The following is a 48,595-nucleotide window of genomic DNA, read 5'->3' as shown; positions in this document are numbered from 1 at the left end:
TGCAGTTCTGTCCCGGTGTGACCACTTTTTTCTGCTGGCCTTTTACCGTCCAGTCAGCCCCAATTTTGGGGTTAAGGTCGATATCAACTTCGTCTTCATAAAACACCGGATGGTCAACACTGCATTTGTCCAGCGCCTCACTTATCTGAGCGAGCTTTTCTTCCTTGTCAGGGTCTCGAATATTGAGGGTAGGTGCCGCCCTACGCCAGACGATCCCGATTTTCGGTAACCAACGCCTGACCGTAGAAGCCGCCACTGTACTTTGGAATACATCATTGAGCTGCATCGTTAAAAGCTCTGTACTCCAGCGGCTTCGCTGATAACCGAAATCCTGCGGGGAAAACTGAACCAGAATAGTCAGCATCGCACACATTTCGCTAACGGGAAGCGTTGGCGGTCTGCCAACAGGCAAAGCGTGCAGGGCATCCATACCACCTTGAGTAAACCAGTCAATCCACCTACCCACTGAGGAGCGGGCTGCACTGATAATACGGCAGACATCGACAATCGTTTTGCCTTCGTGGAGTTGCATGAGAGCAATAAGTCTGCGGGCATAATCCTTGTCCTTGGTAGTCTGTATCGCTTTTTTCATCCTACGACGTTCGCCACGAGGTATCGGTGCTATGATGGCCATCACTCAGTCCTTTTGTCGGTATGTTTCGGTTTGGCGATTGATCAGATCGCACAAAGCGGACTGAGTTTCTCTTATCTTTGAGATCTACTATTAGGAACAGCTATTTAGGCCGGAGTTATCTCCGGCTTTTTACATTTAAATATTAGCAGCGAATTTTTAGTCACCACTTATATCAAAACAACTTAAATGGGCTTTGGCATAACATCTTGAAAACCGCAAATATCAGCCGTTTTTTTAACGACATAATTTTTATACATCAACAGTTGGAAATGTAAGATATTCTTTCCTGCCCTATCGTTAGGTGAATATTCATTAAACAAACAGCAACACGATCTATATCCTATATTTTTCAATGCATTAAGATGACACACAAACCAAACAGTCGCAGTCACACAGTCCCACAAAACAATACGCGCAACAATTTCGTTACACAACAGATGAGAAGAACACCGACCAACAATCAAACCCACTTCTTTTTACGAGTTACATCTCATTAATTTCGTAACAAGCTAACGAGTAAGCATTTAAATATCAACTTGTTCATCATTTTACCTTCACTATTAAATTTAAATAAAAATTCGCAAGCCGAATAGTTGCCAATTTTCCATCAAACACTCATTGATAAAAGTCAGCTGTTTTAACCTAGCTGAAAACACGTAGGTATTTATCGCTGTTACCTCTAACCCATAAATACACATTGGTGAACAAATAAATGAAACCGAAATTTCATATGCTATCTCTTGGTGTCGCGCTCGCAGTAACTTCGCTACCCTCTGTTGCTGCACAACGGATTAATCTCGAACTTTCAAGCTTTGCCAAAGCCGACAATCAGATTGAAGCATTGCTGGAAGGTCAGTCCTACATAGAGGGCTTTTCAGGAAGAGACCTTAGTGGTAACGAGGTGGTAAGAATCAGTCAAACCTATCAAGGCCTTCCCATTTATGGAGAGAGCTTTGTAGCAAACAAGGGTCAACTGGGACGCGTTAGTGGCTTTGTTGGGACCGCTATCACTGGTATCGAACAAGACCTGCCGACAACAACACCTTCAATTAGCGATAATGAAGCACTGTCAACTTTACTTGCACTGAAAGGACACGAGCTATACCAGATACAACATCCCGAAAAGCAGCTCATGGTTTGGTTGGACGAAAATGATACCGCCCACCTGGCATGGAAGGTCTCCTATGTTGTTTACAGCGATAAGCCAACACGCCCCATTGGCTTTATTGACGCACTGTCCGGTAAAGTTTTAGACAGCTGGGAAGGTCTAAACCATGCGCAAGGCACAGGGCAGGGAGGAAATCAAAAAACCGGCCGCTATCACTTTGGTACCGACTATCCTGCGTTTGACGTTAAACAGTCCGGAAGCACATGTTATCTGGACAGCCAAAACGTCGAAACCCTGGATATGAGACATCAAAAAAGTGGAGGCACTGTCCATAGTTTTAACTGCTTCGAAAACAGTGAACGAGAGGTCAACGGCGCCTACTCCCCGCTAAATGACGCTCATGCCTTCGGACAAATTGTTTTTAACATGTATAAGGAGTGGTACGGCATCGCTCCCTTACGCCAGAAACTGCGTATGCGCGTTCACTACGACCGCAATTACGAAAATGCCTTCTGGGACGGCCAACAAATGACATTCGGAGACGGTCAATCCTATTTTTATCCTCTCGTTTCTTTGGATGTTGTTTCTCATGAAGTCAGTCATGGTGTCACTCAGCAGAACTCCGATTTGGAATACAAAAATCAGTCCGGTGGCATCAACGAGGCGTTTTCCGATATTGCCGGTGCTGCAGCAATTTATTACCTCGAAGGAAGCTACAACTGGAAAATTGGCGATCGCATCAAAAAAGGCAGTGGTGCCATGCGCCATATGGACAATCCCCCACTGGATGGAAAGTCCATTGGCCATGCTAAAGACTACTATTCAGGGATAGATGTACACCACAGCTCTGGAGTATTTAACAAAGCCTTCTATCTCTTGGCTACAAAGTCGAACTGGGATATCCGCAAGGGTTTTGATATCTTCCTTCGCGCCAACCAACTTTACTGGCAAGCAAGATCAACGTTTGACCATGCTGCGTCAGGCGTTTTCAATGCCGCCAGCGACTTGGGGTACTGTGTCGATGATGTCGTTGACGCCTTCCAACAAGTGGGGGTCGCTGCTGGCAGTAAAACGGGTGAGCACTGCAAAGACGTTTCTCCTGTTGTTGATGCTTCTTTCTCACATAAAACCAATGCACTAACCGCAGTATTCAGCAACCTGTCGACAGGCCCAATTGCTTCATATCAATGGGATTTCGGTGATGGCCGCTCTTCTTCTCAGCAGAGTCCGTCACACACTTATGCGACAAGTGGGACGTATTCCGTATCGTTGACAGTCGCTGATAGCAAGGGGAACAGTGACGTTGCAGTTAATACGGTAACAGTGTCTGATTCAGACAGTTCATGTTCAGTTGCTACCTGGGATCCCAACAAAAGCTATTCTTCTGGTGATAATGTGAGTTTTCAGGGCAAAACATACAAGGCGATTTGGTGGTCAACTGGCGCACAACCCGACCTCTACCCCCAAGTCTGGTCTGTAAACGGAGACTGCCATACATCACCGGAAGATAACCTTCCTCCTGTTGCGGATTTCAACTTCTCCGCTTCAGGGCTCACCGTTAGCTTCCAGAGTACATCAACCGATGATAGAGGCATTGTTAGCCACACATGGCAGTTTGGGGACGGCACCGAGTCATCAGAAAAAAGCCCGACGCATACTTACCAACAGCAAGGTAGCTATGAAGTGAAGCTTATTGTGGCTGACACCAAGGGAGTAACAGACGAGAAAGTCACCACGATCGTGGTTTCCAATGATAATCCGACACCAGAGTGCTATCCCGTCTGGCAGTCAGGTACGGTTTACAGCAGTGGAGATCGCGTTTCCCATAAAGGCAGTGCGTATGAAGCAAAATGGTGGACCCAAAATGAAGAACCTGGTAACACAGGCAACTGGGGGGTTTGGAAGGATTTAGGGCCCTGTTCTTAACTCTGTAAATAAAAAAAGAGCAGCTTGGCTGCTCTTATTTACTGGCTGTTCGAGGGCTTAACCTATCACTGAGCCTTGATAAGAACGGAAGTATCCATTCTTCCAAGCCCTTGCGCTTGAAGGCTGGCGTATTTTTCATCCACCTCTTTGGTGAGTGGTAATTCAATACCCTTGCCAGTGGCCTCATCCAAGCATATCCCCAAGTCTTTGCGCATCCAGTCGATAGCAAATCCAAAATCGAATTTGTCCTGCGCCATGGTGACAGCGCGGTTTTCCATCTGCCACGAACCCGCCGCGCCATGCTTAAGCACATTGACCATTTGTTCAATATCCAGACCTGAGGCTTGCGCCAGAATTAACGCTTCACTTAAGCCCTGCAAGATACCTGTGATACAGATTTGGTTCGCCATTTTACAGCGCTGACCCTGACCATTTTTACCCATCAAAACGGCTTGCTTGGCGTAAGCATCAATCACAGGCTTCACCTCGTCAAAGACTGTCTGATCGCCGCCACACATCACGGTTAATACCCCGTTTTCCGCGCCTGCCTGACCGCCTGATACTGGCGCATCAATAAAGTGAACACTTTTCTCCTTGCATGCTTCGGCGAGCTCTTCGGCCAATGTTGCAGATGTAGTGGTGTGATCCACCAGCACACTCCCTGCTTTCATACTGGCCAGTACGCCATCATCGCCATAAATCACGCTGCGGACATCATCATCATTGCCAACACACACAAATACCACATCACAGTCTTGTGACGCCTCACGTGGCGTAACGGCAAAGTCACCTTTGTATTCATCTGCCCAGGCTTGAGCTTTTGCAGTGGTACGGTTGTATACGGTGGTGTTAAACCCCGCGTTTTTGAGGTGACCAGCCATTGGATAGCCCATAACGCCGAGACCGATAAATGCGACTTTTTCCTGAGCCATGATGACTTCTCCTTTTGGTATTCGTTGATGTCCGTAATGGAGGTTGTTTAACCATTTCTTGAGCGACTATAATTGCATCAATTGACATATGTCAATTTTAAATGATGACATAATTAAGTTATTTCAATTATTCGCACCTTTGGTCATAATCTAGTTCATGCCGCGAGCAGACACAGGGAAGACCTTTTTGAGTGAAACCAAATTCAAAGACATTGCCAATCAGATAACCTCTCGAATCGAGCAAGGTATTTACACTGCGGGGGCCAAACTACCGCCTCACAGGGAATTGGCCCATGAACTTTGCACCACGCCAGCCACCGTTTCAAAAGCCTATAAGCTACTGGCGGAGTTAGGACGCGTTGAGTCATTTGTTGGGCGTGGCACCTTCGTTCGGGATAAGTCTGCTCTTAGTCAGGTTATCCAACCTCAACATCAGGAATTAGATTTTAACTTTTCTATTCTCCAGCCCTGTTTAGGTTTAAACCTCAATGCTCTTACCCAGGCATATTCTCGGGCAGCTGAAACCCTTTCACCAACGTTACTCGCGTATGCCGATGACTCAGGCCATTCTGCCCACCGGGCGGCCGGAGCAATCTGGTTACAGAAACATGGCCTTCAATCTGCAAGCTCCGAGAATGTAATGCTGACAAACGGTGCGCAGCACGCATTGTCGCTCTTAGTTGAAACCCTCACAGAGCCTGGGGACACCATCGCGGTCGAAGCGCTGACATATCCTGGCATTCTAGCGATTGCCAACCTCGCTGGCCGAGAGGTTGTCGGGGTTAATCTTGATGATGATGGCCTCTGTCCCAAACATTTAAAGAAGGTGATCAAGCAGCACTCTCCGAAGCTGGTTATCTGCATCCCTTCGCACCAAAACCCGACTGGCATCACTATGTCTGTTTCAAGACGTCAGGCAATCGCCGACGTCATCAAAGCCTCTTCAGCCTATCTGGTCGAAGATGACATCTATGCCTTCTTGAACAATGCTCCTATCCCAGCTATTTCTGACCTGCTGCCGCAGCAAAGCATCTATATCACCAGTTTGTCGAAAGCTGTCAGTCCGGCGATGCGCTGCGGCTATGTCAAAGCACCGGATGCCTTGCTGCCTGTTCTGGCAGCTCATATCCGCGCGAACATCTGGCTGGCTTCTCCCATTAATTTCGCCGCTGCGACAGACCTGATTGAACAAGGCACCGCCTTTGAACTGGCCAATGCACAACTTCGTGAGGCAGAGCATCGCCAAACCCTGGCATCAGATATCCTCAAAGACTTCTACGAAACAGCGTCGGGTTTTCATATCTGGTTGAAGTTGCCGGAACACTGGCGAGTAGACAGATTGGTAGAAGAAGCGAAAAAGCGCGCGATTCTTGTTAGTCACGGCGGGTATTTTTCAGTCGGTGACACACCAAATTGTGTCCGACTGTCGCTGATGTCTATCAGCTCAAGAGATCGGTTTGAAGAAGGGCTGGGCCAATTCGCAGAATTATTGGCCAGCAAACCTATGCCCTTCAGTGATTTCCTGAATTAACGACACAGGAATAAAGCACCTTTGTAATGAAAGTGTTACTCTAACGGCGAAATTTCCCATGAGAATTGAAAAATGAGCAAACTAACTGCAGACGTTCAGGCAAATCTGATGTTGTTCGTTGAAGAAACCAAGCGCACCAACGTGGTTTGGGGCCTGAAAAACGAAGAGGAAGGCTGGCTGGCTTGTGACTCGAGCGAATTCGAAGAAAGCGAAGTGATGCCATTCTGGTCTTCAAAAGAAGACGCTGCGCAACACAACGTCGATGAGTGGGCTGATTTCGAAATCACTGAAATCCCACTGGATGTGTTCGTTGAAGACTGGCTTATCACGCTGGATGAAGACGGTGTGCTAGTTGGTACCAACTGGAATGCAGAGCTGGAAGGCAAAGAAGTCGAGCCTTCCGAGCTGGCGAAGATGTACCTGTAGGAGGTAAATCCTCCCCAAAAAGCCGCGAGATTGCTCGCGGCTTTTTGTTCAGGCGAAGATCCCTTTCAGCCTTGGCGTCCAGTTTTCTACCTGCTGCGTTTCGATACGCTTGTTGACGGTACGAGTCCAACTTGCTGATAGCCCTTCCTGCGCTGCAATTAATCTAAGCCCTTCAGGGTTCAATGGATCACCAAAGTAATAATCGCAGGTTTGTTTGATGGTCAAAGCGTTTTCAGTGCGCTCAATCAAAATCAGTGGCTCCGCAGCACTGACAAACCCCGGCGTGATCACACGATACAACCAGCCACATTTGGCCGTTTCCTGCATCACCTCTGAAAACGTCTCTACACCCCAACGCTTGTTGAGCTTGTAACATGGCGAACGGGGCTGACTCACCTGAATCACCGCGTTACCCCACTGGTATTTATCGCCAACGCAGACATCGTTTTCTGTCATACCTTCGGTGCTGATGTTTTCACCCATTCCTGCTGGCTGCCAGTCAGCCGTGTTGCCGAACTTCACGTGCCAAAAGTCATAGTGCTCAGAGGGATACTGATGCAGCGCCCTTTCAACACCTCCATGGTGTTTATCAGACTCGCACTCATCTCCTTGAAGCCCCAGTGCGGATAGGAATATCTCCCCTTCGACCGGCTGCTTTCCCATGGCGGTCATCATGCCAAACTGACTTTTCACTTTTCCGGTAAAGACCTTGTTAATGGGATACATTTTTTGCATCGTCCTTCCCTGTCATTCGTGGTTCGAGAATTCGATTTTCTTTTTATTGTCGAGCGATTGCAGAAATGCCGTCATGTCTTCAACATCCTGCTCATTGAGTTTGACACCCAGTTGATGCCACGCCGTATCGCGCACAGCCTGTTCCAACGAAAATACTGCGCCATCATGGAAGTAAGGTGAAGTCTTGCCGACATTTCGCATGGTGGGAACTTTGAAGATGAAATTATCTGCGCTGTTTCCCGTAACCGATGCTCTGCCCTTATCGACTTTATTGGGATAAGGGTTCACCAAGCCCATTTTCATGAAGAGTTGGCCTCCCATCAAAGGGCCATTGTGACAAGCATGACACCCAGCTGTAACAAACCGCTTCATCCCCCTTACCTCCTGCTCTGAGAGTGCGTTATCGTCACCCATCAGCCAATCATCAAATCTGTCTTGTGTTACCAGTGTTCGTTGGAACGCCGCCAAGGCTTGAGTGATATTGTTGAACGACAGAGTATTCTCATCATGGGGGAAAGCTTTATCAAACTGGGGTTTGTAGCCTTTCTCTTTCAGCCGAACCACTGCCTCTTCCTCAGAAGACATCGCCATTTCAAGTGGATTGAGGATGGGGCTTTTCGCTTGCTCACTCAGTGTTTTCGCTCTGCCATCCCAAAATTGTACAAATTGGAAGCCTGCATTCCACGTAGTAAGGCTATTTCGGGTACCCAGTTTTCCCAATGCCCCCACGGAGATCGATAACGGCTCTGTGCCAGAACCCGATTTGTCTAAATCATGGCAACTATTACACGACTGACTTCCATTGCCAGAGAGCGCGGTTTCAAAGTAAAGGTTTTTACCCAGTTCAATCTGCTCTGGCGAGTCTTTCTCACTGCCAGGCATTGAATGCGGCATAACACCAAATACACTTAAACCTAATTGCCGGAGATCATCCGATGCCATGACATTCAACGAAAGCAACCACAAAAATGCTAGTGCTGCTTTGCTCAACCTTGCCAAACTGATTCTTTTCATCTGTATTTTCCTTTCGCTGAGGATAGGAAATACTTAACATATGGTTTTGACTCGATACAGACTATTTAACCGATGGTGTGTCACGAAATTATCAATCGCTACAACTCAAACCGACTTGATACTGAATTAGTTGATTGATACGCAAGGAGATCTTTACAGAGACTTCTGAATGGGTGGGGAAAGGTGAAAAATAAGGGGCGATATTTCGCCCTTTATTCTCAATTCTGCTATCTAAGCTGTTACAACAGGACTCCCGATCGCCACCCTGTCAAAAAGCGCAACCCCAGTTAGGTTAGAAACTTCGTCAAGGTACTGGCGGACATTCCCTGGATAGCGCAGACCTTTCGTTAGCGTGTAGTTACGCAGGAATGGGAAGATATTAATGTCGTCATAGGTCAGCATATTGTTACGCTGTGAAGGCGGTACTAACCAATCCAGTTTCAACAGTTCAACATTCAGCTTGGCGATGTACTCTTCACTGCTAGCAAACGCTTCATCGAAAGACATCTTGATCATGGCTGATTTGTTTTTCGTGAACCAAGATTTGGCCTCTTCACTCTGGAATTCAGGCAATTCGATCATCATCCAACGCGGATAAATTAGACGGGAGCCAAACTGTCCTGCAATGTTCATCCAAGCCGTGATGCGTTCATCCAAGGTACCTTCCGCAAACGCAGGTGTACCATCAAGATTGTCAAGGTAAGCGGCGATATCTAAACTCTCCGCCATGTAGCTGCCATCATCTTTTTGAAGGATCGGAACCAGATTCACTCCGACTTTTTCAATACGTGCATCCACGTCGTGGTTTTGTAGGTAGACAAGCTCCAGATCCATCTTCTTTAAGCCTGCAACCATCATCGCTTTTACGCAAAACGGGCAGTGGTCAAACACAAACAGTTTCATGAGACATCCTTTTTGAACACTTTTGTGGCACATATACGACGCGCAGATTGTAATGCGTTTTCCCCCAAAGGAAAACGAAGATGTTTCATGCAGGATCACACCGCGATTAATTCGCAGTCGAAATTCCAAGCAATAAAAAAGCCCTTGAAGGGCTTTTCAACGTCTTTCAGGCTATTCGAGTGGATCGGTTGGAATCCAGCAATCGTCAGCTTCATCACTGGCATCTGATAACACCACCAGAAGCCCCATATCAACCATTTCTTTAAGCGTTAGGTCGTCGGCAAGATGCATGGTTTCACCACGCTCATTTTCCAGTTCCATATCACTCACTCCTCAACGGTGATTTACTAAAGATAGCAGTCGAAAGGAGCTTAAAGAGGGTTTTCTGAACCCGAAAAACTGAGTAAAAGGCAGTGTCTAAGCCTCCACTTTTTTGGGTGTTCGTGTAAACAACAGATAAATAAACGGAACCGCACAAACAAATGGTAGCATCACTAAATTCAAGGTCTGCCAACCCAAAGTCACTTCAAGGTTACCCGCCATCAGCGCTGTCAGGGTAACGCTGCCAAACACGGCAAATTCGTTGATTGCTTGGGAACGCGGCTTATCCTGTGGTAGGTAGGTCTGGGTGAGCTGACTGGTTGCACCGATGAACATAAAGTTCCAGCCTACACCCAGCAGCACCAGCGCAATACGGAAGTGCCATTCAGAAACACCGTTGAGATTCACGAGAATACAGCCGACAAAAAACAGGCTCCCCAGGAGAATCGTCATGCGCGCGCCAATCTTTCCAATGATGTTGCCAGTAAAAAACGAAGGCACAAACATGCCCAGTACATGCCACTCAATCACCAATGCGGCCTGTTCGAAGTGGAAGCCGTGTTTGTGCATGGCAATCGGTGTGACTGTCATCAGAAGGTTCATTACCGCATATGCGACAACGGCGGCAAAAACGGCCACAAGATAACCCGGAGCCTTCAGAATTTGCCCTACCGGACTTTGTGCGGCTTGGTCCTGCGGAGGTATAGCTGCAGGTAAGGCGATGAAATTCAGAACCAGAAGCGAGAGGATATAAAGGACGGTAATACCGATAAAGGCGCCACTGAAGTGGGTGCCAAGCAGCCAATGTTGGCTGGCAATAGCAAGGTTAGGCCCCAGAACAGCAGCCAATACGCCACCGGCCATGGAAAGCGAAATTGCCTTGTCACGGCATTCCGGTTCACTGACTTCTATCGCCGCAAAACGGTATAGCGTGCCAAACCCTATGCCGATACCCAACAACAAGGTGCTAAAGCAAAATAGCCAAAAGGCCCCTTGCTGCAAAGCATACACACAGAGTAGTGCCCCAAAAATGCCTATAATATTACCGAGCCGGAAACCGTTCTTTCGCCCGATTTTCGCCATGATGAGAGACGCAGGAATCGTCGCCATCATCAATCCAACAAATTGAGTAGAAACAGGCAGCGTCACCCAAGTATCGCTGGGTGAGAGTTGCTGGCCTATCAACCCATTCACAGAAATCAGCACAATATTGCCGCTCATTAGTAGGGCCTGACAAAGTGCTAACAACCAGACGTTTCTATTCATTTCATGAAATTCCTGAAAGACAGACGAAGTTTCGAGTATCCCGCAGCATGTGAATGACAGCAACCTTTTGCCCCAACTTTATCGACAATCAAAGTGAAGACTCCCAGCGATACTGTCATTCGGAAAGTCAGTTCTTCCGTCAAAACTGCACCACAGATGGTGGCGTAGGTGACGACATTTTTCCTAGAGCAATTGATATACCCAAACAGCGCGAAGAGGCAGGATTCAGCGAGATTGACTGGCATTGTGATCGCGACGTTCCGCTGAAGGTGTAGCCATCTCCTTCAAAAAGGAACAACAATGAGCACGACGTTAGTCAACTCGCCCTAGGGGCTGTTGATCTTTAGTGCTCATTTTTTAATCAGCAATACATTGGTAACCACATAAGCATGAATGCCAGCGATACCATGTTGGCATAATTCCTTTCCAATTTTTCATATCTACTTGAAATGGCAAGATAATGCTTAATCCTGGCAAAGGCATTCTCGATTAAATGCCGATACTTATATAGGCACCAATCCATCGTATCTTTGCTGATGTCTTGCCCGCAATTACGCTTAGCGATGACAGTTTTCCCTCCTTTGCGTCGTACAAAGTCTCGAAAAGCTTTACTGTCATAACCTTTATCGCAGATGACAGTGTTTATTTCTTCCAGCTGTTCGACAAGGCTTTCCACATGAACAATGTCATTTCGCTGTCCTTCGGATAAGTCAAAGCAGATAGGTAAACCGCCGCTGTCTACAGCCAGATGAATTTTGGTTGTATTACCGCCTCGACTTTTGCCTATTTGCTCGGTCACGCTGCTCGCCGCTACCGTACTGTGTTGATGTGCTCTGACTATTGAGCCATCAAGGAAGACCCATTCAAAGTCAGCCATCTGCGATAACTGATTGAAAAGATGATTTAAAATCCCTTTCTTTGACCAAAGATTAAAGCGCCTGTAGACGGTGCTCCATTCCCTAAACTAGGACGGTAAGTCTCGCCAAGGAATACCCGTCCTCATTCGATAAAGTATTCCTTCAAAGGTCATTCTGTGTTCAGACTTATCATAGATACGCCCTGTACTTTTCATTGCTTTTAGTAGCAGTTCCCATCTTGAGTCAGTTAAGATTGTTCTCGGCATGATTTGGGGTTGTTGTTTGTTTTTGCCGAAAGAGATTATAACCCCTTAGCGTGTCGTTCGAAGGGTTCTGCTCTAAGCGTTTTATGCTTTGTTGAGGTGTATTTGCTTAGAATGTGTTCGGGTATCAATTCAGGTCACTATTTGATGATACTCCGGCTCAATCGGTTGCCGCCTTCACCATTAACATCTGGTTTCATTCCGAGACATCACCACTCGAATCTATTTGATATTCAGCTCGCTTATTTCAAAATCAATTCGACCCACTTCAATCTATTGAATTTAATTGGTGAAACGCGCCATGAATTCTGGGCAATTCGTTGTTTTTTAAATCATCGCTAATAACATATTCCTGAGTTAAGTTGTTTTTGGAAACTAAAGCCTTGTCAATCAAATTAAGCCGTACGACAAATACGGCTGGCATTATCAACTCCCTTTGGCAAACCCCCAGCGTCTCTCGTATTGATGTCGCAGCAAAGCTTGGATTGGATAAATCTACCGTGACCAAAACCGTCAACCACCTGCTGGATATCGGGATGATCCTCGAGCAACCGCAGATGATCACAGGCAAAGGTGGCCGTCCCAAGGTTTCCCTCGTCTTCAACCCCGAATTTGGCGTACTTATCGGGGTAGACGTCAACTCTGACACATTGAAAGTTTCCGTCGTCAACTTGCTTGGCCAAGTGGTTTACCACGATATGCTTCCTATCGATACTCAGGCACCCATAGACAAAGCTATGTTGGATGCCCTTGTCCCCTGCGTCGATGCCATTCAGAAGCTCTTCCCGAGGGTGCTTGCAATTGGCATTGGTATGCCTGGTATTATTGACCCCGATACAAGTCAGTTGCATGTCTCCCATGCCCTTTCAGTTCGCTCGCCAATTATCTTTGCGCCGCAGTTTAAACGTCTATTCCCCTTCCCTGTTTTTCTGGATAACGATGCCAATTGCGGTGCATGGGGTGAGTTAATGCAGCAACGAAGCCTGCCGTATGATCACTTCCTCTATGTATTGCTCTCTACACACCATGCCCGTGAGCTGTATCACCGTCTTGGCATCGGTGTCGGCGTTGTCCTCAACCGTCAGCTTTTCTATGGAGAAAACTACATGGCGGGCCAGTTTAACAGTCAGGAGTTTATGAGGGGCGCCGAACCGACGCCTAGTGTCATCATCGAAGAATTCTCGGCTCTTGCCGTGAACATATGCAGCCTGATGAGCGTTCGTCGCATTGTCATCGGAGGTAACGGTCTATCATTTGGTTCAGAACTTGCCGCCTCACTCCGCAAACATAGCGACTCCCTGTCTGGTTCCTTGATTATCAAACCAAATATTGAATTCTCATTGTTGGGGCCTCAAGCCGCGGCAATGGGTGCAGCATCAATGGCATGGCAGAAATTGCTCACGCCGGAACTGAAACTGGCTGAGAGCCTGAGCCTGCCCCAGAACGGTAATCTTTCGATTTAGGGTGAATGACAAGGAAGTCTGATGGTAACCATTTTTCCCGCACCAAAACGCTACTTTCCCGGATACGCCAGAAAACACGTCAGCGTTTCAAGCATCATAACGACATGTCCGGTCAATTTTGGCGCAAGACTGCATCATACCGCACTCACTTACCGGCACGATCCTGCCTTGCCGGAACAAGGCTTTCGGATAAGCTTCCCAGATGATGGCGTCGTGATTGAATACAGCAATCTTCCTGATATTCGTTATGCACACCTTGTTTTGAACCAGCTCATTGATACTAATGCAGCGGTCAAGGAAGACGCTGTCATAGAAGATTGGCCAGACTTTCCCACTCGCTCCGTGTTGCTCGATATCAGTAGGGACCGAGTACCAACCATGAGCACACTTAAAAGACTGATTGATTACTTTAGCGCATTGCGTTTCAACCAGTTCCAGCTTTATACCGAGCACACATTTGCCTATCAGAAGCATGCAACGGTATGGCAAGCTTACTCGCCAATGACAGCGGAAGAAATTCGTGAAGTTGATGCTTACTGCCAGCAAGTCGGCATTGAACTTGTCGCTAATCAAGCGGCATTCGGGCACATGGAAAAATGGCTCTGTCACCCTGAATATCAGCATCTGGCCGAACAAACCACAGGCTTTCAGGATCAGCGTGGTGATTTCAGACCCGGCGCATTTGGCCTGAACCCCATCAGCGAGCAAACCGCTATTTTTATAAATGAATTACTTTCGGAAGTCACCCCTAATTTTTCCAGCGATATTATCAATCTTAACTTCGATGAAACCATGGATTTGGGTGTGGGTGCCAGCAAGTCTGCCTGCGAAATTTTCGGTAAAGGCAAGGTCTTTCTTAACTACCTCAACAAAGTGTTGGAAATCGCTGAGTCCAAGGGAAAGCAATGCCAGATTTTCAGTGATATGCTTTTCCGCTACCCGAACCTTATCGACCAACTCCCCGACAACCTCACCTTGTTGAACTGGGGCTATGAAGCAGACCACCCTTTTGACGCTGAACACAAGCAGCTAGCCCTTTTTGGCTACCCATTTCATGTGGTCGTTTCCACTGATTGCTTTGCATCAGTTGCCGGAAGATGGAGTACTGCAACAACACATATGCGTCGCGCAGCCAAATCCGCGAAACGATATAGGGCTGACGGATATATGGTGACCGAGTGGGGCGATATGGGTCACGGTCAACAACATGCCATGCCAATTCCAGGTTATGCCTTCGCCGCTGCCATGGCTTGGGGGGAAGAGCAGCAAACTGACGATGATATGACCATTCCTGTTAGTTGGTATTACCCTGATATCTCTGATGTTGAATTGAGCACATTGATCGCTCTACAGGATATTTACCGCTCGACGGGTATTGAAACACCCAACTGTGCTTTTTTTGGTCCGATCTTGTTTGATCAACAATCAGGCCGTCATATTAAGCGCATGAAGGGACTAGCGATCAATAACCTCGACCATACACTGGCCGAGCTGAAAAGCTGGAAAGAGAAACTTGCTCCGCTACCTGATAATGAACTCAGAAATGACCTTCTCTGGACTGTAGATGCACTAGAAATCGGCTGTTTCATCGCGCAAGGCTATGGCGAGGAAGAACATCGTGACGTTCAGAAATTTGGCGTCGAAAGGAAACAAATGCTGCAAGCAAGGTTGCGCCCGTTGATTCAAGGTTATCGTGAGCTTTGGCTAGAGCATTGCCGTCCAGGAGGCATGGCGCAAAGTAGCAGTCGTCTTGAGTACTTGTCTTCGCTGTTGAGCCTCCACGAAACAAATGAAATTAACTAGGAGGAGTTCTGTGAACACCGCAGACAACGACATCAAGAGTGCGATTGAAACACTGAAGCTCACTGACAAGGTAATCTTTGCCCACTGTGCAATGCGCTCTTTTGGCAGATTGGAAGGGGGCGCAAACAGGCTGCTCGAGTTATTTCTTTCTGCAGGATGCACAGTGGTCGTACCAACATTTACCTATTTTCCTATGTGCCACTCGCCTGAAGGTATCGAATACGCCCAAAATGGTTATCGTGGTGAGCTTGAAATTGACCCGTCGCCGTATGATGCGGACGCCAATGACATTGAGCCCTCAATGGGTGCTTTCGCCAAAGCAGTGCTAAACCATCCCAATCGCATTAGAACGGAGCACCCTATGAATAGCTACTCAGCAGTAGGCCCGCTCGCTGAAGCGGTACTCGCAACACAAGATGACTTTAACGTCTATGGTGTTTATCAGTCCACTGAGGCCCAAAACGCCGTCGTGCTTTCAATGGGTGTCACGCCAAACAGCATCACACCAATCCATTATGCCGAGCAACTGGCAGGAAAAAGCCTGTTCCGTCGCTGGGCGCTAACAGCCCATCGGGGCGTCGTTGAGACATGCGTAGGGTCATGTTCTGAAGGGTTTATCCATCTTCAGCCTTACCTATCAACAATCCAGTCTGAAAAGCGGGTTGGGGAAAGCATTTGGACAGCATATCCACTCGAAGCGTTGCTCGAAGTATGTGCTCAGGCATTTCGCACTAACCCCTCTATCACACGTTGTTCTGATTATTGTCCGAGATGTGAAGATATGGCACTTGGTGGAGTTAGAATCTAAAACTACCCCCAGGAATCAGAACCTGAACCTCCTTATTTCTGCCCTTAGCTCGAAGAGTGTGACACTGTCACCTTTTGGGCTTTTTTTATGCAGTTCTCTCAAGTGAATGCATATACCAGCACTTATACTGAAAGAACTTTGACGACCTCAACTTTTATGTCTACTTTATTAAACATATGTAACAATAAAGGAGCAAAGAACATGAAAGGAACGTACAATAATATCAGTTACATAGTGAAGGTTAACGAAAGGGAAGATCTGGGAGGGTTTGCTGCCTCATTTTCTTTTACCTCCTCTACAAATCAGGGCGCAGAAGAGTCTAAAGCCTATGAGCTAATGAACTCAGACAAATCGCTGTCGATTTTCAAAAGTCAGGAAGATGCTACTCATGCCGCTGAACGATGTGCAATGGTATGCATTGATGATGGATTTATCGGATAAGCCAGATATATCAATAATATAAAAAGGCATCTCTATGAGATGCCTTTCTTACATTTCTATCAGTTTATGCCGCTTCCGCGGTTTCAAGCTTCTGCGATTTATCAAACATCAGCTTGTAACTCATGATGCCGATTACCAGTGCTTTGATAATCATCATCTGAGGATTGCCATAGTATGCGGCCATTCCGATGAAACCTGACAGCAACATCAACTTGCGGTAGTTGGTTAGCGTAGTCATGTAGAGCGCCAAAAGGATGATACCTAAGTCAGCAAACTGCAGCGCTACTGGTAATGTTGGATCGGCAATGAAAGCTGTTACCGCCACATAGGCGATATAGATAATGCCCGCTGCCATCACGCCACCCAACGCAAGAATCACTGATTTTGACGCGTTGGTGAAGTCTTTCACATAACGGTATGTATTCAAAGACGCTACCGACAGGTTCAGGATAACTTTCGGCCACCAGCCCATAAGGAATGCCCACAGCGTGTCATTTGCTGCGGAGCCAAATGCAGCAAAACGGGTGAATTTCATGCTGTTGAAAATCGTGATACCAATATAAAAAGCAACAGAGGTCCATCCTAGGATTTCTGTGATGAGATCTAACGTCATTCAGGGTACTTCTCTTACAGGTGAGCGTGATTCACTCAAAGGTGTGTTTTCCATAACCGACAGCCATACACTGCCGAATCTTTAACCACCTAATAACGTGGTTGCAGACGGTTATCAGGGCAGATCCTGATAATAAAGTGATATTGATGTACTAATCAATGAGTATTTTGGGTATTTATGAGGCGAAAATTTACAGGCTTGATGCTTTTGCGCATCAAGGCTAAGGGGTCTTCTGGGTAAGATACTGAATCCACGACTGACTTTGATCCGACGGTTTCAGCTCATTAGCCCTTTTAGCATGGAGAAGCGCTTTATCGAACTCGTTAAGTTTGTCATAAGCTAACGCACGGGCAAGTTCAACGTCAGGCACTTTTTCCGGATTGTTAACCCTCTCAAGTAGCGATAGCGCTTTTTGGTATTGACCATGTTGAAGTGAAAGTTGTGCAGCAACCCAATAGTATTTAGGCGCGTCAGAAGCAGCGCGTTCCCAAGCAACAATGGCCTTGTCCCATTCTTTGGCATGCTGCCAATAGGACGCCTCCATCACCAAGCCTGTCGTGTCTGCCTCACCTTGATTCACTTCCGCCATTACCGCTGCAGCTTTTTCCGGTACGCCCTGTTGTTGGTATAACTGAGCCATCATCACCTTCTCAGAATCAGACAGCGTTATACCTTTGCGTTTAGCCAGCACCAGAGTATTGAGCATCTGCTTTTTGTCGTTCAAGCGTTGGTAGCTGCCCACCAGCTGTATCCACCAGGTTTTCTTACGCGGTTCAATCGCGATCAATCGCTTCAGCGTACGGGTCGACCCTTTCCAGTGTTTAAGCTTCAGTTGCGAACCCAATTTCAACGACAAAGAAGAGGGCTTAGCAGATGCTAGCTTCAAGTGGGCATTGATACCTTTAAGCGCTTTACTGTACTGTTCATCCTGATAATGGGCCTGAGCAATTCGCAGCCAAATTTCACCGCGATCTTTCTGGCGCAGTTCTTTCGATGTTGAAAGCGGATAATAAAGCCGTAACGCATCCTGATAACGCGATTGGGTCATTAGCAAATCTGCAAGCATTCGCTCTGAAGCACGCTGTGCCTCTTCGTCCAATACTTTGCTGTTTACCGATGCATACAAAGCGTTGATAGCTTTAAGCGGTTGCTCTTTTTGCCAGTAAACCACGCCTAGCATACGGTTCACGAAAGCTTTGTCGTACTCCGTAGGTGTGCCAACACTTTCCAGCACTACCGCAGCTTCTTTCCACTGCTCTTCAGCTTGGAATTCAAGTGATTTTTGCACTTGTCTTGCGGTCATGGCAGATAGCTGAGCTGCTTGCACATAAGGCAAAGACAAAACACTCATTAGCAAAACAAGCACCGAACAACGGTTGATTATCTGTTGGATGAGACGCTTCATTTTGTCAGAACAAACTCCAGCTTTTGTGATTGGCCTGGCTGCGATACCGCTTTACCATCGATAAGCAATGGAGTGTATTTCCATTTTTTAATAGCTGTTATCGCCTCTCTGTCAAAGATCCGCTTTGGCGAAGCTTCTATGATCTTTATGCCTGAAGGTCGGCCCTCTTCATTAATTGTAAAGCTCACTACCACATACCCTTCGATACCGCGCCGCAGGGCTTTAGCCGGGTAACTGGGCTGAATACGCACCAGAGGGATAGCAGCCTGATTACCCTGTCCAAATGAAGGGGTCAGATCTCCCGCTGCGGGAGCGGGTGCAGCTTTAATGGCCGGCATATTGATGCTCATACCATCCACCTGCATATCCATAGTAATATCCGGCATCACAGGCTGTATAGACGGTGTGGTTGCTGCTGCAGTCGGCGCGCTCATTTGCATGCTTGGCGGCGGAGGTGGAACGTCAGGCTTCGGCGGTGCAACGCGGTCACGGCGTTCTATCTCGCTTTCAGGCTCACTCATGAATACATCAAAGGCAAATGGCAGGCCTTCGTCTTTTAGTGAGCCGGCAGGAGCCGCAACCATGGTAGCCATTAGAGCAAAAAGACCAAAAGCACTCAGCAGCCCCATCGGCAGTGCCAATAGCATTCGCAGCATTAGGGTTTCTCCGCTGCCAACGCAATCTTGACGATGCCAGCGCCCTTCGCTGCATCGATCACTTTCACGACCGTTCCACTGTAGGCATGCTCATCGGCCTGTATGACCAGCGATGCTTCGGGCTGTTCGCTGACTAAACGGGTCAGCGTGGCTTCGATACGCTCTTCATCAACCCTTGTTTTGTCGATGTAGATGTCATTGTTTGCCGTTACTGCCACATAGATACCAACGCTCTTTTGTGCGGTGGCATTGCTTGCAGTAGGACGGTTCACATCCACCCCTGATTCACGGACAAAGGTGCTGGTAACGATAAAAAAGATCAGCATGATGAAGACGATATCGAGCATCGAAGTCAGATCGATTTGAGCATCTTCACGCTGTTTTTGGTGACGTTGAAATCTCATGCCTGACTCCTTAGTGCCTGAGCCAATGATGCCTCACGGCGCTCACAGGTTTTCTGGAGTCTGGCATGGGCAAACAGCCCTGCCAACGCAATCACCATACCTGCCATGGTTGGCAGAGTCGCCAGTGAAATACCCGCCGCCATTGAGCGGGGCTCACCCGCCCCTTTCAGCGCCATCAAGTCAAACACCGAAATCATCCCTGTCACTGTTCCAAGCAGACCGAGCATTGGGCAAATCGCTACCAAAGCTTTCAGGAAATTGAGATTACGATAGAGCTGGGTACGCGCTTCAAACAACCAACTTTCACGCATAGACCGCGACACCCATGAGGTTTTGTCTTCCCTTGATTGCCATTTCGCAATAGTTTGCTTTTTCAGGCCCGGAAAGGCGGTAATGAGAAACAGTAAACGTTCAAACACCAACAACCAGCTCAGGGCAGCGACTATGGCTAACCCCCAAAGTACAGGGCCGCCTTGCGTCAAAAAATCGCTAAGAGAGAGCCACCAATCATTCATACCGGGCAACTCCAGAACAGTCACTTCTGTCATGCCAGCTTCACTATTGGTTGAACGGTATTTGAGGCTTCAGACTGCTCTGCCACTAAGCTGACTCCGACTTTCTCAAGCGTGCCGCGCAGTGTATCTGCCTGCGTGCTGAGAATATTGTGAGCAAGCAGCAGCGGGATAGCCGCCACCAGACCCAGTACTGTGGTCACCAAAGCCATGGAGATACCCCCAGCCATGATAGTAGGATCGCCATTACCGTATTGGGTAATCACCTGGAAGGTTTCGATCATGCCTGTCACTGTGCCAAGAAGTCCAAGCATCGGCGCCAGAGCGGCCAGCAGTTTGAGCATCGATAAGCCTTTCTCAAAATGCTGTTGCTCATCCATGATGGCTTCCATCAGACGAAGCTCCAGCGTGTCGAGTGAGCGATCTGGCTCGTTTCGGTACACATTAAGAATACGGCCTAGCGGGTTGTTCCCTGGCTGCATTGGCGTTTTGATTTGTTTGGCGATGGCAAGACGCGCACGGAACATGCTGAAGCCACGCACCAGAGCGATGATAAGCCCGACCGCCAACAGTGCTGCAATTATTTTCCCTACGACACCACCTTGCTCAAATCTGTCTACCAATGACGGTGTATTTGCCAGTTGTTTGACTATAGTGCCACGGGTTGGATCCATCAGCGCAAGGTCTCCAGTTGGTAGTGAAGAAATCGACGCGCTGTTCAGTCCTCCATCGACAACTGGAAGCTCATTAGCTTGCTGGCGGGTACTGTCCCATTCCAGGTAACCGTCATTGTTAACTAGGCCAATGTTGCCGAGACGCAGCACTTCCTGAGGTGTCACCACGCCGCTACTGTCACGCACATTCACAGTTTCAGACCCAATTTCACCACTGTTTTTAAGCTCTTGCAGCATGCCTTTCCAGAATGCCGTTAACGTTGGCAAAGAAGGTAAGGATTTCGCATCGGAGATAGCATGCAGAGCATTATCCATACCATTTTGGTTGATGGTTGCGGGTGCGTTATAACGTTCGGCATTCACTTCCCGACCCGTCTGACGTACCACACCAAACACTTCACCTAGACTACCGGTTTCCAATCTCAGTGTTTCTTCCAGCGCAGCCAACGTTTCTTCATTGGAACTGAATGCTGCACTTAGCTGCTCCGTTTCTGTTTCCAATGCCACTTGTTGAGCCTTAAGCTCAGCAAGTTTGGCTTTAAACGTTCGCTCAGTCGCACTGAATCCAGATTCGCGGACGACATTATGCTGTTGTGATTCTGCTTGAGCCGTTTTGGTTTCACTCACCAAATCCGCAGTGACGGGCGCACTAAGCAGCATGGCGCTAAGGGCAAATACAGAGAATCTTTTCATTGCGCCGCTCCTTTCGCCACAGAAATAGAAAGCGGTAACGCCATCAGTGTTGGCGGTTGCTTCTTATTGGCAACATCGAAAGCTTGCTGAATAGCTTCATAGGCACGTTTATCGACCGGCAGCCATTTCGCTGTCGACTGGTCATAAAACCAGAACGCGTCACCATTTAGGCTTCTCGCCACCAAAGACAGACGACCAAGGTGGAGAACGTCGACTTCTCTGTCGACACCATCCAGAGACAGAGTATCCTGATAAGTGCCGAGCTTAGCGCCGTAATCAAGCTCGATTTGGTAAGCTTCAAGGATGCGGCGGAATTTTTCCGCATCTGCCACATCAGCGCGTGTCATCAAAGTCTTCAGGCCATCGACACGGCTTTGACGCTGCTCAGGCTTAATAGGCAAGTCCTGACTAACCCAGACCTCAAGATCATCAATCATGCGGTACATCAGCGGTACAATGCCCTGACGTGTTTGGGCAATATCCGTCAATTGCTGGCTCAGACTCGCCTGTTCCTGCTCCTGATTCTCTACCAATGATTTGAGATGATTACGATAAAGCGTGAGGTTTTCGATTTCGCGTTGCAGCTTTTCGATTTCCGCTTTGGTGAATTGGGCTTGTTCGTCGCTAACATCGATACGTTGTTGCGATACCGCTGCAGCTTCTACCGTTTGGGTTTCAATAGCAGCCGCTTTATCAAGTTCGGTCGCTTGCGCGAATAAAGGCAGGCTTAACAGGGTTGCAGCGCCGAAGCGCTTTACAGCATTCATGAAGTTGTGTCTCTCTGGGTGTAAAGCATAGTGTAAAACAGCACACACTTTTCAAGATTAGCACGGCGGACTTTGATTTTAATCCACCCAACGCGCAGTGTCAGAACTATGTATGTCGAACCAAACCTTATCTGGCGTCAATACGCTGAGGCATTGCATTGTCATAGGTGGTTTTGGCGATTTCCCACAATTTGTTGCGAGGCATTGAAGCACTCACTAACCCATTAACACCCACATAGTGCAGATAATGTGATTCATCTTCAGAGCTGGCCTGCGGGAGCATAACAACTACAGGTAAAGTCGTTGACTGGCGCAGCCTTTTAACATCGGTCACACAAGGCAACGCGCCTTCTCCTGCCAGCAGGACCATATCAAACCTACTTTGGCTTAAAGCACGCTCCGCCTGTTTAACGTGTAGCACCCTAGTGACCTTGCAACCATGCTCAGAGAGCACACTTTTTATCCAGCCACAAGGCGACAATACATTCTCGATAAGCAGTAGTTCACGCATCGCATTCAAAACCACTAATGATATTAATTCTCATTACTATCTCACATCCCTACCGCTAAATACAACTCACTTTCCGTAGGGGAATCCCCCCAATTATTTCGTAATAGAAATAACTTACAGTTTTTAGATCGCGATCTCATATTTCTCTTATTTATAAATTTGAAACTATTGCACATTCGATGCCCAGAAGCGTAGACTCCCCAATTAAAAATAAAGTACTCAAATTCACTTCAGTTGGTATAAATCGCGCTATGTCTAACAACAAACCCTTGTTTATTGCCACCGCCGTCTTGTTGATTGCAATGATTGGCCTGACACTTTTCTCTATCACTTATTCCAGCAAAATCTATGCAATCCAAATCCAAAAACAGCACGAGAAACTGCTAAAAGATCCTGAAGATGCGAAGATAACCGATCTGATCGGTCTCGCTGATATCTGTGAAGATGTTCGTTTCAGTAGTACCCTTTCCCTGTACATGAATGACGAAAACACCTTCAGTATTCAACGTGCATGTGAGGATATAAAAACCCGTCTTCGCATGAACCAACTCAGCGACCAAAGCCTTTCAATGCGTCGCTAATTTCGCCCCGCTCAAACATGAAAATTTAGACAGGAGTTTTTGAACTCCTGTTTTTCATTGAATAGCCCCATTCATTGTGGCACATTCCCCGCAGACATCCCCTAATCAAGCAATATTATGAACCATCAACCTAACAATCCACTTCATGGCGTTAAACTAGAACAAATCATCAATAAGCTAGTGGAGCATTATGGTTGGCAGGCTCTTGGCAACGAAATCGCCATCAACTGCTTCCGAAGCGATCCTTCGGTTAAATCCAGCCTGAAGTTCCTACGCAAAACACCATGGGCGCGTGAAAAAGTCGAGCAGCTATATGTCGACACTTTCTTCGGTGAGAACCAAGCTGATAAAGCCGATCCTTGGGCCTCTGCGCTCAAGAAAATCGATAAAGAGTCATAGCCCCTCAACTCTCCAGAAACACCTTGGTCATTTTGTCACCTACATTCAGCTGATGTATGGTTGGAGTAACTGGCCAGACCATTGGTTCGGCTTAAATACCCAAACAACCTGAATATGCAGGATTCAAGTGTCTACAGGTTGTTTAGAGATATCTCATCCACTGGTTAAGGAAATGACATGGATATTGGCTGGGAGTCGCTTACACTGCTGTTCTTTTCCCCCATTTTTCTGCTCTGTATGATTGTTGAATTCAGGATCCTGAAACGGCAAGGGGACAAGGACTATTCACTTAAAGAGCTGATTTGTAACTTTAGCCTTGCAGGTCTTCATCAAGGCGCAGATGTTATCGCTACGCTGCTGTTAATGCCTTTCTTCCTATGGCTATTCCAGTTCCGCCTATTCGATATTGGCCTGACTCCTCTCACCCTGTTTACCGTTGTCATCTTGCAAGATTTCTTTTACTACTGGTTTCATCGTGCATCCCATCATATTCACTGGCTTTGGGTATCACATATCGCACACCACAGTTCTGAACGCATGAACTTTACCACCGCTTTCCGTCAAAGCCTGACATACCCGATTTCCGGCATGTGGCTGTTCTGGACGCCTTTGATCTTGATCGGTTTCCCACCTAATTTAGTCATTTTGGTCGTTGCGTTAAATCTTGGTTTTCAATTTTTCGTCCACACCCGGGTGGTCAGCAAGCTCGGGTGGATTGAGAAAGTGTTCAACACGCCATCCCACCATCGCGTGCATCATGCGAGAAATCCGGAATACATCGACCGTAACTTTGCAGGCGTTTTGATCATCTGGGACAAAATTTTCGGCACTTTTGTGGAAGAAAGAAAAGACATCGACATTGATTACGGGATCCCAAAGCCCATCAACAGCTGGAATCCCTTTGTCGCGACTTTCCACCAGTGGAAGACCATGCTCAGTCTCGCATTGTCACGGAGTAACATTTCTTTTAAGACACGAATAAGCTATCTATTCGGTGCACCGGAAATAGCAGATAACGCCGAAATCAAAAAAACACCACCAAGTACCAACTATCAATAGACCCTAAAGTACCGATGATGACTTTTGGATTAACGATCACAGCTCTTTACAAAGGAAATTTGCTGTGGTCAGTGACAGATAGAAACCTTGGTATTTTGGATCACCACCCGGGGCGATAGCACACAATGGATGATAGGAGAATAAGGAATGGGTCACTCAGCAGAACAGCCTATTGATAACTTTCAGGCGTCACTCCAAGATAGCTTTCCAATAGGAACCAAGGGTATCTGGGCTGAACATAAAGACAACGGACGTTACAGCCTGATTGAGGAAGAAATTAGCTTACCCACGGCGGTGATTTTGCAAAGCGCCGTAGACCATAATATCCATTGGATGCAAGCGTTCGCTGACAAACATCAGGTTAAACTTTGCCCTCACGGCAAAACATCCATGACACCTTACCTTTTCAAAAAACAGCTTGAGCAAGGCGCATGGGGTATGACTATCGCCACTCCCGCTCAGGCAGAAATTGCAGCTTTAACAGGCGCCAAGCGCATCATCATGGCAAACCAGTTGGTGGGGAAGGCGAATATGGCAGAAGTCATCAGACTGCAATCGAGTTTTGACGTGAAGTTTTATTGCAGTGTTGATTCTGCTTTGAATGTGCAGCAGCTATCCGCTTTCTTTGCCGAACGAGGTCAACAGGTGAACGTCTTTATCGAGCTAGGTGTAGATGGCGGAAGATGTGGTGTTCGGGGCATTGAAGCCGCGACTGATCTCGCACGTCTGATCCATCAATTGCCAGGCACAGCACTCGCGGGCGTGGAAGTTTATGAAGGCGTAATTTCTGGTGATGACACAGAGACACGTGTCCGTCAATTTATTGCAGAAACTGTTGAATTTGCTAGGTCCCTGAAGGATCAGGGACTCATTGATACCAAGGAGGCCATCGTCACAGGAGCTGGCTCGGCTTGGTATGATGTGGTCGCAGAAACCTTCTCGCAGTATACCGATTTACTCCCTGTCATCCGCCCGGGCTGTTACCTCACCCACGATACCGGTATTTACGAAGTGGCACAGAAAAAAGTCATGGCTCGCGCCAAGAAAAATCATGGTATCGCTTGCCATCTCGATGGTGATTTAAAGAATGCTCTGGAGGTTTGGGCATGTGTGGTTTCTACACCAGAACCAGGTAAAGCCTTGATTGGTATGGGTAAACGCGATGCCTCTTATGATGCAGGGCTTCCCATCGCGGAGCGTGGCTTCAGAAATGGGATACCAATCGACGTGACTGGACTCAGCGCTACCGCCGTGATGGATCAGCACACCTTTGTTGATGTTCCAGCAGACTGCGATTTACTGGTAGGTGATGTCATCGCCTTTTCCACGTCTCACCCTTGCCTGACTTTCGACAAGTGGCGCTATATCGCGTTAGCTGATGACAATTACATCGTCGAGCACTGGTTGCCCACCCAGTTCTAATCTTTTGAAGTGCTCACTCTGGTGAGCTTTTTTGTCTTTCTGCCGCATCCAACTGCTTTATTTCACCGTCCCTTTTTATTCACACCTCCCTGTTTTATCGGTTCCGAGAGATCCATCTCTAATGGTCCCGACTATTCTTTTTGAAGCACATGTATGACGGATTTGTAGATGTGTAACTAGGATGTTGGCTAAAAGAAGGAACGCAATATGAGTGAAGAAGACAAAAAAGCTCCAAAAGGTATCTACGAGTACTACGAACAAAACCCCAAAACTGCAGATGAAAAAGTGTTTGGAAGGGTTAGCTACCCCGACAGACGGGGCTTTTTGAAAGGTGCAGGTTTAGCCACCATGGCGGCAGTTCTGGGTGGGGCTATTCCCTTTCATCGTAATATGCCTGCAGGCATGATACCGGCTGCTTTTGCAGAAGGCCTTGAAGATGTTCTGATCGAAGGAAAAGATGGGCTGACGGTTTTAAATGACAGACCAATGAATGCGGAAACGCCACCTCATCTTTTGAATGATGATATCACCCCCACCACCCGTCACTTTATCCGTAATAACGGTATTCCTCCGACAGGCGTCGATACCGATAGCTGGACGTTGACTATTGATGGTCTGGTAGACAAGCCAATGACCCTGACCATCGAGGATTTGAAGAACAACTTCGATGTGGTTGAACAGCAACTCGTGGTGGAATGTGGCGGCAATGGCCGCGCTTTCTTTGAGCCTAAAGCTAAAGGCAATCAGTGGACTTATGGCGCCGTTGCGTGCTCAAGTTGGACAGGTGTGAGGCTGGCGGATGTATTGAGAGCCGCAGCTGTTCAGGATGGTGCTGTCTATACCGCTCACTATAGTGCTGACAAACATCTCTCTGGCAAAGAAGGCAAACTTCCTATCTCCCGGGGCTTACCCATTGCAAAAGCCATGGGCGGCGAAAACCTGATCGCCTTTGAGCAAAATGGCGAGCCACTTCACCCAATGAATGGTGCACCACTGCGTCTTGTCGTGCCCGGCTGGCCCGGTTCGTGTTCACAAAAGTGGCTGACACGCATTCAGGTGCGGGATCAGGTTCATGACGGCCCGAAAATGACGGGTAAAGCGTACCGCGTACCCAATCGCCCTGTTGCGCCGGGAGAGAAAGTCGCGAAAGAAGATTTTGTCATTATCGAGCGTATGCCTGTGAAATCCCTCATCACTTCTCCACAAACCAACACCGAAGTCAGTGGTAACGAATTAATAGTGAAAGGTCACGCCTGGTCAGGAGACCGCAAAGTTGACAGCGTACAACTCTCCACAGACTTCGGAGCGACATGGATGGATGCGGATTTATCAGATCCAGCAAATGAAGGCGCATGGCAAACTTTCAATGCTAAGGTACAATTCCCCCAACCCGGCTATTACGAGGTGTGGGCGAAAGCCACTGACGACCAAGGCGTCAGCCAGCCCTTCGCCATCGCATGGAACCCCAAAGGCTATCTGAACAATAGCTTTCACCGTGTTGCGGTTGTCGTGAAGGGGTAAGTGGATGCATGAATTTAACTTCATTGAGCGGTTTACTCCGCTCTCTTTATCTTTGCTTTTATTCTTCAGTACTGCACTTTCCGCCAATGAAGAACTGATAGCGTCAGGAGAACAGCAAGCTCTGGTTTGCAAAGCCTGTCATCAGGTAGAGCCTGATGGTATTGCGGTTGTTGGCCCGCCCCTATGGGGGCTGGCGGACCGTAACATCGCCTCCTTTGGAGGGTTTAACTACAGCAAAAGCCTCAAACAACATCAAGGACGATGGGACGCAGAAAAGCTTGATGCCTTTTTGAAGTCTCCAGCAACATTCGCTCCGGACACTAATATGGTGTTTCCAGGTGTTGAAGACCCCGGTGCAAGGGCTGCCATCATTGCCTGGCTTGCCAGCAAAAATCCAGTCCGCCCAATCTGGACAACGTCCTCTGCAGGCGCTCCTATTAAGTCTGTTGGGGACGGGATTCTGGAACCGGGGGAAAACATGGAATTGGTTGCTGCAGTGTGTTCAGCCTGTCATTCACTGCATCTCGTCGTCCAGCAAGGTTTAAGCAAAGATAGCTGGGAAGAAACACTGGAATGGATGGTGGATGAACAAGGTATGGACGAGTTAGATCCTGATGAACACGAAGCGGTACTGGTCTACCTTTCCACCCACTATGGCCTTTAAAATCAAAAAGGCAAATGCGCTCAAGCTATCGAGAGGAACTTGAGCGTAACTCTCCGACACTTTGATGGTTTTCTCCAACTTCGATAAGCTCACTTTATCTGTCCGAGAAAGTGAACGACTTAAATGGACTTCAAACCAGAGATCCAGATCCCCTACTATCCACGTTGATAGCTGCAGGCAGCACCAGAAAGCTCGATTTCAAGGGTAGACCAGCCGAAAAACCTGATCTGGGAAGATGATGACGGCAAGGTCTGGCTTGGTTATAAGAACCCCCCGCCTATGCGGTCAAACGCCACAGGCTGGATAAATGTGATTTGGCGGTGAGGAAAGTAGAGAAAGCGTTGGTGACTTAAGTAAAATTGGCCACGCAGCCCACACTTCAGCAATATACCCATTGTCAGAAAAACAAAAACCCCGCAGCAAGCTGCGGGGTTTTCTTTTAGAAAGTCGTTAAGAATTACTTCTTAGCGTTACGCTCTTTAACTTCAGCGATAACTTTCTCAGCAACGTTTGCTGGACATGGTGCGTAGTGTGCGAACTCCATAGAGAACTGACCACGACCTGAAGTCATAGTACGCAGGGTACCGATGTAACCGAACATTTCTGACAGTGGTACATCACCCTTGATGCGAACGCCAGTTGCGCCAGCTTGTTGGTCTTTGATCATACCACGACGACGGTTCAGGTCACCGATTACGTCACCAACGTGATCTTCTGGAGTGAATACGTCAACTTTCATGATTGGCTCAAGAAGCTGTGGACCAGCTTTTGGCATAGATTGACGGAATGCACCTTTCGCTGCGATTTCGAACGCGATTGCTGATGAGTCAACTGCGTGGAAGCCACCGTCGAACAGCTCAACTTCAACGTCCAGCGTTGGGAAGCCAGCCAGAACACCCGTTTCCATCATGCCCGCGAAGCCTTTCTCGATTGCTGGCCAGAATTCCTTAGGAACGTTACCACCAACAACAGTAGAAGTGAAAGTGAAGCCTGAGTTTGGCTCACCTGGCTTGATACGGTAGTCGATCTTACCGAACTGACCAGAACCACCAGACTGCTTCTTGTGAGTGAAGCTGTCTTCAACTGGCTGAGTGATAGTTTCACGGTAAGCAACCTGTGGTTGACCAACGATCAGGTCTACACCGTAAGTACGCTTCAGGATGTCAACTTTGATATCCAGGTGAAGTTCACCCATACCTTTCAGGATGGTTTCGCCAGAATCTTCGTCAGTCTCAACTTGGAATGATGGATCTTCTGCAACCATCTTACCGATCGCGATACCCATTTTCTCAGAACCGCCTTTGTCCTTAGGAGACACAGCGATAGAGATTACTGGAGTTGGGAAGATCATTGGTTCCAGAGTACATTCGTGCTTAACATCACACAGAGTGTGACCAGTTTGAACGTTCTTCATACCAACAACAGCGATGATGTCACCCGCTTGCGCAGAGGTCAGCTCGTTACGCTCGTCTGCTTGCATCTCAACCATACGGCCGATACGCTCAGTTTTACCCGTCGCTGCGTTCAGGATGGTGTCACCCTTCTTCATAACGCCTGAGTAAATACGGATAAAGGTCAGGGCACCGAAACGGTCGTCCATGATTTTGAACGCCAGTGCGCGCAGTGGCTCGTCAGCAGAAACAGTTGCAACTTCACCAGTTGGCTCACCAGTTTCTTTGTCAGTCAGCGGCTGTGGGTCAACTTCTGTTGGAGACGGCAGGTAATCTACAACTGCGTCCAGTACCAACTGCATACCTTTGTTCTTGAATGCAGAACCACAGAAAGTTGGGAAGAATGAACAGTCGCGAGTACCTTTACGCAGGCAGCGCTTGATGTCTTCGATAGAAGGCTCTTCGCCGTCCATGTAAGCCATCATCAGATCATCGTCTTGCTCAACAGCAGTTTCGATCATCATCTCACGGTATTCTTCCATTTGCTCCAGCATATCTTCTGGAACTTCTTTGATTTCGTAGTTTTCTGGCAGACCAGTGTCATCCCAAACGTATGCTTGACGGTTCAGAATGTCTACAACACCTACGAACTCATCTTCACGACCGATTGGCAGAGTCATCACTACTGGGTTTGCACCCAGAACGTTTTTAACTTGCTCAACAACGTTGAAGAAGTCTGCACCCATACGGTCCAGCTTGTTTACAAAGATGATACGTGCAACTTCTGATTCGTTAGCGTAACGCCAGTTGGTTTCTGACTGAGGCTCAACACCGCCAGAACCACAGAAAACACCGATACCGCCATCAAGTACTTTCAGAGAACGGTAAACTTCAACGGTGAAGTCAACGTGTCCCGGAGTATCGATAACGTTGAAGCGGTGGTCTTTCCAGAAACAGCTTACAGCTGCAGACTGGATAGTAATACCACGCTCAGCTTCCTGTTCCATGAAGTCAGTAGTCGATTCACCATCATGAACCTCACCAGTCTTGTGGATTTGACCGGTTAGCTTCAGGATACGCTCGGTAGTAGTGGTTTTACCCGCATCAACGTGCGCGAAAATACCAATGTTTCTGTATTTACTTAGATCTGTCATTGTTCGTCTCTATAAACAATTACTGGCTTATATCAGGGCCGGGAGTATAGCAGGCGTCGTCGCGTAAAGAAACATGTAGAACACAGTGATATCAGATAAGTTATCATTCACTGCTAAACCGACACATTTATGCGCATCTTGGTGCCACTTTCCTCGCTTCTACTGCCCACCTTCAACGTTTCGGCATGCTCAAAACATTCAAACACCCTTCATGAGAAATCGCTTCCCACAGAAATAGGGTCATTCGACTATACAGGTTAGACCCGATTGCTTGATTAGGTTTGGCTTTTCTATGTGGCGATTTACTGATGCTTTTTCAACCAACCATTACAATTTGCAACGCTTTTAATTTCCGCCTTCGCATATTCGAGATTTGCGCCTAAGACTGAGGACAAAAATTACATATAGTTCGCGTTCACTCAGCTTTTCTACTTGTTTGTGCACACAGTGCAATTTGAGGAGACCACATGTCCAACGCCCGTATCCCTTCATTAGAGATGGGTCGTTTATTGGCAATTCTTGCCGTTGTCATTATCCACGCAGGTCCTTTTCGCGGCGAGGCATATAGTGAGGGGGTCAACACGCTTTCAGATGTGATTAACCAAATCTGCCGCTTTGCCGTACCTTTCTTTTTCGTTTTGACGGGCTATTTCGTCCAACCCAAACTAGTTGAGAGCCCAACAAAGACCTTCATGCATTACGCCAAGCCTTTGATGTTGATCTGGCTGGCATGGAGCATTATTTATCTCGTGATGCCTTTCAGACTAGATATCGCGATGACTGAAGGGTACTTGGTAGAACGTGCTGGGTATTGGAACTATTTACTTAAAGCGCCATTCAACACTTTATTTGAGGGTGGCTTGGTGCACCTTTGGTATATCCCTGGGCTACTTTCTGCGCTTGGTATACTTGCTTTGCTGATTAATAAGAACCAGCAAGGTCTTATCATGCCTCTGGCACTGGGTCTGTATGTTTGGGGACTGGGGGCGGGAAGTTACCAACCTGTTATGGAAGGAGAAGCGCCGATCTTCACCCGCAACGGCCCATTCTTCAGTTTATTGATGGTCACTACGGGATTTGAGATGCGACGCCGCAACATAAGCTTCTCAAACAAAGCGGCTTACTCAATGCTGATCGGAGGCTTGGCGCTTTGTTTGGCAGAAGGCTTTAATCTGACCCGTTACGATGTGTGGATGGCGAACCATGACTTTCTGGTTGGCACGCCTCTCGTGGCATTGGGGCTGTTTGCCCTGCTTTTGAACCATCCGAACCTTGGCAATAACCCGGCAACATTTGCATTGAGTAAACGGGTTTTGGGTATCTATGTTGCGCATTTCGTTCCGCTGATCCTGGTATTCAATCTTTTGGGTATGTACAACATCGAAGGACCTTTAAAAGACGCACTTGTAACACCTTTAACTATTGCACAGTCGCTGGGTCTGGTGTGGTTGTTAGAAAAAATGCCAATTACCCGCTTTATGGTGCAGATGACAGGCGACACTACAAAGAGACTGACTTCAGCCGAAACAGCAAAATAAAACAAAGCCCGGTTTTCCGGGCTTTTTAGTGATGATCGTCGACAACCTTATCGGTGACCAAGGCATCCACCTTTTTCAGGAAGCTGTCTCTGAGATGGGCTTGGTCGTATTTCAGATCGTAAGTGTTGTGAAAGCCGATGTGCAACTCGACACCATTTCCTCTCAGGTAAACGTTGTAACCATCGTAATCGGTTGACGCTTCGACACCCTCGTAAATTTTACCGAACTCGGTGTCTTCACCTTTCTCCATGACTACTTCAAAAGCAGCCAACAATTTTGCAGGGTTAAGTTCATTTTTCATCGCCACTCCCTCGCTACTGCCTTGTCCTGACAATAAGAGCAGAGAGGTCTCTCTGCATTAAAAGTATGATTTTTAATACAGAATCATGTCAATTGTGGATCACCAAAGGTTGTTCCATAACGAAATGACATGCGGCAATTGCAAGGTTCTGAGGACTAAGGTGCGTGCAACATAAAGCGCCGTTCCATTTTCGCTTCCTGTCCTTCCATCAGTTTTTTCGCCACTTCCATATGCTCATGCATAATGGCACGGGCATCTTCCGATCGGCCGTCGCGCAAGGCGACAATCAAATCTTTCTGGTGCTTTAACCCCTGCTCCCAAAGTTCATGATTGGGCGGCTCATACAAGCTGCGGTAAACGGTAAGGTCAGTCAGCATTCGCACCATAAAACGGATAATGAACCCCAGCAATTCATTTCCGGCCAGCTCTGCCAAAATGATGTGAAATTGCAGGGAATCGATGTGTTGCTGGCGTTCATCTTCCTTATCCAGAGACGGTTGGGCATATTTTTTAATATTGTCTTCAAGCCTTGCCAGATCGTCTTCAGTCATATTGCCAGCCAACGTGGCTACCAACTCCGGCTCCAACAAACAGCGGAGCTGATGGATGTCTTTGACAGAGAGTTCGTTAAAGAAGAAGTAGTTACTCAGCAAGCTGCTTGCCATCGCTTCAGACACCGCATTGATAAACGCCCCACCCTTTGGACCTGTGCGCGTCACAATGAGACCCTGTGCTTCAAGCACCCGCATGGTTTCGCGGATCGTGCCTTTAGACATGCCAAACAGCTCCATGAGTTTTTGCTCATGGGGCAGTTTATCTCCTGGCTTTAGTCCCTGTTCGACAATCCAGGTTTTAATGGCGTTCGCTACTTTATAGGGACGACGCATTTTCGCAAAAGGAGTTGGGTCATTCGAGCGGGAAGAAGCAGGCGACAAATTCGTTCTCCTTTATTTTTGTTAGCGGTGGTGGAGCGCCGAGGCATTCAGATTGCGCTCTGGGGCAACGACCCGCAAATGCACAACCTTGTGGTGGGTTAAGCGGATCTGGCAATTCCGCGTGCTGTGTAGGTACCTGTAAGGGCCTTCCCACAACCGGAGCGCTGTCCGCTAGTAACCGAGTGTACGGATGTTTTGGGGAATTGAAAATCATTTCAGCAGGCGCAAGTTCGACCAACGAACCAAAGTACATCACAGCGACCCTATCACTCACTGCTTCCACAACAGCAAGGTCGTGGCTGATAAACAGATAGGTCAACGACAGTGATTGTTTTAGCTCAGCCAACAGATTAAGAACCTGAGCTTGAACAGAAACATCCAACGCGGAAACCGGCTCATCCAATACCAGTATTCTGGCGTTGGCAGCGAGCGCTCGGGCAATACCTATACGCTGAGCCTGACCACCAGAAAATGCATGGGGGTAGCGTTCAAGAAACTCTTCTCGAAGTCCAACCTGCGTGAAAATCTCACGAATGCGCGTATTACGGGCAGTTTTATCCATGCCGTGAAGGTAAATCAACGGCACTTCCATCAACTGACGAATAGTTTTTCTCGGGTTGAGGCTACTGATCGGATCCTGGAAAACATACTGAATGCGTTTTCCATTCTCTTCGGGACTGTCAGGTGATAATGCTTCTCCCTCAACCAGTACTTGCCCTTCGGTGGGTGCCGTTAAACCCACCAGCATTCTCGCCAGCGTAGACTTACCGCAACCTGACTCGCCGACGATGCCCAGTGTTTCCCCCTGCTCCACATCCAGACTGATGGTTTGCACTGCTTTCACACCGGGAAGCGCTGAGGCAAACATTGGCTTTTTAAAAAAGTAGGTTTTCTTCAATCCCTGAATTTGCAACGCAGCCGTCATACCAACTTCTCCTCTGGATAATGACACAGCACCATCCGCCCAGATGCCTCATTTCTTGATACTTCGCCCTGCTGACAAGTATCAGCGGCTTTGCTGCACCTTGCTGCAAACGCACACCCTGGAGGCAATTTATCTACTACGGGCGGTAACCCTGGAATGGCTTCCAGTGCCCCTTTGCCGCGCCCAAGTTCAGGCACACAAGCGATAAGCTTTTTGGTGTATGGGTGTGCTGGAGAATCCAGCACAACGTCGGTTGGTCCTGTTTCAACAATCTTTCCGGCATACATCACGGCAACACGGTCACAAAGCTGAGCCACAACACCAAAGTCATGAGTAATAAACAGCACCAACACATTTCTGGTGCGCGAAGCTCATCCAACAGGGCAAGTATCTGTCCTTGAACCGTCACATCCAGTGCTGTGGTGGGTTCATCCGCAATAATAAGCGAGGGATTGTTCACCAGCACCATTGCAATCGCCAGACGCTGGCGCATACCGCCGGAGAGCTCATGGGGGAATGCCTTCATGCGCTCTTCTGCGTTGGGAATTTGTACCACATCCAGCAACGAAATAGCCCGCTCTCTTGCTTCATTTGCTGGCACTTTCTCATGCACCAGTATCGCTTCCATCATCTGCTCTCCCACACGATAGAGCGGATGCAAGGTAGCGAGCGGGTCCTGGAAAATGTAAGCCACATCCTTGCCGCGCCATTCACGCAGCTTTTCATAGCTTGCACCTATCAGGGATTCATCCTTGAAGCGGATATCACCACCACAAATGACCCCCGGGGGAGACGCGACGAGCCCCATGACTGATAACGCTGTCACCGATTTACCGGAACCACTTTCTCCAATTAAACCCAGACATTCGCCAGGCGCAATCTCAAATGACACCTGATTCACCGCTTTGTAAACACGGTGGTTGATATGAAATTGCGTCTCTAATTTATCGACTTTCAGGACGGCTTCATTGGTTTCATCGAAATCAACAGTATTGAACGCATCGCTGACTTTGGTGGCAGGTTGAGGACGGGTCAGCGCGCCTGATTTCAATCTTGGATCTAAAGCATCACGAACACCGTCACCCAAAAGATTAATACTCATCACGATAAGGAAAATCATCACGCCCGGTACCACACTGGCATGGGGATCAGTGATCAGCGAATTTCTCGCCTCACCCAGCATTGAGCCCAAATCTGCCTGCGGTGGTTGGGAGCCCAAACCAAGGAAAGAAAGTCCTGCCGTTTCCAAAATCATCCAGCCGATGGTGGTGGACATAGCAATCACAATCACAGGGACCACATTCGGTACAATCTCAGACCAGATAATACGCAAGTCAGACATGCCACAAAGCTTGGCCGCTTCAACGAACTCACGCTGTGCCAGAGATACGGTCACGCCACGAATGTTCCTTGCAAAAAAAGGAATATTGACCGCCGCGACAGCAATCAGTGCATTCAACAACCCCGGGCCCAACGCCGCAACAATCGCTAATGCCAACAAGATATAAGGGAACGCCATTAATACATCGATACAACGCATAAAAACATTATCGACACGGCCACCGTAATAACCGGCAACAATACCAATCGCTGAGCCAATCAAGGCTGCAGCAAAGCCAACTGCAAGGCTCAGTTGTGTCCCCCAAAGTAATCGGGAGAGTAAATCACGACCAAGGTGATCAGTACCTAACAGGTGTCCATCACTAAGAGGACGTAAAAATCGGTTGGCGGTATCTGTGATAGCAGGATCCTGAAGCCCTAATAGCGGTGTCACTAGAACCAGAAAGACGATAATCGACATCACAATGCCGTCATACTTTGATCCTCGGGCCAAGCCAACTTTGCAGCATATCGACAGCAATGTTGAAGAGCACATAGCAAGACGCAACAAACACAACCCCACCCTGCACAAGTAAAATGTCACGTTTCAGGATCGCTTCAACCAGCATTTTTCCGACACCCGGCCACTGGAAGACCATCTCGATATACACTGCACCAGAAAGCACAAACCCGGCCTGAATACCCAGAACTGGAATAATGCTGACCATGGCCGCTTTCAGTGCGTGCTTCCAAACAACCTGACGCTCATGCACAACTTTCGCACGAGCGGTACGAATATAGTCCTGTCTCAATACTTCCAGCATGGCCGGGCGATGACACCCGTTGCGACAGACGCCAAAGCGACTGATGGCATGACTAAATGCTTGAGTAAATCCGGTAAGTCTCCGCCACCATAAATCGCATACATACCTGAAACGGGTAGCCAGCGAAGATTGATGGCAAAAAGTAGGATCATCATCATGCCGAGGAAAAAGGAAGGAATGGAAATACCCAGCAACACCACCAGTGTGATGCCTTTGTCTGCCATCGAAAACTGGCGTGCAGCTTCCAACAGCTTGTCGACTTCAGGGTTTGAGTAATAACCTGAGTTGAAACCGCCTTTTTCAGGCCAAGCATCAGTGCGCAGCGCCAGGTACGGCAGAGTATCCGGGTCGTTAGTCATCCATGCCATTTCTGCCATGTCAGCTTTACCTTCAAGACCTGGGTTCACTTTGCCAAGAAAGGTATTCCACTCATAGGTTTCGATAGAGGTATCTAAGCCCACAGCTTTCAAATCTGCTTGAATAGCGGTCCCCATAGGGACAGGGTCCAACATGCCTGAACCACCTTCAGTCACATAGAACGTCAGCTTCGCACCTTCCTGACCTGCTTCTTTAATCAGCGCTTTAGCTTTTACAGGATCATAAGGATATGGCTGCAAGCTATCGTTATACGCCCAGGCAAAAGCGGGTGGTGTTGGGCCAGCAGCGACCTCAGCCGTTCCTTCCAATACGCCTTCTACCAAGGCTTTTTTATTGATCGCATAGTTCACAGCCTGACGCATTCGCTTATCCGCGAAGGGGCCTTCCTTGGCATTCAGGATAAGGAACCAAACGTGTGGGCCAGCTTGCTCCACCACTTGATAACGGTCGTTCTGGAACTCAGAAAGCGCATTTGGCGGCACTTCAACCATCATATCGATGCTACCGGCCAGCATTTCAGCCACACGGGTGTTGGCATCCGTAATTGGGCGAAATACTACTGCTTCAAGCCTAGCGTTATCAACCCAGTAATCGTCACTACGAACCACAACGACCTTGTTGTTTGACGCCCACTCAGCAAAACGGAATGGTCCGGTACCTGAAGGCTGGCGACCAAAATCTTTACCATGCTTTTTTACCGCTTCAGGGGAAACAATTAGTCCCGTCGGGTAAGCAAGGTTAGAAAGGAAAGGGGCGTAAGGGGCATTGAGGGTGAATTTCACCGTTTTCGGGTCAACGGCCTCTACGTTTTCAATCGACGAGAAGAAGAAAGAGAGCGGGAAGGGTCCTGTATTGTGATACGGATGTTTCTCATCAAGCATACGGTCAAAATTGAACTTCACTGCTTTTGAGGTCAGCGGCGTGCCATCATGGAATTTCACGCCATCACGAAGTTTGAAGACATAGGTTTTACCATCATCACTCACCGTCCAACTCTCGGCCAGCGCAGGCTCAACTTCCAGCGTCCCATCTTTATATCGCACCAACCCCTCATAGAGATTCATCAGGATGCGAAAATCATTCACAGCGGTAACTGCATGTGGGTCGAGCGACTTAGGTTCAGCAACCTGCCCGACGATCAGCACGTTAGGTGGTGTTTGTGCTAATGCGGATAAAGGAACTATCGCACATACCGCAAGAAGCGCGGTTTGGCTGAACTCCGCAGCGTTTTCATGAAATCACTTCTCATTTGTTTCATGGGGAAACTCCTTCCCAGTTTGTGGATGTGAAGTTAATCGTTGGTTAACTTTTACTCACATTTATCATGATAAATTAACACCAATGAGTGTCGGAGTCACACTTCGATCACTGGCTCAGGAGCGAGACCTATAACTTATTCAATATTGGCACGAGATCAGGAATCCGGCGCGATTGGCGCTGCGGCAGCCACTGGGGCACTCTGCGTAGGTGGCTGGGTGATCAGGGGGGATTTACGCGCGGGCATGTCCGCTTCTCAGGGCGCTAAGCCCAGCACTCTGTGGGGACAGGACGTATTGTCTCTGATGGCAGCAGGATCCAGTGCGCCTTCTGCAGTCAATGCGATCACCAGTGTTGATGCAGGTGCTGCTTACCGGCAACTCGCTGCATTGGATCTTCAAGGAAACGGCGCGGTTCATACCGGTAGTCAGAACGGACTGGCTCATGGAAGTTTGATAGAAAACGGTATTGTGGTGTGCGGAAATTTGCTTTCAGATACCAAGGTGCTAGAAGCCATGGCTTTGGCCTTCAAAAACAACAAGATGACTTTTGAAGAAAAATTAATCTCAGCACTCTTTGAAGCAGAGCGAGCGGGTGGAGACCATCGTGGCTTGTTATCCGCCGCTCTACTTGTATACAGACCCGACTCCCCACCTGTCACTCTGCGTATCGATTACCACGACTCACCGCTACTTGCCCTGCGTACCTTGTACGAGAAGCATTGCGATCCCGACTACCAGGCATGGAGGGAAACCTTGCCGACATCAGAACACCCGGAGCGTTAACCAATGACTCACCTTTTAGGCCAAAGAGCCCAAGAATACTTAAAACAACTTGCCGAATGCTCGGCATCAGAGACTGGTGTTACCCGGTTTCCATTTACACTGGAATACAAACGTGCCAATGCTCTACTGACTACCTGGATGGAAGAAGCTCGTCTCAGTGTTCGCATCGACGCCACCGGCACATTGATCGGCCGATATGATGCAGGTAATAACACAAAGACCCTGTTAATGGGCAGCCATCAGGACAGCGTTAAGCAAGGCGGTGCCTATGACGGGATCATGGGAATTGTGCTACCTATCATTGCCTTAGACTATTTGAACCGACAGGGAGTAAAGCTCCCGTTCTCAGTTGAGGTGCTGGCGTTTGCTGATGAGGAAGGCGTGCGTTTTCCTACTGCGTTGGTTGGTCCACGCGCTCTGGCTGGAACCCTTGATGAAAGCGTCGTCGACAGAAAAGATAAAGATGGCATCACCCTGCGCTCAGCACTTTCAAACTTTGGTCTTCAGCCGGAGAACATTGGTCAGTTAAAACGCAATCCTGACGATATTCTCGGTTTTATCGAAACCCATATTGAGCTAGGCCCTGTACTCGAACATGAAGGCCTGCCTCTTGGTGTCGTTTCTGCGATAAGTGGCATTGAAAGGCATCAACTGACTTTCACAGGTCAAGCAGCCCACGCAGGAACTGTGCCTATGCACCTTCGCAAAGATGCGCTTGCAGCCGCCGCTACGGTAACCATAGAGCCGGAAAAGCTTGCGATTAAACTTTCGGAGCTGCTCGCCACTGAAGGACAACTGGATGTTAGGCCCAATGTTCCCAATGCCGTACCCGGGCAAGTTTCGATGATGATTGAGCTTCGCTCTCCAAATGATGAAGTGCGGGAAAAGCAGGCGATATCCTCAGGCTTTTGCCAAGGAAACCGCTCAACTTCGTGGGCTTGGCTGCGAAATCAATAGAACCTACAGCCAAGCTGCCACCCAGTGTGACCCCTCCCTGCAGTTGGCGATCGCTCGAGCGATCGTTGCTTCCAATAACCGGGTCCACCAGCTTCCTTCTGGCGCAACGCATGATGCTTCCGCGATGGCTGATCTCACCCGCGTGGCCATGCTTTTTGTTCGCTGCAAGAAAGGAATCAGCCACAATCCGGCCGAATACGCGAGTGACGAAGATATGGGTTTGGCGATCTAGGCCTTAATTGCGCTACTGAACGATTTACAGTGTTAACTCAATAATCCAGAGAGCAGATCAATCACGCAATCTAGAAGTCTTTAAACAGATGTTCCGGAAGCAACTCCACTTCGCTTCCGGACACCAGTTCCGTTCGATACAACCATTCAGGCGCTCGCCTTAACCATCACCATTGCCTATTTACAAAGAAGTTTAGAAATGACGGAGTCCATAAACTGATCCTATAGGTATCAAAATATGCGACTTATCAATCTTAAATTGAGCCTTGTTTGGTTGTTATTAGAATGGCGCAATTCTTTTAATCTGGGGCAAACAGAGATGAAACTTAAAACCATTCTGCTGACCGGCGCCGTGGCGATTGGTCTTTCTGGCTGCGTAATTCCAACAGACAGAACTTATTACAAACCAGAGGACAGTTTTGGCGAGGCTGTTGCTTCGCAAAGTTGTGGATACCTGCGCACAAACCAGGATGCGCTAAAGCAGTCTTTCGATGACTACAGTGTAAAAGTCAAAGCCAGTCAGGATGGCAGAAATGGCGTGACCATCAGCGTTTCTGCCTTTGTTGATAGACCGTTTATCGACATCAATGACATCTTCTTTGACACCACTAAAGTGCACCTTATCCAGCCTGAAAATCGTGAAAAGCTGAAGACTAAAGACGCCTTCCGACATCAATCTGACGGCGGCATCTGGCTATCACGAACCTTTTTGCTGCCTAATGCTCCCTTCGAGCAAGTCATAGAACTTGAGTTGGCCCCTGGCGCGATAACGATAAAAGCCAGCCCTTCAGAACGTATGGTGTTCAAGTTTTCACTAACAACAACCTTTGACGTCTTGTATTTTTCGATAAACTGCTGAAATAAGTCTTGGAGGGCTCTGCAACACAGTCGTCCTTTCATCCCAAACGACCTGAAGATCCATGATTCAGGTTGTTTAGGGATAGATCAGAAACTCGAACCCGGCTGTTTCAGAAACTCAATTTCCTCCGGAGTGCTCTCCCTACCCAAAATCTCATTCCGGTGCGGATAACGCCCAAAACGATCAATGATTTCTTTGTGCCGGACTTCAAACTCATAGTTGTTTTCCAGTCCCTGCTGGTCAAACAAACGCAGCGCTTCTTCGTGCACAATCTTTGATTCACTGTGCATGTAAGGCATATACAGGAAGCTGCGCTGGATTGGCGGCAGTTCCCTGTCAGCTCCCAAAAAAACCGCTTCCTGAGCAAGCGCTAAAGCAAGGGTATCTTGGGCAAAAGCACGCCATGTATCTCGATAGACATTTCGGGAAAACTGATCGAGTAAGATGATTTCCGCCAATCTTCCTTCTGGCTCTCTACGCCAATTAAAACACTCGGACACAGAAGCTTGATTAAGTAACTCCCCAAAGCGTGATTCAATAGTACGATCCAACTGCTCATCTTTAACAAAATATTGCTTTGGCGTCAGTTCCTCAAACCAAAATGTCAGCACGTCCCTATACATCGGCCTTTCTCCCCGCTTAAAAAACTTCTGTGATTTATCGCTTGATAGGTTATACCGCACAATATTTAGTATAACTGTCTCGCCACTCAGATAATTTGACGTTTAGTCCCAACACCAACTTTAAATGCAAGTATGCGGAATGAAAACGATTCTTCCAAACCAAATAACGAGCCTGATGTTAAAGGGGAAAGCGTAAACGTACCTATGCGGTTTATTAGCACTTACCTATGCCTATATTCGAGATATCACCCAGTGAAATGTTTGACGTTATAGGAAGTGGAAAGCCATAGTATCGAAGAAATGACGCAGAAGAAAAGTTTAAGCCCGAATCCTGCCGGGCTTACCACCGACGCAAACACACAGTTGCGGATGTCTGCATCCGTTGCGGAATATCAGATTACTGGTGCTGTTTGAAGAAGCGCTCAGCGTTAGCAAACAGTTTTTCGCACAATTTTTTTTGCTTGTCATATTCTTCAGAGCCCGCAGTCATTGCTTCCAGCACGGCTTTTTCTTTGTGGTATTCACTTACCATCTGTTCAAATCTGGCTTCATGGCCGTTTTTCCAAGCCTGTTTCTGAAGGTTTGCTCTTTTCTTTCTCATTGCTAGGTTCCTTTTTTGAAATCCCTGAAACATCTATGTCTCAGCGTGGGATATTCACTTTGAACGTCGGAAGATAGACTCGCAGAGTAAAGCTACTAAATGGGCGATTAAGAAGAAGAATTCACTGAAGACGAAATGAATCGAATGGAGACTGAGAAAATACTTGAACTAAATTTTTCATTTATAGCTCTGACTCCAGAGCTCGCCAGACTATACAGGTTGCTGAGCGAATAGATAGGTATTTCTTTGTTTTATTTATATAAGTTATGAATATCATAAGGTTAATACTTTCCACCCAACTAAGATTAGACAGGCGTTCAATGTTACCTTGTACAAGTTTTAGTCAGCCACTGGGACGATAACGCTTAAACCGCCTCATATTTTCTGCTTACCTCTTTGAGCATCATAAGTAAGTTACCAAACAACATGATTAACGCACCCACCATGCCTATCGCTGGTAATCTCAGGAAATCCAGAATCACCACCGTGCTAACCTCCGCGTATTGCATCGCTTTTGTCATGCAGAAATGCGCGCTCAGCGCGGTTAATCCAACAATCATTAACCAAATCCATTGCATCCCAGCTGGTGTGGACCAATCGCTCAAAGCAAACACAAAACCTATAGGCAGCTGAATGAGGCACATAAAAAATAGTATGGTCAGCGGGCTTTCAGTGTTTGAAAGTGATTTGGTCAAAGCATGTGATATGGAATAACAAAAAGCAGCGGCCAGGACAATCAATGAGTACCAGTTCAAAACCTCCACGCTAGGCTTCAATATCACCAACACACCAACACACCAACAAGCCCCAAACCAATGGCTGCTAGTTTACGCATAGTGATGGCTTCACCTAAAAATAGCCACGCAATGATTGCTGTCCAGAGAGGAACGGTAAACTCCAACGCAAACACTTCGGCGAGGGGCAAGACTGTAATTCCCAGCAACCAACCATATTGCCCAGCAAAGTGAAAGGTATTTCTTAGTCCATGTAAGCCAAGACGTTTGGAGGAAAAGCCGCTGTAGTTTTTCGTCACGAGTAGAATGAAGGAGATAACCAAAAGGCCCAATGCGCTCCTGAACAGCATCACTTGTGACGTATGGATTTCTCCACTCAACTCTCTTGCTCCCACAGCCATTAAGCAAAAAGATAAGAGCGTCCCTGACATCCATAAAATTGCTTTAACGATAACGGTAAACTCCACGTGCTGATTGGTGCTTTTGATTAGGGTGGCTGGCAATCGCTTAGAATACTCATTTTACTCCGAGAGTTGCTGCCTTGGGAGCTATTGAGATTTGTAGCACTAAACTATAACAATATGTTTTATTGCGATTTGGCGAATGCCTGAGTTTTGTGATCGTCCATTTCATTCGCAAAGAAACCATTCGAATTAGCGGGCGTTTGTATCCCGCCAACTCGAACATTGGGGGCGAGCTATTTCGTATCGGATCTTAATACCAATTCAACCCGACGATTTTGCTTCTGGCCATCTTCATTGAGGTTATTGGCAACAGGAGCATACTCACCTACCCCTTTCGCTACCAACTGTCTTTTTGGGATCTGATATTCGCTGGTCAGCGCTTTCACCACTGATTTTGCCCGCTTGTCTGCGAGCTTTTGGTTGTAGGATTCACTACCTTTGTCATCGGTATGACCTACCACATAAAATATCCAGTCCGGATGTGCTTTCAGATAGGTCGCCAGTGTATTAATCACCTCTTTCGACTCTGGTAACATCTGATCGCTGTCGAACTCAAACAGCAAACCATCCAACGCCACATGCCCCGTCTGTGCAATCTTGTCTGTTAATCCTTCGAGGTCGATAACTAAACGGTCATCTTTAAGTTCAGTTTCCTCGATAACTCTCAATTCTCCCCAAAGGCCACCGGAAAAACCGATCACGTAGACCATTGCATAAACATTGCCTTCCGGACGTTCAAGCTTGTACAAGCCGTAAAATTGGTTTTCTTCAAAACCAAGATGAACAAGCGTGTTCAATTCCTCATGAAGCTTGTCTTCGTCACCACACTCCTTCCCCTCACAACGAAATTGAGAAACAAAACCCAGTTTGCTTAACGCTGATTGGTAGTTGGTAAACACTTCGTATTCTGAATACTGCCTTGGCAGTTTGTACCCAATATCTGTGATTTTTCCATCTAAGGCTACAATCTGGTGCTCTCGCTTTTCTGTGACTGCCGTTAGCACTTTACTTCTCCCAAATCCAAGCTGGGTATACTCGACGATCCAGGCACCCGGAAGTCTCTGCACCATTGGGTGATCTTTGCTACCTTGTCTGTCTTTACCGGATTTATCCTCAAAGGTCAGCACTTCTGCGGGCGCACTCAGATAGGCCCTATCCACCGATATCAAATCGAGTGGCTCTTCAATCACTTCAAGCACATCGACTTGCAAACTGGTATGCTGCTTTTGCGTTGCACTGAGCACAGAGAGGTATATCGGTTTGGTGTCATCGTTCAACTTTGCCACCAGAAAAGCAGGGGCTGTCTTGGAAATGGTGTCGTTTGGCTCTAACAACTGATACAGATTCTTTACCCTGCCACAGGCTTTTTCTTCACACTCAAACAGGATTTCTCCGCCCAACGCTTCAATTTGTGCTTTATAGTTATTTTTCAGGTGGAAAGGCTCATGCTTGGGCTGAAGCGTGTAGCCCAACCGGGTCAACCGTCCACCTTGCTTCTGCACAATGAGCTTTCCCTTTTCAAGCGCGATAACCAGAGGAAACTTGGTGTAATGTTGAACTGTTCTTTCTTTAAGTTCACTTTCCGGCGGCGCACTAAACAGCTCTCCAGCCGATGCAGTGGTTACCAGCAATGTCGTAAACGCAAAACCTAATGCGAATTTTATTTTTCCTTTCCCTAGCCACAACTTCATTGCTTATCCCTCTTCAAAACACACTGTCTTTACGACAGTCGGTAACCACGACTTTGGACGATTTCACGTCTTCATAGGTCAAATTGGGTGCATCATCCCCAGCAAACTTGGCGATAACTGCACCCGACCCCAGAAGAGGTGCCAATTGGCCGCAATCACCAGGCTGTTCAATCACTATGTAGTCCATACCTGATTGAGTTAGCGAACCCCAGTCTCCAGAGTTCACGTTTGAAAACACGGCAGTCGCCGAAACATTGGAAAGATCGCCGAAGCTATGGATGGTGCTGCGATCGATCAGAATTTGAGAAAGAGACTCAGCACTGTTAAGTGGCGAGAGGGACTCAATCTCCCCACCACTGAACATGACATCGTTAAGGTATGGGAACTGCGCCAAATCATTAAGATGGATCTTAGCGGCTTTTGGCAGTTCACAAATGACAGTAGACAGATCATTGACGCGCTCAGCCTGATCCATATCCGCGGACTGTTTGAGGCACTTTTCGATTTGAGGATCGGCGAAAGTCAGTTCACTGATCAGTGGCGACGGTATCTCCTCATACTCATCTTGGAAATGACCGTCTTCTAAAAAGTCGTCTTCAGGATAGCTGTCAGCATTCGCCAAATATTCACCAGCAAACTCATCATCAAGCATTTCAGGCGGTAAATCGAAATCTGGGTCTTCAGCAAGAATGGCCTGCCCAACCAGCGCCTTAACAATGGCACCCTCCACCTCACTGAGTTGCTCCAAAACCGATGCAGCATCACCAACCACACAAAGATTGTGACTCATCATAAAAGTGCTCGGTATCCCCGACACCATCATGCCATTCATACTCAGTGCCATCATCACTTCGGATGCTGCAATCTCTGTATTGGCAGCAGCCTTTAAGGATGGGAGGGCGTCGGCAAAGGCATTTAGCTCAGCGACACTCTCTCTGTATTTAGACAAAAAATCTGGTCTGTAACACGTCGAACTCTTATCAATCTCGTCAAGAAACACTTTATATTCATTGATATAGTTATTCCCTAAAGAAGCGTTACTCCTTGCCAGCGAAACCAGTCGATTAAAGTCACCACTACGAACAGCGGCCATTGGGCTTTCTGTCTTTTCAAGAACATCGGACATGGCACTGACAGCGTCTTGATAATCACGGCCGTTCTTTTGGCTTTTCTCAATCAAAGGCGCTGTCTTCTTTTGTAATTCCTCCACCAATTGAATGTTGTGCTCAATTTGCTCGTAAGCCATCGATGGAAAAGACAGCATTGAGACAAGCAAAAGAGTCACCAACTGGTTGGCTTTAATAAATGCATGACGCTGGGAATTCAACATACTCATTTCCTTTCTAACCGCTCGCACAAAACAAGCATTCACTGTCCATCAACCACAAAAGGCTTGTTGCACATTTCAGCTATCTTCTTACCTTCTGCAATCAACTTGGCTTGACCTCCTGACATGAGCTTCACCCTTTCTCCGGTATCAAAAAGCATGACCAGCTCATGCAGTTTTCCACCGTGACTGTCACGGGAGCGAAGACTTCTTGCCACAGAAAATCCGCTGATAGTGTGAAGGTTTGCCTTTAGTCGATAGACGGGATAAAGGCTGGTAATTTGCCGGGTCAAGGTTTCTCTTCGACGATCTATTTGTATATGGTGGTCAAGAAACATCATGTGCCAGGCAAAGCCAGACCACATTGCCCATGTGAGTATTGATTGCAGCGAATCCACGGTGCGATACCAAATCAAAAGCCCTGCCATCACAAAGAACAGAACACCGAAAAACCTCAGCAAACCACCACCACCCAGATGAAGTTTTCGAACGTTGTTTGTTGTCTCATGAGTTGCATTCACCATGGCTTCACCACTGAATCCAATTGAACACAAACAGCAACGCGCCAAGGGTTAATGTGAATGGGAACACCCAAAGCAATCGCCATATCGAGCCCTGAACCTGATACTCAGCCCCTTCTACCCTCAATGGTTTGACGTGTCGAAGTTTGCCCGATGAAGTTATTTCCAATGACCGACTTTCAGGCCAAGCAGTCACATTATCGATAGCCTCTATACCTGTTTGGTTGGAAAGGAATAACGCCATTTCCGCCGTTTGTTCGAACTTGCCAATGCTGTTTCTCGTTAAAGACTTTCCACCGTCATTCAACTGCAGCCAGCAACCCGAACCGTGTTCAATAATCGGCTGCACAGTGACATTGCAATCACTGATGGGCCAGGAGGCTTTTTCAGGCGGCGTTTTCCCCCACCCCCGAAGATGAGAGACGCGATCTCTGCTGAAAACAAAACGTTCAGTACGACGCATCAGAATGAGAGAAATAAGCAAAAGAACGGCTGCCACAATAAGAAAGAAGTGCATCTGATTATCACTTTCCATCCAGGAGACAAATGCCATGACGATTGATGCACTCATCGGCACAAGCGCAATGAAACCAAATACCTTCCAGATTTTCTGATGCATCCCAATCAGATAGTAGTTTCCATTGAGATCTTGTTTGAGGTGATAGCGGGCGCCCCAGTAAAGTTCGCTGTGTTGCGTTTCCATCCACGCTCCCGCGGCGGGTGAGTCAAGACAAAACGATAGTCTTCTCATCAGTATACGTCGATAGGCCCAATGTTTTATTCATTAGACTCACCACTCATTAAGAAAGGTAAAAAGCCCCTAGCGCTTCACGCTTCCAGACTGCCAAAAACCAAGCTTTCAGGCTTTTCGATAAAGATGTTGGTAGGATCGGCACTTTTAGAATGATCTAGCTGGGTGCCGACAACAAAAGCAGTTCTTTAAAATTATAAAACGTACCACCAATGGCGATAGCTAATAATACCCCTGAACATAATCCTTGGAGCCAGAGAGAGTTAAATACTTTTGAGCACCATTTAACGCACAAGATGTAAAGAGAGAGAATACTTACATCAAGCAGCACCCAGACAGTAGAAAGCGTTATAACGCTGCCCTACTCGTGTCAGGGCGATCTGTTCTGGCACGTTTCTGTCGGGTGGACGACACTTGTTGCCAAGTGCCGTCTCCCTAAGAACCGTACGTGCAACTTTCACTGCATACGGCTCAAGCCTCCACAAAGGCATCATTTGATACCCAGCAACTTATAACGCAGCCAGAGCAGGATCGTTCCAAGTGTTGCGAACTAGCCTTTTGGACTTTCTCTTTGCCAAGTATTCTTGGTATTCAGGGTCAAAAGGTGTTGCTGCACTTCGGATTTTTACATGTCTCTCGATAGGCACTTTGGCTATTTGGAAGAGATTGAACTGGCAATCCATACCTGAGATCTTCTGCCAACCGTGAAATTGCCA

The 48,595-nt window shown here is 47.6% G+C and carries 50 protein-coding genes and 3 pseudogenes; 19 read left to right on the top strand and 34 right to left on the bottom strand.

Annotated features, from left to right (window positions below; translation table 11 throughout):
• A partial coding sequence (locus tag GMA8713_RS18040; RefSeq protein ID WP_157515568.1) for an IS630 family transposase occupies positions 1–634 on the bottom strand: 634 nt, incomplete at its 3' end.
• A gap of 712 nt (positions 635–1,346) precedes the next feature.
• Between GMA8713_RS18040 and GMA8713_RS18035 the strand changes: the two genes are divergently transcribed.
• A complete protein-coding gene (locus GMA8713_RS18035; RefSeq protein WP_062712855.1) occupies positions 1,347–3,668 on the top strand; it encodes a PKD domain-containing protein in 2,322 nt (773 codons plus the stop codon).
• Between the two features lie 65 nt (positions 3,669–3,733).
• Here GMA8713_RS18035 and GMA8713_RS18030 read toward each other — a convergent pair whose 3' ends face one another.
• Positions 3,734–4,600, bottom strand: a complete 867-nt coding sequence (locus tag GMA8713_RS18030; RefSeq protein WP_062712853.1) for an NAD(P)-dependent oxidoreductase — start codon at positions 4,598–4,600, stop codon at positions 3,734–3,736.
• A gap of 187 nt (positions 4,601–4,787) precedes the next feature.
• Here GMA8713_RS18030 and GMA8713_RS18025 point away from each other — a divergent pair, with 187 nt between their 5' ends.
• Both GMA8713_RS18025 and GMA8713_RS18020 read left to right on the top strand, forming a co-directional pair.
• The gene (locus tag GMA8713_RS18025) at positions 4,788–6,131 is read left to right on the top strand and encodes an aminotransferase-like domain-containing protein (protein ID WP_062712851.1); all 1,344 of its coding nucleotides are present in this window, start codon (positions 4,788–4,790) and stop codon (positions 6,129–6,131) included.
• A gap of 72 nt (positions 6,132–6,203) precedes the next feature.
• Entirely contained in the window at positions 6,204–6,557 is a 354-nt protein-coding gene (locus tag GMA8713_RS18020) for a DUF2750 domain-containing protein (protein ID WP_002538220.1), read from the top strand.
• Between the two features lie 48 nt (positions 6,558–6,605).
• Here the strand turns inward: GMA8713_RS18020 and GMA8713_RS18015 are convergent, their stop codons facing one another.
• From GMA8713_RS18015 to GMA8713_RS18000, 5 genes are all read right to left on the bottom strand, one after another.
• Positions 6,606–7,292, bottom strand: coding sequence for an MOSC domain-containing protein (locus GMA8713_RS18015; protein WP_084387775.1), 687 nt, complete (start codon positions 7,290–7,292; stop codon positions 6,606–6,608).
• Positions 7,293–7,304: 12 nt separating this feature from the next.
• Positions 7,305–8,306, bottom strand: a complete 1,002-nt coding sequence (locus tag GMA8713_RS18010; RefSeq protein ID WP_084387774.1) for a cytochrome-c peroxidase — start codon at positions 8,304–8,306, stop codon at positions 7,305–7,307.
• Positions 8,307–8,537: 231 nt separating this feature from the next.
• Positions 8,538–9,209, bottom strand: coding sequence for a glutaredoxin 2 (gene grxB, locus GMA8713_RS18005; protein ID WP_062712848.1), 672 nt, complete (start codon positions 9,207–9,209; stop codon positions 8,538–8,540).
• A 171-nt stretch (positions 9,210–9,380) separates the two neighbouring features.
• Positions 9,381–9,530 (bottom strand): hypothetical protein, encoded by a 150-nt coding sequence (locus GMA8713_RS27780; protein WP_198159540.1) that lies wholly within the window; start codon positions 9,528–9,530, stop codon positions 9,381–9,383.
• Between the two features lie 96 nt (positions 9,531–9,626).
• A complete protein-coding gene (locus GMA8713_RS18000) occupies positions 9,627–10,796 on the bottom strand; it encodes an MFS transporter (RefSeq protein WP_062712846.1) in 1,170 nt (389 codons plus the stop codon).
• A gap of 53 nt (positions 10,797–10,849) precedes the next feature.
• Here GMA8713_RS18000 and GMA8713_RS17995 point away from each other — a divergent pair, with 53 nt between their 5' ends.
• A complete protein-coding gene (locus GMA8713_RS17995) occupies positions 10,850–11,071 on the top strand; it encodes a hypothetical protein (protein ID WP_062712844.1) in 222 nt (73 codons plus the stop codon).
• 86 nt (positions 11,072–11,157) lie between these two features.
• Here GMA8713_RS17995 and GMA8713_RS17990 read toward each other — a convergent pair.
• Positions 11,158–11,919, bottom strand: a pseudogene (locus GMA8713_RS17990) (IS5 family transposase).
• A 380-nt stretch (positions 11,920–12,299) separates the two neighbouring features.
• Between GMA8713_RS17990 and GMA8713_RS17985 the strand changes: the two are divergent.
• The 4 genes from GMA8713_RS17985 to GMA8713_RS17970 all read left to right on the top strand — a co-directional run bounded on the left by GMA8713_RS17985 (position 12,300) and on the right by GMA8713_RS17970 (position 16,431).
• Positions 12,300–13,379 (top strand): ROK family transcriptional regulator, encoded by a 1,080-nt coding sequence (locus GMA8713_RS17985; RefSeq protein ID WP_062712871.1) that lies wholly within the window; start codon positions 12,300–12,302, stop codon positions 13,377–13,379.
• 21 nt (positions 13,380–13,400) lie between these two features.
• Positions 13,401–15,182 carry a family 20 glycosylhydrolase gene (locus GMA8713_RS17980; protein ID WP_062712842.1) on the top strand — a complete coding sequence of 594 codons (1,782 nt, stop codon included), beginning with the start codon at positions 13,401–13,403 and terminating at the stop codon, positions 15,180–15,182.
• A gap of 10 nt (positions 15,183–15,192) precedes the next feature.
• On the top strand, positions 15,193–15,990 hold the full coding sequence (locus GMA8713_RS17975; protein ID WP_062712840.1) for an AAC(3) family N-acetyltransferase: 798 nt from the start codon (positions 15,193–15,195) through the stop codon (positions 15,988–15,990).
• Positions 15,991–16,191: 201 nt separating this feature from the next.
• Complete coding sequence (locus GMA8713_RS17970) at positions 16,192–16,431, top strand: hypothetical protein (RefSeq protein WP_198159539.1); 240 nt, start codon at positions 16,192–16,194, stop codon at positions 16,429–16,431.
• Between the two features lie 64 nt (positions 16,432–16,495).
• Here the strand turns inward: GMA8713_RS17970 and GMA8713_RS17965 are convergent, their stop codons facing one another.
• From GMA8713_RS17965 to GMA8713_RS17930, 8 genes are all read right to left on the bottom strand, one after another.
• Positions 16,496–17,044, bottom strand: coding sequence for a hypothetical protein (locus GMA8713_RS17965; RefSeq protein WP_062712836.1), 549 nt, complete (start codon positions 17,042–17,044; stop codon positions 16,496–16,498).
• Positions 17,045–17,264: 220 nt separating this feature from the next.
• The gene (locus GMA8713_RS17960) at positions 17,265–18,449 is read right to left on the bottom strand and encodes a tetratricopeptide repeat protein (protein ID WP_062712834.1); all 1,185 of its coding nucleotides are present in this window, start codon (positions 18,447–18,449) and stop codon (positions 17,265–17,267) included.
• A complete protein-coding gene (locus GMA8713_RS17955) occupies positions 18,446–19,105 on the bottom strand; it encodes an energy transducer TonB (protein ID WP_062712832.1) in 660 nt (219 codons plus the stop codon). Before GMA8713_RS17955 ends, GMA8713_RS17960 begins: the two co-directional genes overlap by 4 nt.
• On the bottom strand, positions 19,105–19,509 hold the full coding sequence (locus GMA8713_RS17950) for an ExbD/TolR family protein (protein ID WP_062712830.1): 405 nt from the start codon (positions 19,507–19,509) through the stop codon (positions 19,105–19,107). The genes GMA8713_RS17955 and GMA8713_RS17950 overlap by 1 nt, the downstream gene beginning before the upstream one ends.
• On the bottom strand, positions 19,506–20,057 hold the full coding sequence (locus GMA8713_RS17945) for a MotA/TolQ/ExbB proton channel family protein (RefSeq protein WP_062712829.1): 552 nt from the start codon (positions 20,055–20,057) through the stop codon (positions 19,506–19,508). Before GMA8713_RS17945 ends, GMA8713_RS17950 begins: the two co-directional genes overlap by 4 nt.
• The gene (locus GMA8713_RS17940; RefSeq protein ID WP_062712827.1) at positions 20,054–21,388 is read right to left on the bottom strand and encodes a MotA/TolQ/ExbB proton channel family protein; all 1,335 of its coding nucleotides are present in this window, start codon (positions 21,386–21,388) and stop codon (positions 20,054–20,056) included. The genes GMA8713_RS17945 and GMA8713_RS17940 overlap by 4 nt, the downstream gene beginning before the upstream one ends.
• On the bottom strand, positions 21,385–22,155 hold the full coding sequence (locus GMA8713_RS17935; RefSeq protein ID WP_062712825.1) for a DUF3450 domain-containing protein: 771 nt from the start codon (positions 22,153–22,155) through the stop codon (positions 21,385–21,387). Before GMA8713_RS17935 ends, GMA8713_RS17940 begins: the two co-directional genes overlap by 4 nt.
• A gap of 127 nt (positions 22,156–22,282) precedes the next feature.
• Positions 22,283–22,666: a hypothetical protein gene (locus GMA8713_RS17930; protein WP_062712823.1), complete on the bottom strand. Its 384-nt coding sequence runs from the start codon at positions 22,664–22,666 to the stop codon at positions 22,283–22,285.
• A 251-nt stretch (positions 22,667–22,917) separates the two neighbouring features.
• Here GMA8713_RS17930 and GMA8713_RS17925 point away from each other — a divergent pair, with 251 nt between their 5' ends.
• The 6 genes and pseudogenes from GMA8713_RS17925 to GMA8713_RS17900 all read left to right on the top strand — a co-directional run bounded on the left by GMA8713_RS17925 (position 22,918) and on the right by GMA8713_RS17900 (position 28,312).
• Entirely contained in the window at positions 22,918–23,247 is a 330-nt protein-coding gene (locus GMA8713_RS17925; RefSeq protein WP_198159538.1) for a hypothetical protein, read from the top strand.
• 117 nt (positions 23,248–23,364) lie between these two features.
• A pseudogene (locus GMA8713_RS17920) lies at positions 23,365–23,574 on the top strand (VF530 family protein); the annotation flags it as partial.
• Positions 23,575–23,823: 249 nt separating this feature from the next.
• Positions 23,824–24,705, top strand: a complete 882-nt coding sequence (locus GMA8713_RS17915; protein ID WP_062712819.1) for a sterol desaturase family protein — start codon at positions 23,824–23,826, stop codon at positions 24,703–24,705.
• Positions 24,706–24,852: 147 nt separating this feature from the next.
• The gene (locus GMA8713_RS17910; RefSeq protein WP_062712817.1) at positions 24,853–26,127 is read left to right on the top strand and encodes an amino acid deaminase; all 1,275 of its coding nucleotides are present in this window, start codon (positions 24,853–24,855) and stop codon (positions 26,125–26,127) included.
• 207 nt (positions 26,128–26,334) lie between these two features.
• Positions 26,335–27,648 carry a molybdopterin-dependent oxidoreductase gene (locus GMA8713_RS17905; RefSeq protein WP_062712815.1) on the top strand — a complete coding sequence of 438 codons (1,314 nt, stop codon included), beginning with the start codon at positions 26,335–26,337 and terminating at the stop codon, positions 27,646–27,648.
• Positions 27,649–27,652: 4 nt separating this feature from the next.
• Positions 27,653–28,312, top strand: coding sequence for a c-type cytochrome (locus GMA8713_RS17900; protein ID WP_084387772.1), 660 nt, complete (start codon positions 27,653–27,655; stop codon positions 28,310–28,312).
• Between the two features lie 457 nt (positions 28,313–28,769).
• On the opposite strand, the gene fusA is transcribed toward GMA8713_RS17900, so the two are convergent.
• A complete protein-coding gene (gene fusA / locus GMA8713_RS17895; RefSeq protein WP_046304203.1) occupies positions 28,770–30,857 on the bottom strand; it encodes an elongation factor G in 2,088 nt (695 codons plus the stop codon).
• 467 nt (positions 30,858–31,324) lie between these two features.
• Here fusA and GMA8713_RS17890 point away from each other — a divergent pair, with 467 nt between their 5' ends.
• Positions 31,325–32,395 (top strand): acyltransferase, encoded by a 1,071-nt coding sequence (locus tag GMA8713_RS17890; RefSeq protein ID WP_062712813.1) that lies wholly within the window; start codon positions 31,325–31,327, stop codon positions 32,393–32,395.
• A gap of 25 nt (positions 32,396–32,420) precedes the next feature.
• On the opposite strand, the gene GMA8713_RS17885 is transcribed toward GMA8713_RS17890, so the two are convergent.
• The 7 genes from GMA8713_RS17885 to GMA8713_RS17865 all read right to left on the bottom strand — a co-directional run bounded on the left by GMA8713_RS17885 (position 32,421) and on the right by GMA8713_RS17865 (position 38,223).
• On the bottom strand, positions 32,421–32,696 hold the full coding sequence (locus GMA8713_RS17885) for a DUF3081 domain-containing protein (RefSeq protein ID WP_062712811.1): 276 nt from the start codon (positions 32,694–32,696) through the stop codon (positions 32,421–32,423).
• A 155-nt stretch (positions 32,697–32,851) separates the two neighbouring features.
• Positions 32,852–33,631: a FadR/GntR family transcriptional regulator gene (locus tag GMA8713_RS17880; RefSeq protein ID WP_084387771.1), complete on the bottom strand. Its 780-nt coding sequence runs from the start codon at positions 33,629–33,631 to the stop codon at positions 32,852–32,854.
• Complete coding sequence (locus GMA8713_RS17875) at positions 33,603–34,556, bottom strand: ABC transporter ATP-binding protein (protein WP_062712809.1); 954 nt, start codon at positions 34,554–34,556, stop codon at positions 33,603–33,605. The genes GMA8713_RS17880 and GMA8713_RS17875 overlap by 29 nt, the downstream gene beginning before the upstream one ends.
• Positions 34,553–34,873 carry an oligopeptide/dipeptide ABC transporter ATP-binding protein gene (locus tag GMA8713_RS27775; protein WP_198159537.1) on the bottom strand — a complete coding sequence of 107 codons (321 nt, stop codon included), beginning with the start codon at positions 34,871–34,873 and terminating at the stop codon, positions 34,553–34,555. Before GMA8713_RS27775 ends, GMA8713_RS17875 begins: the two co-directional genes overlap by 4 nt.
• Positions 34,843–36,357 (bottom strand): dipeptide/oligopeptide/nickel ABC transporter permease/ATP-binding protein, encoded by a 1,515-nt coding sequence (locus tag GMA8713_RS17870; RefSeq protein ID WP_198159536.1) that lies wholly within the window; start codon positions 36,355–36,357, stop codon positions 34,843–34,845. Before GMA8713_RS17870 ends, GMA8713_RS27775 begins: the two co-directional genes overlap by 31 nt.
• 10 nt (positions 36,358–36,367) lie before the next feature.
• Positions 36,368–36,700 (bottom strand): ABC transporter permease, encoded by a 333-nt coding sequence (locus tag GMA8713_RS28185; RefSeq protein ID WP_232314482.1) that lies wholly within the window; start codon positions 36,698–36,700, stop codon positions 36,368–36,370.
• Positions 36,685–38,223, bottom strand: a complete 1,539-nt coding sequence (locus tag GMA8713_RS17865) for an ABC transporter substrate-binding protein (RefSeq protein WP_232314481.1) — start codon at positions 38,221–38,223, stop codon at positions 36,685–36,687. The genes GMA8713_RS28185 and GMA8713_RS17865 overlap by 16 nt, the downstream gene beginning before the upstream one ends.
• A gap of 258 nt (positions 38,224–38,481) precedes the next feature.
• On the opposite strand from GMA8713_RS17865, the gene GMA8713_RS17860 reads away from it, so the two are divergent.
• The 4 genes from GMA8713_RS17860 (at position 38,482) to GMA8713_RS17850 (ending at position 41,167) form a co-directional block, all read left to right on the top strand.
• Complete coding sequence (locus GMA8713_RS17860; RefSeq protein ID WP_232314480.1) at positions 38,482–39,120, top strand: DUF1028 domain-containing protein; 639 nt, start codon at positions 38,482–38,484, stop codon at positions 39,118–39,120.
• A 3-nt stretch (positions 39,121–39,123) separates the two neighbouring features.
• Positions 39,124–40,077 carry a hydantoinase/carbamoylase family amidase gene (locus GMA8713_RS17855; RefSeq protein ID WP_232314479.1) on the top strand — a complete coding sequence of 318 codons (954 nt, stop codon included), beginning with the start codon at positions 39,124–39,126 and terminating at the stop codon, positions 40,075–40,077.
• 43 nt (positions 40,078–40,120) lie between these two features.
• Positions 40,121–40,309: a M20/M25/M40 family metallo-hydrolase gene (locus tag GMA8713_RS28180; RefSeq protein WP_232314478.1), complete on the top strand. Its 189-nt coding sequence runs from the start codon at positions 40,121–40,123 to the stop codon at positions 40,307–40,309.
• A gap of 318 nt (positions 40,310–40,627) precedes the next feature.
• A complete protein-coding gene (locus GMA8713_RS17850) occupies positions 40,628–41,167 on the top strand; it encodes a hypothetical protein (protein ID WP_062712858.1) in 540 nt (179 codons plus the stop codon).
• An 86-nt stretch (positions 41,168–41,253) separates the two neighbouring features.
• Here GMA8713_RS17850 and GMA8713_RS17845 read toward each other — a convergent pair whose 3' ends face one another.
• The 10 genes and pseudogenes from GMA8713_RS17845 to GMA8713_RS17810 all read right to left on the bottom strand — a co-directional run.
• Positions 41,254–41,790: a DUF924 family protein gene (locus GMA8713_RS17845; RefSeq protein ID WP_062712806.1), complete on the bottom strand. Its 537-nt coding sequence runs from the start codon at positions 41,788–41,790 to the stop codon at positions 41,254–41,256.
• Between the two features lie 397 nt (positions 41,791–42,187).
• Positions 42,188–42,391, bottom strand: a complete 204-nt coding sequence (locus tag GMA8713_RS17840) for a hypothetical protein (RefSeq protein WP_062665481.1) — start codon at positions 42,389–42,391, stop codon at positions 42,188–42,190.
• A gap of 365 nt (positions 42,392–42,756) precedes the next feature.
• Positions 42,757–43,179 (bottom strand): EamA family transporter, encoded by a 423-nt coding sequence (locus GMA8713_RS28175; protein WP_232314477.1) that lies wholly within the window; start codon positions 43,177–43,179, stop codon positions 42,757–42,759.
• Entirely contained in the window at positions 43,170–43,556 is a 387-nt protein-coding gene (locus tag GMA8713_RS28170; protein WP_232314476.1) for an EamA family transporter, read from the bottom strand. Before GMA8713_RS28170 ends, GMA8713_RS28175 begins: the two co-directional genes overlap by 10 nt.
• 266 nt (positions 43,557–43,822) lie before the next feature.
• The gene (locus GMA8713_RS17830; RefSeq protein ID WP_062712803.1) at positions 43,823–45,280 is read right to left on the bottom strand and encodes an OmpA family protein; all 1,458 of its coding nucleotides are present in this window, start codon (positions 45,278–45,280) and stop codon (positions 43,823–43,825) included.
• A gap of 13 nt (positions 45,281–45,293) precedes the next feature.
• Positions 45,294–46,610 carry a hypothetical protein gene (locus GMA8713_RS17825; protein ID WP_062712802.1) on the bottom strand — a complete coding sequence of 439 codons (1,317 nt, stop codon included), beginning with the start codon at positions 46,608–46,610 and terminating at the stop codon, positions 45,294–45,296.
• Between the two features lie 38 nt (positions 46,611–46,648).
• Positions 46,649–47,131 carry a hypothetical protein gene (locus GMA8713_RS17820; RefSeq protein ID WP_062712800.1) on the bottom strand — a complete coding sequence of 161 codons (483 nt, stop codon included), beginning with the start codon at positions 47,129–47,131 and terminating at the stop codon, positions 46,649–46,651.
• 4 nt (positions 47,132–47,135) lie between these two features.
• Entirely contained in the window at positions 47,136–47,831 is a 696-nt protein-coding gene (locus GMA8713_RS28165; RefSeq protein WP_062712799.1) for a hypothetical protein, read from the bottom strand.
• A gap of 368 nt (positions 47,832–48,199) precedes the next feature.
• Entirely contained in the window at positions 48,200–48,373 is a 174-nt protein-coding gene (locus tag GMA8713_RS27415; protein WP_157515671.1) for a hypothetical protein, read from the bottom strand.
• A gap of 15 nt (positions 48,374–48,388) precedes the next feature.
• Positions 48,389–48,595: pseudogene (locus GMA8713_RS17810) on the bottom strand (group II intron reverse transcriptase/maturase); the annotation flags it as partial.

Source organism: Grimontia marina (assembly GCF_900060185.1).
Taxonomy (GTDB): Bacteria; Pseudomonadota; Gammaproteobacteria; order Enterobacterales; family Vibrionaceae; genus Enterovibrio; species Enterovibrio marinus.
The sequence above is the reverse complement of the archived record's forward strand: the minus strand, read 5'-3'. Positions and strand labels throughout refer to the sequence as shown.

Excerpts from the sequence above, each read along its gene's own strand:
- GMA8713_RS17820 (WP_062712800.1), bottom strand. The coding sequence starts at position 47,131 with ATGGTGAATGCAACTCATGAGACAACAAACAACGTTCGAAAACTTCAT.
- GMA8713_RS27415 (WP_157515671.1), bottom strand. The coding sequence starts at position 48,373 with ATGATGCCTTTGTGGAGGCTTGAGCCGTATGCAGTGAAAGTTGCACGT.
- GMA8713_RS17890 (WP_062712813.1), top strand. The coding sequence starts at position 31,325 with ATGTCCAACGCCCGTATCCCTTCATTAGAGATGGGTCGTTTATTGGCA.
- GMA8713_RS17945 (WP_062712829.1), bottom strand. The coding sequence starts at position 20,057 with ATGACAGAAGTGACTGTTCTGGAGTTGCCCGGTATGAATGATTGGTGG.
- GMA8713_RS28170 (WP_232314476.1), bottom strand. The coding sequence starts at position 43,556 with ATGTCAGGGACGCTCTTATCTTTTTGCTTAATGGCTGTGGGAGCAAGA.
- GMA8713_RS18010 (WP_084387774.1), bottom strand. The coding sequence starts at position 8,306 with ATGAAAAGAATCAGTTTGGCAAGGTTGAGCAAAGCAGCACTAGCATTT.
- GMA8713_RS18000 (WP_062712846.1), bottom strand. The coding sequence starts at position 10,796 with ATGAATAGAAACGTCTGGTTGTTAGCACTTTGTCAGGCCCTACTAATG.
- GMA8713_RS17995 (WP_062712844.1), top strand. The coding sequence starts at position 10,850 with ATGACAGCAACCTTTTGCCCCAACTTTATCGACAATCAAAGTGAAGAC.
- GMA8713_RS17955 (WP_062712832.1), bottom strand. The coding sequence starts at position 19,105 with ATGCTGCGAATGCTATTGGCACTGCCGATGGGGCTGCTGAGTGCTTTT.
- GMA8713_RS18030 (WP_062712853.1), bottom strand. The coding sequence starts at position 4,600 with ATGGCTCAGGAAAAAGTCGCATTTATCGGTCTCGGCGTTATGGGCTAT.
- GMA8713_RS17980 (WP_062712842.1), top strand. The coding sequence starts at position 13,401 with ATGGTAACCATTTTTCCCGCACCAAAACGCTACTTTCCCGGATACGCC.
- GMA8713_RS17885 (WP_062712811.1), bottom strand. The coding sequence starts at position 32,696 with ATGAAAAATGAACTTAACCCTGCAAAATTGTTGGCTGCTTTTGAAGTA.
- GMA8713_RS17910 (WP_062712817.1), top strand. The coding sequence starts at position 24,853 with ATGGGTCACTCAGCAGAACAGCCTATTGATAACTTTCAGGCGTCACTC.
- GMA8713_RS17915 (WP_062712819.1), top strand. The coding sequence starts at position 23,824 with ATGGATATTGGCTGGGAGTCGCTTACACTGCTGTTCTTTTCCCCCATT.
- grxB (WP_062712848.1), bottom strand. The coding sequence starts at position 9,209 with ATGAAACTGTTTGTGTTTGACCACTGCCCGTTTTGCGTAAAAGCGATG.
- GMA8713_RS17830 (WP_062712803.1), bottom strand. The coding sequence starts at position 45,280 with ATGAAGTTGTGGCTAGGGAAAGGAAAAATAAAATTCGCATTAGGTTTT.
- GMA8713_RS17850 (WP_062712858.1), top strand. The coding sequence starts at position 40,628 with ATGAAACTTAAAACCATTCTGCTGACCGGCGCCGTGGCGATTGGTCTT.
- GMA8713_RS17950 (WP_062712830.1), bottom strand. The coding sequence starts at position 19,509 with ATGAGATTTCAACGTCACCAAAAACAGCGTGAAGATGCTCAAATCGAT.
- GMA8713_RS17935 (WP_062712825.1), bottom strand. The coding sequence starts at position 22,155 with ATGAATGCTGTAAAGCGCTTCGGCGCTGCAACCCTGTTAAGCCTGCCT.
- GMA8713_RS17870 (WP_198159536.1), bottom strand. The coding sequence starts at position 36,357 with ATGTCGATTATCGTCTTTCTGGTTCTAGTGACACCGCTATTAGGGCTT.
- GMA8713_RS17900 (WP_084387772.1), top strand. The coding sequence starts at position 27,653 with ATGCATGAATTTAACTTCATTGAGCGGTTTACTCCGCTCTCTTTATCT.
- GMA8713_RS17960 (WP_062712834.1), bottom strand. The coding sequence starts at position 18,449 with ATGAAGCGTCTCATCCAACAGATAATCAACCGTTGTTCGGTGCTTGTT.
- GMA8713_RS17825 (WP_062712802.1), bottom strand. The coding sequence starts at position 46,610 with ATGTTGAATTCCCAGCGTCATGCATTTATTAAAGCCAACCAGTTGGTG.
- GMA8713_RS28185 (WP_232314482.1), bottom strand. The coding sequence starts at position 36,700 with ATGCTGGAAGTATTGAGACAGGACTATATTCGTACCGCTCGTGCGAAA.
- GMA8713_RS28165 (WP_062712799.1), bottom strand. The coding sequence starts at position 47,831 with ATGGAAACGCAACACAGCGAACTTTACTGGGGCGCCCGCTATCACCTC.
- GMA8713_RS17965 (WP_062712836.1), bottom strand. The coding sequence starts at position 17,044 with ATGACGTTAGATCTCATCACAGAAATCCTAGGATGGACCTCTGTTGCT.
- GMA8713_RS17970 (WP_198159539.1), top strand. The coding sequence starts at position 16,192 with ATGAAAGGAACGTACAATAATATCAGTTACATAGTGAAGGTTAACGAA.
- GMA8713_RS27780 (WP_198159540.1), bottom strand. The coding sequence starts at position 9,530 with ATGGAACTGGAAAATGAGCGTGGTGAAACCATGCATCTTGCCGACGAC.
- GMA8713_RS17840 (WP_062665481.1), bottom strand. The coding sequence starts at position 42,391 with ATGAGAAAGAAAAGAGCAAACCTTCAGAAACAGGCTTGGAAAAACGGC.
- fusA (WP_046304203.1), bottom strand. The coding sequence starts at position 30,857 with ATGACAGATCTAAGTAAATACAGAAACATTGGTATTTTCGCGCACGTT.
- GMA8713_RS17875 (WP_062712809.1), bottom strand. The coding sequence starts at position 34,556 with ATGACGGCTGCGTTGCAAATTCAGGGATTGAAGAAAACCTACTTTTTT.
- GMA8713_RS18020 (WP_002538220.1), top strand. The coding sequence starts at position 6,204 with ATGAGCAAACTAACTGCAGACGTTCAGGCAAATCTGATGTTGTTCGTT.
- GMA8713_RS18035 (WP_062712855.1), top strand. The coding sequence starts at position 1,347 with ATGAAACCGAAATTTCATATGCTATCTCTTGGTGTCGCGCTCGCAGTA.
- GMA8713_RS17925 (WP_198159538.1), top strand. The coding sequence starts at position 22,918 with ATGTCTAACAACAAACCCTTGTTTATTGCCACCGCCGTCTTGTTGATT.
- GMA8713_RS17855 (WP_232314479.1), top strand. The coding sequence starts at position 39,124 with ATGACTCACCTTTTAGGCCAAAGAGCCCAAGAATACTTAAAACAACTT.
- GMA8713_RS17940 (WP_062712827.1), bottom strand. The coding sequence starts at position 21,388 with ATGAAAAGATTCTCTGTATTTGCCCTTAGCGCCATGCTGCTTAGTGCG.
- GMA8713_RS17905 (WP_062712815.1), top strand. The coding sequence starts at position 26,335 with ATGAGTGAAGAAGACAAAAAAGCTCCAAAAGGTATCTACGAGTACTAC.
- GMA8713_RS17930 (WP_062712823.1), bottom strand. The coding sequence starts at position 22,666 with ATGCGTGAACTACTGCTTATCGAGAATGTATTGTCGCCTTGTGGCTGG.
- GMA8713_RS17845 (WP_062712806.1), bottom strand. The coding sequence starts at position 41,790 with ATGTATAGGGACGTGCTGACATTTTGGTTTGAGGAACTGACGCCAAAG.
- GMA8713_RS18015 (WP_084387775.1), bottom strand. The coding sequence starts at position 7,292 with ATGCAAAAAATGTATCCCATTAACAAGGTCTTTACCGGAAAAGTGAAA.